Here is a 57,671-nt window from a genome sequence, read left to right as displayed (position 1 = left end):
AGGTCGAAAAGGACGGCGCGACCGTGCGCCTGAGCGATGTCTCGCGCATCGAGATCGGTCAGGAGAGCTACGGCGGCAGTTCGCGTTACAACGGCCTGCCTTCGAGCGGTTTTGCCGTCAACCTCGCGATCGGCGCCAACGCCATCGATACGGCCGCACGCGTTCGATCCGCACTCGATGTCATCGGCCGCACTCTGCCGGAAGGCGTGAAGATTACCTATCCCTACGACACGACGCCCTTCGTGGAACTGTCGATCGAGAAGGTCGTGCATACGCTGATCGAGGCAATCGTGCTCGTCTTCGTGGTGCTGCTCGTCTTCCTGCAGAATCTTCGGGCAACGCTGATCCCGACCATCGCCGTTCCCGTGGTATTGCTGGGCACCTTCGGGGTGCTGGCGGCCACCGGCTATTCGATCAATACTTTGACGATGTTCGCCATGGTTTTGGCCATCGGTCTTTTGGTCGACGATGCGATCGTCGTGGTCGAAAACGTCGAACGCATCATGTCCGAAGAGAAGCTTTCGCCGCTCGAAGCGACGGAGAAATCGATGGGCGAGATCACCGGCGCCATCGTCGGCATTGCGCTCGTGCTAACCGCCGTCTTCATTCCGATGGCCTTCTTCGGCGGCTCGACCGGCATCATCTATCGCCAGTTTTCCATCACCATCGTCTCGGCCATGCTGCTGTCGGCGCTCGTCGCCATCGTGCTGACACCGGCGCTCTGCGCCACGATGCTGAAGCCGGTCAGCGAACACCGGAAACACCGCGTCGGCGATTGGTTCAACCGCAACTTCACGCGCTCGACCAACGGCTATGTCAGGACTATCGGCTATCTCTTGAAGCGCCCGATCCGCGTCATGCTGGTCTTCCTTCTCGTCGGCGCCGGCTGCGCCTACCTCTTCACCCGGCTGCCGAGTTCTTTCCTGCCGCAGGAAGATCAGGGCGTGCTGCTGACTATCGTCACCACGCCGCCGGGCTCGACGACGCAGCAGACTCAGGCCGTCGTCGAGAAGGTGGAAAACTATTATCGCGAGAATGAGAAGGATGCCGTCGAATCCGTCTTCGGCGCACTCGGCTTTGGCTTCAACGGCTCCGGCCAAAACAGCGCCATCGTTTTCACCAAGCTCAAGGATTTTTCGCTGCGCACTGATCCAAATCTGAGCGCCCAGTCGGTTGTCAACCGGGCGCTGCGCAGCTTCTTTGCGATGCGCGAGGCACAGGTCTTCGCGCTCCTGCCGCCGGCGATTCAGGGCCTCGGCGTGTCGAGCGGCTTTTCCATGTATCTTGTCGATACCGGCGGCCACGGCAACGACGCCCTGACGGCTGCTTCCAAGCGGCTGATACAGATGGGCAACAGCTCGGGTAGGATCGTGGCGCTGCGCAGCAGCAACAAGGAAGTCGAGCCGCAAATGCGCATCGTGCTCGATCAGGAAAAGATCGGCGCCATGGGCGTCGACATCGCCTCGGTCAATTCGATGCTGTCGATCATCTTCACCGGCCGCGATGTCAACGACTTCACGCTGAACGGCGAGATCAAGCCGGTCTATGTCCAGGGCGACGCGCCGTTCCGCATGCAGCCGGACGATCTTAATCACTGGTATGCCCGCAACACGGCCGGCGAGATGGTGCCCTTCTCCGCCTTTACCAAAACCGAATGGGTGAAGGGCGCACCTTCGCTTGCCCGCTTCAACGCCGTCAGCGCGATTCCGCTCGATGGTGCCGCCGCGCCCGGCGTGTCCTCCGGCGATGCCATGAACGAAATGGAGGCGCTGACCGAGCAACTCGGCGGCGGTTACACGGTGGCCTGGCAGGGCATTTCCTATCAGGAGCGCCTTTCCGGCTCACAGGCGCCGATGCTCTATGCGATCTCGGTACTCGTCGTCTTCCTCTGCTTGGCAGCACTTTACGAAAGCTGGTCAATCCCTTTCTCGGTGATCATGGCAGTGCCGGTCGGCGTTCTCGGCGCCCTGGCGGCGGCAACACTCTTCGGCCAAGCCAACGATGTCTATTTCAAGGTCGGATTGCTCACGACGATCGGCCTGGCGGCGAAGAACGCGATCCTGATCGTCGAATTCGCCAAGGATCGCATGGAAAGCGGCATGGGCCTTTTCGAGGCGACACTGGAAGCGGCGCGGCTGCGCCTGCGGCCGATCATTATGACATCGCTTGCCTTTATCCTCGGCGTTGTGCCTCTGGCGATCGCTACGGGCGCGGGCTCTGCGGCGCAGAACGCCATTGGCCTCGGCGTTCTCGGCGGCATGCTGTCGGCAACGATGCTCGGAATTTTCTTCGTGCCGTCCTTCTACGTCGTCATTCGACGCATCTTTGCCACACGCGACAAAAATGCGGCAGGAGTGTGATATAAATGCACTGTGATAATGCTGTTCCGATTGCTACATTGCGCCCGACTGCTTCGGTGTGTGTGTTTGTGGTGGACGAGGCGCGGCTGCGATAGTGAAGCATGAAGCTTCGGACAAGAATTGACTTGCTCGAGTACAGGATGAAATGAATGGTATCTCTTCGTTTTGCCACACCGGCATTATTGTTATTACTGTCGGGCTGCGTTGTTGGCCCGGATCATGCTCCTCCTGAAATGCCGCTGCCCGCCAAATTCGGAGAAGGCGGCACGAAAAGTGTAGGTGACGTTGCTACCGCAGCCTGGTGGACGGCCTTCAACGATCCCAAATTGAATGGTTATGTCCAGGCCGGGCTCGAGCAGAATCTAACGGTCCAGCAGGCAATCGAACGCATTAATGCGGCCTCTGCAAACGTCACCACCGCCGGCGCAGGCGCCCTGCCGAACCTGAATGTCGGCGCTTCGCACACGGTCAGCGGTCAGAAGGGCGAGCTGCGCTCGCAGTTCGACACACGCAACACCAGTGCCGGCGAAGTCCAGCTGACCTGGCTGCTCGATCTCTTCGGCCTCTACAAGCGCAGCACCGAAAGTGCGCTCGCTTCGCTCGATTCCGCATACGCATCCGCCGACGTCGCCAAGCTGACTCTCGTGCAGGATCTTGTCTCCAGCTACATCGATGTTCGCTACTATCAGCAGCGCCTGGCGCTTTCGAGAGCCAACCTAAAGTCCCGTCAGGAAACCTACGAGCTGACCAAGTTCCAGCTTGAAGCCGGCGCCGCCTCGCGTCTCGACGTCGTTCAGGCCGAAGGCCTCGTACAGTCGACGCTCGCCGAAATTCCCGGCCTCGAAACCAACATCCGTATATCCGCCCATCACATCGCCACGCTGCTTGGCCTGCCGGCCTCGGCCCTCGTCGACGAGCTGCTGAAGGGTCGCGGTCAGCCGGTTTTCCGTGGCGGCATCAATTCGGGCATCCCGGCGGACCTGATCCGCAACCGTCCCGACATTCGCGTCGCCGAGCGTGATCTCGCCGCCGCAACGGCCAATATCGGTGTTGCCGAGGCGCAGCTCTATCCGAGCATTTCGCTCAGCGGCTCGATCTCGCCGTCCTACATCAACCAGCGCGGCATCCATGGAGACCTGACCCCCTGGTCCTTCGGCCCGACCCTCAACCTGCCGATCTTCGATGGTGGCCGTCTGCGCGCCAACGTCAAGTCGGCACAGTCCACTGCCGCGACCGCCTACCTCAACTGGAAGTCGACGGTGCTGACCGCGGTCGAACAGGTCGAGAACGCACTCGCCGCGGTCCGCCGTGACGCCCGCACGGTCGCAGCCCTACAGGCTCAGGTAAAGACCACGCAGGAAACGCTCGAACTGTCGACCGCGTCCTACAAGGACGGCGCCTCCTCGCTGCTCGACGTTCTCGATGCACAGCGCCAGGTCTCGCTTGCCCAGGCAAGCCTTGCCCAGGCCGTCCAGCAGATGGCCAAGGACTACGTCTCGCTGAACATTGCGGTCGGCGGCGGTTACGCGCCCGGCGGCAAGACCACAGCAGCGGTGACGCCGGTGCCGGCAAAGGCCAAGAGCTAATCGGCATTTCGCCTTTCTTGAAATGCGAAACCCCGCGATCACCTCGCGGGGTTTTTTCATGCCCGACAATATCCCGGAATAATCGGGCACCAGACGAATTTGGATTGGACAAGCGGAGACGGCTGCTATAGCACTGATTAAACGATTAATCAGACTACATCAGATCATGGCTGCATCGCGCTCCGGACCGAACCTCAGCAGGATAGCGACCTCGCTCGGCGTCTCTATTGCCACGGTCTCCAATGCGCTTTCCGGCAAAGGCCGGGTCTCCGGCCAACTGGTCGAACGGATCCGCGAACATGCCGCCGAACTGGGTTATGTCCCGAGCCAGGCCGGCCGCGCGCTCAGAACCGGCCGCAGCGGCGTTCTCGGCCTGGTGTTGCCGGACATCGCCAATCCTCTGTTCCCGAAGATCGCACAGGCGATCGAATTTGCCGCCTCCACCGCTGGTTACGGTGTTCTAATCGCCGACTCCCGCGGCGATGCTGCCACTCAGACCGAGGCGATCAATCGTCTCGTCGAACGCGGCGTCGACGGCATGGTCGTTATTCCCCGCCGCGCCACCCGCATTTTGTCCGCCGCCTGCCCAGTCGCTCTCATCGATACCCCTTCGACGCCAGGCAACACCGTTTCCGCCGACCATTGGCAGGGCGGCCGCGAAATCGCTCTCCATCTCGCGGCCCTCGGCCACCAACGCATCCTCATCATCGGCAACAACCAGGAATCCAGCGTTCAGAACGATCGCGCCGATGGAATTCGCGCCGGAATGCTCGCGGGCATGCATGCCGAAACGCTGTGGATCGGGAAGGTAGAGCAGGATGGCGGCAGCGGCTGTCCGCTCGGCCTTGCCGAAAAGGTGCGGGAGGGTTTTACCGCTTTCGCGGCTCTCTCCGATCTTCAGGCATTGCGCGCGCTGACCGAGCTGCAGCAAGCCGGCATCAGCGTTCCCGGCGATGTCAGCGTCACCGGCTTCGACGACCTCATCTGGTCGCCTGTTGTCACACCGTCGCTGACGACGGTCAGAATGGACATGGATAGAATTGCGGGGATTGCCGTGTCGGCGCTGGCCGATACCATCAGAAAAAGCCGCACCCGGGAAGGCGTTCTCGTTATCGCGGAAATCGAACGCGTCGCAATGCAGCTGATTGTCCGCCAATCATCCGGGCCTGCGAACCCGGCACCAAAAACCTCAGAGATGGAGAACATGTAAGATGAAAAAAGCTCTCATGGCGTCGGCGGCACTCGCCGCACTTTGGCCGTTTGCCGCCTCCGCAGCCGAACGGACACTTACCATTTCCGTCTATGCCTTCGCGCAGGACGACTTCAAGACGCTGGTGTATGATCCGTTCGAAGCCCAATGCGGCTGCAAGCTGGTGGTCGAGACCGGCAACAGCGTCGAGCGGCTGGCAAAAATGGAGGCGAACAAGGCCAACCCCGTGGTCGATCTCGCCGCCGTTTCGATGGCCGATGCGCTTGCCGCATCACGCGCCGGACTGATCGACAAGATCGATACCGCGAAGCTTGCCAATTTCGCCAAGCTCTACGACGTCGCCAAGGACCCGAACGGCGACGGCATGAGCGTTGGCTACACTTTCTATGCCACATCGATCGCTTATCGTTCCGACAAGATGAAGATCGAGTCCTGGGCCGATCTCCTGAAGCCGGAATATGTTGGCCATGTCGCCTTCCCGAACGTCACCACCAATCAGGGCCCGCCGGCGCTCTACATGCTGGGCCTGGCGCTCGGCAAGGATACGCCCGATCTGCAAGGCCCGATCGCAGCGCTGGGCGACAAGAAGGACGACATCGTCACCTTCTATGAAAAATCCTCGCAGCTCGTGCAACTGATGCAGCAGGAGGAAATCTGGGCAGCCCCCATCGGCCGTTTCTCCTGGGCCGGCTTCACCAAGCTCGACCTCCCCATTGCCTGGGCAACGCCGAAAGAGGGACAGACCGGCGGCATGAATGTTCTCGTGCTGACCAAAGGTTCGAAAAACCAGGATCTCGCCATGCAGTTCATGGATTTCTGGCTCTCGACCGAGACCCAAACCAAGCTCGCCGAAAAGCTGATCGACAGCCCAGCGAATAGCGAGGTCAAGCTTTCGGACGCTGCCGCTGGCAACCTCACCTATGGCGAGGAAACGGCCAAGAGCCTCAAACTGATCCCTTCTGCCATCGCCCTCGGCAACCGCGCCGGCTGGCTGAAGAACTGGAACGAGAAGGTCGGCCAGTAGAGCCCGCATGAACCCGCCCCGGCCGCTCGCCGGGGCATCTCCTCTCCTGGAAAGGCGCCTCATGTTCCAGAACCGCGCGGAAGCCCTGGCGCTTGCCCTGCCGGCAGCCGTCTTTGCGACGGTGGTATTCCTGCTGCCCGTCGCAATCCTGCTGTCGGAGGGTTTTCGCGCCGGCGATGCCTGGACGATATCGGCCTACACAGGCTTCTTTTCCGAGACGCTGAACCGGACCGTTTTCCTGCGCTCCTTCCGGCTCGCCCTCGAGGTCACCGCTGTCTCGGCCGTCATCGGCTACGCCGCAGCCTTTGCAATCGTCAACCTGCCGGCGAACGGCAAAGGCCGCATGATCGGCTTGGTCACCCTGCCGCTGATGATCTCGCCAGTGGCGCGCACCTATGCCTGGATCGTCATTCTCGGCCGCACTGGCATCGTCAACAAGGCGATCACGGGCCTGGGTTTCTGCGCCGAACCGCTGCGCCTGCTCTTCACCGAAACCGCCGTCTTCATCGGCCTCCTGCAGCTCTTCCTGCCGCTGATGATCCTGTCGTTGATCAGTGCGCTGGAAAACATGCCGAGGGATGCGATCCCGGCCGCCCGCGTGCTCGGCGCCAACTGGTTCCAGGTCTTTTGGAAGGTCGTCCTGCCGCTCACGCGCGAGGGCCTCGTCATCGGCGGCACGCTCGTCTTCACCGGCTCGCTCACCGCCTACATCACCCCCGCCATCCTCGGCGGTTCCAAGGTGCTGATGCTCGAAACACTAATGTATCAGCAGGTGTCCGTCGCCAACGATTTCGTCTCGGCAAGCGTCATCGCCTTCATTCTGATCGTCATGAGCTTTGCCGCCAACATCCTGCTGAAACGCCTTGCGACGGCGAGGAGACGCAGATGAGCATCCGTCTCTTTTCGCCTGTCGTCCTCTTCCTGCTGCTTGTTTTCCTGATCGGCCCGTTTCTGATCATCATCGCCGCCTCGCTCTCGGCTGGTGACACGCTGGCCTTCCCGCCGCAGGGGCTGTCGCTGCGCTGGGTGATGAAGGTCTTCACTATTGAAAGCTTTCGCGACAGCTTCGCCATGTCGATGTTCCTCGCCGTCTTCGGAACACTGGCAGCCCTCATCCTGGGCATCCCCGCCGCCTATGCCCTGTCGCGTTACCCGCTGCCCGCGGCAGAGACCGTCCGTACCATCGTCTCGCTGCCGATCATCGTCCCCGGCATCATCGTCGGCCTGGCATTGCTGCGTTATCTCGTCGTGCCCTTCGGCTTCAACATCACGCTTGCGCTCTTCTTTGCCCATGCGGCCCTCGTACTGCCCTATGCCGTGCGCGTCGTGTCGGCGAGCCTCGATAATCTGCGCTCGGATATCGAGGAGGCGGCCGTCCTGCTCGGCTCCTCCAGGTTCGGTGCCTTTTTCCGCGTGGTCATGCCGAATATCCGCGGCGGCATTCTGGCCGCCTTCATCCTCGGCTTCGTCACCAGTTTCAATCAGGTGCCGGTCTCGCTCTTCCTTTCCGGCCCGGGTGTCCGAACCCTGCCGATCGATATGCTGGGCTATATGGAAACTACCTACGATCCTTCCATCGCGGCGCTCTCCGCCCTTCTCGCTTTCCTCTCGATCGGCATCGTCTTCCTCGCCGAACGCTTCCTGGGATTCTCGCGTTATGTTTGATGCCTATCTCCAACTCGACAAGCTGACGCTTCGCTATGGTGACACGGTCGCCGTGAGGGATCTCGACCTTGCGATCGCCAAGGGCGAGCTCGTCGCCCTTCTCGGCCCCTCCGGCTGTGGCAAAACGACAACGATGCGCGCCATTGCCGGCCTGCTGAAGCCCGCATCCGGTCGCATCGGCCTCGACGGCGCCGATATAACCGGCGTCTCCGCCAACAAGCGCGCCGTCGGCCTCGTCTTCCAGTCATACGCGCTGTTCCCGCATCTGACGGTCTACGAGAACGTCGCCTTCGGCCTGCGCCTCAAAGGCGTTTCGGGCGCGGATCTCGATGCCCGCGTCGGCGCCGGCCTGAAATCCGTCGGCCTCACCACTTTCGCCGGCCGCAAGCCCGCCGAACTCTCCGGCGGCCAGCAGCAGCGTGTCGCACTGGCGCGATCCATGGTGATGGAGCCGAAGGTCCTGCTGCTTGACGAACCGCTCTCCAACCTCGACGCCCGCCTTCGTCTCGAAATGCGCGCTGAATTGCAGCGCGTGCAGAAGGAGACCGGCGTCACCATGATCTTCGTCACTCACGACCAGGTCGAGGCCTTGGCGCTCGCCGACCGCATCGTCGTCATGCTGGACGGCGGCATCGAACAGATCGGCACGCCGGAGGAGATCTATAACAATCCCGCCTCCGCCTTCGTCGCCGATTTCGTGGGCTTCGAAAATGTCTTCGCTCTGAAAGACGGAAAGCTTGTGACGCCGCACGGCCCCGCAGCACTCTCTGATCCGCCGCCCCAAGCTGCGGCCGGCCTGGCTTGGCGCCCGCGTACGGTGACCCTCGGCTCCGGGCCGTTCCAAGGCAAAGTGCACGGCACGTCTTTCGCCGGCAACACACGCGAATACCTCCTCCATACGCCGCTTGGGCCTATCAAGGCTGAAATCGACGCGAGCCTGCCGCCACACGAGATCGGCAGTGCGCTCGCCTTCGATCTGCCGGTCGCCGGCGCGGCCAACCTCAAGCGCTTCGGGTGACATCATGGGTGTGTGGATCGATACCGACATGGGCTTCGACGACATCGCCGCCATTCTGGTGGTGGCGCAGTCGAAATATCAAATCGACGGCGTCTCGCTGGTCTTCGGCAATACGCCGCTGCCGCAGGTGCGGGCGAATGCCGCAGGCGCCGCCAGCGCCTTCGGCTGGACGTTCCCCGTCCATACCGGGCGTGCTGCACCCGTTCTCGGCAAACTCGAAACCGCCCAGGCGATCCTCGGCGAAACCGGAATTCCGACATCCGGCAAGAGCCTACCGAAAGCCGCCGCCCTTGCCGAGAGCGACGCCTTCTCCGCGCTCTGCCGCTGGCTCGAGGGCAACGGACCACACCGCATCCTGGCTCTCGGTCCCCTGACCAATATCGCCGCCGTGGCGCTCGCACGCCCCGATCTTGCCGCATGTATCACCGAACTCGTCTGGATGGGCGGCGGCGTCACATCGGGCAACCATACGGCCTCCGCCGAGTTCAATGCGCTCGCCGATCCCGAGGCGCTGGCGATCGTTATCGCCCATGGCCTGCCGCTGCGCATGGTCGATCTCGACCTCTGCCGCAAAGTGCTGGCAAGGCCGGAGGATGTCGAGCCGGTGCTCAGTGCCGGCGGCGCTAATGCCGAACTGATCGGCGACATGTTCGCCGGCTATATAAGCATCGGCACCAGCCGCGGCCGTCCCGGCATGGCAATTTACGATGCCTCCGCCGCCGTGGGCTTCGTCGCCCCCGATATCGTCAGCTTCCGCCCCGCGCGCATCGACGTCGAACTGCAGGGCGCCCTCACCCGTGGCCGCACCGTCGTCGAGACCCGCGCCACGCATGCGACCTTCAACGCCCAATTCGCCGCCGATATCGACGTTGAGAAGGCGCTTAACATCATTCTCGCCGCCCTGATCAATGAGGCCCGCAGATGAACGCCATTGCTCGTCAGGAACCTTTCGATCTCAACGATCCAGCCTTGCGCGCCCGCGCCGTTGCCGCCGCCCGCGGCGACGCCCCGTTCGATATGCTGATCACCGGCGGTCGCCTGCTCGATACGGTGACGGGCCTGATCCGGGAGGCTGATGTCGGCCTCGTCGGCGCGCTCATCGCCAGCGTCCATGCCCGGGCGAGCCGCATGGACGCGGTCGAAATCATCGATGCGACTGGCGGCATGCTGACGCCGGGCCTGATCGATACGCACATGCACGTCGAAAGCTCGATGGTGACACCCGCCGAATATGCAAGCGCCGTGCTACCGCGCGGTGTCACCACGGTCGTGTGGGATCCGCATGAATTCGGCAACGTCCACGGCCTCGACGGCGTGCGGTGGGCGATCGAGGCGGCACGTGCTCAGCCGCTGCGCATGATCCTGCTCGCCCCCTCCTGCGTGCCGTCTGCGCCGGGCCTGGAACTCGCCGGCGCCGATTTCGATGCCGCCGTCGTCGCCGAGATGCTGCGTTCTCCTGCTGTCGGCGGCGTTGCCGAAGTCATGAACATGCGCGGCGTCATCGACGGCGATCCGCGCATGAGCGCCATCGTCAACTCAGGCCTTGCCTCCGGCAAGCTCGTCTGTGGCCATGCCCGCGGCCTCACCGGCGCGGACCTCAACGCCTTCATGGCAGCGGGCGTCACGTCGGACCACGAACTCACCTCCGGCGCCGATCTTAGCGCCAAACTTTCCGCCGGTCTGACGATCGAACTCCGTGGCTCTCACGACCATCTCTTGCAGGAATTCGTCGAGGTGCTGAACGGCCTCGGCCATCTGCCGCCAACCATTACGCTCTGCACCGACGACGTCTTTCCCGATGAACTCTACCAAAGCGGCGGCCTCGATGATGTCGCCCGCCGCCTGGTGCGCTATGGCATGAAACCGGAATGGGCACTGCGCGCCGCGACCTTCAACGCCGCTGAGCGGCTGAAGCGTTCCGATCTCGGCCTTGTCGCCTCCGGCCGCCGCGCCGACCTCGTTCTCTTCGAGGATCTCACGGAATTCCGAGCACGCCTCGTCATATCAGATGGCCGCGTCGTCGCCCGCAACGGCAGCATGGAGGCGACCGTTCAGCCGCTCGATACGGCGCCGCTGATCAAGTCGGTGAAGCTGCCGCTGCTGACCGACGACGATTTCCGCATCCCCGCGAAAGGCAGGCGCGCCCGCGTCGCCACCATCGACCGCCCACGCTTCACTCAATGGGGAGAGGCGGAAACGGATATCCGGGACGGCTTCGTCGTGCCGCCTGTCGGCGGCGCCATGATCGCCGTCGCCCATCGCCACGGAAGGGCCGGTGGCACCCCGCGCAACGGTTTCCTCAGCGGCTGGGGCGAATGGCGCGGCGCCTTCTGCACCACCGTCTCGCATGATAGCCACAACCTCACCGTCTTCGGCGGCAATGCAGCCGACATGGCGCTCGCCGCCAACGCTGTCATAACAGCCGGGGGCGGCATGGCGGTCGCCAAGGACGGCCAAATCGAAGCGATCCTGCCGCTGCCGCTCTCCGGCCTCGTCACCGACGCCTCACTGAAGGACACCGCCTCAGCCTTTGCCGACATCCGTAAGGCCATGGGCAAGATCGTCGATTGGAAGCCACCTTACCGCGTCTTCAAGGCCTGCTTCGGCGCGACACTCGCCTGCAATGCCGGCCCGCATCAGACGGACCGGGGGATTGCTGATGTGGTGACGGGGAAAGTGCTGGAAGGTCCGGTGCTGGAGATTTTCTAGGCAGGGACGCACGGATCAAAAGCGAGCGGGAGTGCTGTGCAATCCGCCTACGGGCGCCTGCCGCCGTGACCAACATAACTTATTGCCCATTCCGGAATGGACGTTTGGAATCAATGAGTCCTGACCAGGCCGAAAGGCAGCACGTTATCAGATTCAAGCTGAGCTGCCGGCGCGGGCCGTCCGATGTAATATCCTTGGATCTGGTTGATTCCGTACTGCTGCATCAGCCGCTGATGTTCAATGGTCTCAACGCCTTCAATGAGTATCCTCACGCCGCGATTGCGCAGCAGGCTGATGATGTCAAGCAACATCCTCTTGCCTTTTTCCGTATGGCAATCATGGAGGAAGGATCGATCGATCTTGACGGTGTCGAATTCGATCAGGCGCAGCCACGAGAGCCCGGCGAAGCCTGTGCCGAAGTCGTCCAGCCAGACTTGAGCGCCCAACCTCCTCAGGTCGCTGATGCAACGAACCACGGTCTGGTCGATTTCCAGCTCAACGCCTTCGGTAATTTCGAAAGCAAGCCGAGCGCCCGTCACGCCGAATTCTGCGAGCGTCGCGGCGACATAGCTGGCGAAACCCGGCATCTTGAGCTCAATCGGCGAAACGTTGACGCTGGCAACTTGCACTAAGCCGGTCGCCAACAGGTCTCGGCAAACGGTGCGAATTGCCCACCGGCCGAGTTCAACGATCGAACCTGTCCTTTCCGCAACAGGAATAAACATAGCAGGTGACACCTGCGTCCCGTCCAACATCCTCAAACGCATTAAAGCTTCAACGCCGTCCGTCTTGCCTGTCTGAATGTTGCGAATCGGCTGATAGACGAGGGAGACAAGGCCGTGTTCAATCGCGATTTTCAAGGTCGCGGCTATATCCTCGCTGTCATCGCTCCTCTGCGGGTCTTCGGGATCGAAAACCACGAGGGTGTTGCGACCCGATGCCTTGGCGGCATAAAGCGCGCGATCAGCTTCATGAATGACCTTGTCGACCTGTTTGGTTTCACCCCTGGTATAGGACACGCCGACACTCACCGTGATAACGGTGGTCCCGTCTCGCCTGTGCTCGTGTGGCCAAGCCAGCTCTCGAACGGCAGCACAAATCGCTTCTGCGAGTTCGGTCGCTCTTTCCGAATTCAGCATTGGTGTGATGAGGATGAATTCCTCACCCCCGTATCGTCCGATGATGGAGTCCCAGGACGAGGCCACACTTTGGAGAAGCTGCGAGACAGCGACAAGGCATCGGTCGCCTTCTTGATGGCCATAGCAGTCGTTGTAATGTTTGAAATAATCGACATCGATGAGCAGCACCGCAAAGGGCGCCCTATGGTCCTGCCAGCGTTGCCAACAATCACGCAGCCGTTGGTCGATCGCCCGGCGATTTTCCAGGCCGGTCAGCGAGTCGGTGTTTGAGAGATGCAAAAGCGCCTTGCCCCTTTCCTCGGCGGCGGCTTGCTGCAAACTCGCTTCAAGAGCATTCAGGAAAACTTTATAGCGTTCTCTGTTGAGTTGAAGGTTTACGTAAGACGTAAAAACAAAGCAGGAAATGCAGAACGCACCGAGGATCAGCTTGTGAAGAAGCAACATAGGCGCGAATAGATAGAGCGCGCCGATGAAGATGAGCATGTTCGTTACGGAGGCCGCAAGAGCTAGCGGAAACCGGAAACTGAAGAACAAGTTGACGCTCATCATGAAGATCGAGCCAAAAACCATATAATATGAGAAGGCGTCTCTGACCGTGGTCATCTGTGCCGTCAGAAGCCAGACTAAATAAGCCGCTAGCACGGACGTCGCCGCCGCCATATCGACCGTATCGGCCTTTGCTTTGCGGTAGAGCAAGAGCTCCAGCATGCATATCGCACCGACGCCAACCGCCAATCGGCCGGCGATTGTGTACCGGACGACATCGCCAATAAAAAGGTAGTCAGTGAAAGAGTATGCAAGGTAAGCAGCCACCGCTATCCAGAGGCCGTTGCGCGTAGCGGTCTTTCGGCCGCTCTCGCTCTTCTGCTTGTACAGGCGACGCAACTGTTCTGACGATAGCGTCGGCCCTATGGTGGCGACTGCGGTCTCGGCTAACACGTGCATCATGCCCCTGCCACCCAAAATAATGCAGCATTGCCCTACGCAGACTGCTAGCTAACGCTGGATAGCCCCCCGCAGACTCCACATCAACCGATAACGCTGCACCGAGCTTCCGGCGGGCAGAGTATCTGTCGGGTTCACTAATATTTTCTAAAATTAAAACGTGCATTTCGACTGCGCTCCAACCTTGACGCTTGACCTTCATGAGTATGATGAAGATTTTACTCAATGTTTAAATCATTATCCCCAATGAGGTTTCCGTGGCTCAGCCCCTCTTTTCTCTTGATGGCCAAAGCTTGATTACACCGCAGTCAGTCAGCAAAAAGTTCCCCTCACCTCACCACCATAATGAAACGGACCTCCTGCGGACGGCAGAGGCCGAGTTTGCGATTCTCATCAACATTGCAATGCAGCGGTTCAGCGCCGGGAAAGACCTGCCTGGTGCAGTCAGGTGGTTGATCGGTCAGCTTCATGACGTCCGTCAAAAATTCGGTGCTGCTGTATGGCAAAAGCTCATCCCATTCATTCAGGCCCATCCCTCGGCAAAGATTCTGCAGCAGTGCCCGTTCACTCGTTGGTCCTTTGAAAAGCCTCGCGGCTATTCCGGTGACGCCAGTCTTATAGACTTTATTTATGGGCATCCGGCGGTCGCCGAAGAAGTTGCCAGATCCACGCCTCTCGGCCTGGATATCTTTGAATACACGATCAATGCGCCCGGCCCGGTAGCGGTCAGGGAACGTCGCGACATTCTGACCCGCTACGTTGATGACACCGCCGCGCGAAGGGGGTCGGACGCCGAAGTTCTGGCCATCGCCGCGGGTCACCTTCGCGAAGCGGAGGCATCAAAGGCGCTTGCAGAAGGCCGCCTTAAGCGCTGGGTTGCTCTTGATCAGGATCCGCAAAGTATTGGTTCGATCGCGAGCCAATTCCATGGGACTTCTGTCGAGCCTATCGACGGATCGGTGCGCGGTTTGCTCGCGCGCAAACATCAGCTTGGCACCTTCGATCTGATCTACGCAGCAGGGCTGTACGATTACCTCGCCGATAAAGTAGCAATCCGGCTCACGCAGGTTTGCATGGAAATGCTGAAACCGGGCGGAGTCTTTCTTTTTGCCAACTTCTCCGATGAGATGGCGGATGACGGATACATGGAATCCTACATGAACTGGGAGCTCCTCCAGCGTTCCGAGGCCGACATGTGGCGTATTGCCAATAGTAGTGCGGCGGAAAACACCGTTGAGAAGACAGTCTGGTTCGGTGCCAACCGTAACATCATTTACAGCACCATCAGGAAGCTGTCGTAAGTCGGGATGGCCGCCCGGCCTCGCTGCTGCAGACCGGCCGGGACATCCGCACCAAGGGAGAGTTAGCAAGCGTCAAAGACAGACGGAGCAATCGGATTGCGACGACGCAGCAGGGCCACTCCGCGACATGCTGATGACGAGGCCGCGGCGAGCGCACAGAACTGGAGCATATGGCGCCAAAATCCACTAATTTCGGCATTCCTGTTCCTGGCGGTCGCCGCAATGAGTGGCTTCGTGCTGTTGGCATCTCGCTGGCTTCGCCGCTCGGACGGATCCACTACACGCTCTTCCTCCGACCCGTGCTGTTTCACCATTGGCAGCGCTCGTGGGCATGGCTGGCGGCAGCAGCGCTGGTGATCCCGGTCCCCGTCATACTCAGTTACTTCGGGGCTTTCCGTTTGAACCAGCTGCCGGCAGGATCCTTTACGCCTGGGCGCTCGTGCTGATGCTCATCGGCCTGATCGCCGCGGAGGTGAAAAAACAGGCTGCGCCAGCTCAGGAAGCCTTTCTGCGGTAAATGCGCCAATCGGCCGTCTCCCGCACCAGCGCATAGTGGCGGGCGATATAGTGGGCGTAAAGATCGCGCAGCCCGTTGCCCGTCCAGATCTCGATCGGCCATTTCGGATCGAGGATAAGATCGACGTCGGCGAACATCTCTTCCGCGGCCGGATGATCATACGGCCCAAGAGTTCGCCCCCAATGATACCAGACGCTGTCGCCCGCGGGCGGCGTCAGCCCCAGGCCGGCGGAGAAGGGATTGACGAAATCGAGAACCGCGACGCGCTCGTCACCAGACATGAGTTGCGACAGGATGGCCGAAGCGTCCACCAGTGTCCTGTTGTATTCCTCAAAATATTCGTATTGGCCGGCGCTCCACATCTCAACGAGCCTGATCTCGGAAAACGCCGGCAGCGGGATCGCTTTGCCTCGGCCGCCGGCAGCGTAATAGGCGTGAATTGCGAATGATGCAGCGTTGCCGACGGCGGCAGGCAATAGCAGGAACCCCACGAGTAGCGGCAGCGCAAACCGCGCTTTCCTGAATCGGGAGAGCGGCTTGGCGCGAAAGAGGCTTTCCGTGATGATGGCGGCGCTTGCACCCAGAGTCAGAATACCGACGGTCTGGAAATTCTGCCCAATCAAGAGGATTCCGGTCGTGCCGCAGAAGGCAACGAAGAGCAGATGCCGATAGCTCGGCGTCAGGTTGAGAACGATGAGCACGACTGTCAGATAGACAAGAAGGTCGGCGAGATTGTTCCGTACCAAATGACCGAGTGCGGTCAACGTCAGAACGCCGCCGCTGTTCTTTGCTGAAAGGCCAAGGTCAGCAAGGTAGTTGAACCCGCCGCGCCAGACGATTTCAATCGCGATGACGCTGAAGGCGATCATCCCCAGCGCCAACCTCACCCAACCGATCTGGCGACGATCGAAAAGCATGAACAATAGGAAGCCAAGCCCTACGACCCCATAGGTGATTTTGGTGTAGAGCATCAGCAACACAAGGAAACTGGCGCATGCCGCATCGACTGCCTTGCTACTCCCGGCGGCCGGCAATCGAGGCAGATACATCACCAACAAAAAGCCGAGCGACGCCCATCCAATCCGGTTGTAGAACATGGCAAAAGTTAGCTCCCCTATCCGCTCGCCCGGATTCGCGGGAGCCGCAACTATCAGGAGCAGGAAGAGCGCAAGCGGAAGTCCGAACGCCTTATGCATCCGGCCGCTCACGATTTCCGCAGCAATGGCAGTAAGCAGGAGGACCACTATCGCCATTCCAGACGGCATCGCGCCGCCCAGATTGCCCGACAAGCCATAGCCGGCAGCGGGAATATAAAATGTCAGCGGCCCGAGCGACGAATGGAAATCCACATTCGGCACCTGGCCACGCACTATGCGATGAGCACCATCCAGGAAAACGAAGAGGTCGTTGACGTACTTGGTCGTCGCCGTTCGGCCAGGCAAAGCGAGAAGGGCGGCGAGAACGAAACCCATGCCGGCGATGACAACCCACGACCGGCTCAACCGTGACGCCAGGGGCGATGCGGCGTCTGCCGTTTCCACCGACCTTTCCGTCTCAGTCACTGCACCTCGCTTTGCGTCTTCGCCTGGCGCCACTGATAGATCGTCCACTCGGATGTTTTCTGAACGACCTCGAATCGAGCCGAAAGAAACGGGCCGTACAGCGCCTGCAGCGGCAGGCTGTTGATTCCTGTTTTTGGCACCATGACGAACTTTACATCCGCAAAGAGCACTTCCGGTGGGATGTAGGCTTTCTCGTTGATATTGCGGTTCCAGTGAAACCATGCGGAGTCACCGGTAGGCGGACGAATGCCGAGCCCCGCTGAAAAAGGATTGGCGAAATCAAGCACGAAAACGCGCTCCGGCGGTACCGGCAATGCCTGCAGCAGACTTCCCCCGGTGATGATGTCGTCGAGATAACGCCTTATGAAGTCAGGCTCGCCGCCGGGCGGATCGATCTCCCGAACATCGTCGAAACGCGGCAGCCCGAGAGATTGCCCGGCTTTCTCAGCCGCAAGCGATGTATGCAGAATGAGAGCTGCGGCGTGGTGTACGATCGGCGGCAACAGGAATAAGGTCGCAAGCAGCGGCAGAGCCGTGGCAGGAAGAGCCAAACCTCCCGCCCTTCTCCCTTCATCGCCTTGCTGAAGCAACGCGGCTTTCTGCGCCAGAACGACTGCACCGCAGTAGAGCGTGATGATGCCCCAGCTGTGGGCGTTCTGGTTGATGATCGCCAAGCCGGCGCCTACGCAGAACCCGAAGAAGAGAAAATCGCGGAATCTGCGGGTTTGCCAGATGGCGATCAAAGCGAAGGTCGCAAATACGACGAGGTCGGAAAGGTTCTCACGTAGGTTCTTCAGGATGCTGCCGAGGTCATGGCCGCCGCTGACACGCGCCGCCGCCCGCAGATCCTCAATGTGCTGAGCGGTTCCGCCCCAGAAAAACTCGATGGCGATCATGGCCAGCCCCGTCAGCAGCAGGGCGGTCACGACCCAGCGACGCTGCTGCCGATCCAATAGGATGATCACCAGAAAGGCGGTTCCAGCAAGCCCGTAGGTCGCCTTGGTGTAGAATGAGACGAGCAGAAGAAAGACGGCGGCAAGAGTATCGGCGGCATCGCTTCGCCCGCGCGCGGGCTGCGGCGTCAGATACATCACCAGCAGCAGGCCAAGCGCGACCCAACCGATGCGGTTGTAAAACATCGCGAAGGATGGATACCAGATGGAACTGCCGAGATTGATCGGCGCCGCAAGGATGAGAGTGAGGAATATGCCGAGCGCGGCCGCCAATGACGGGCTGAGGCGGGACATGAGAATGCGGATCATCGCCGGGATGAAGGCGACGACAACAATAGCCATTCCAACCGGTATGGCAGCGCCGAAATTCCCCGTGAGTTGATATCCAGCCGCCGGAAGATAAAAGACGAGTGGCCCGAGCGCCGTGTGGAAATCGCGATTCGGCACCTGACCGAACGTGATGCGGTGCGCACCGTCGATAAAGACCAGTACGTCATTGATAAAGGCGGCGTTGATGGTCCTCCCGGGCAGGGCAAGCATGGCCGCGCAGGCCAATGCTGTTAGAATGATTGCGCCTTCGGCCGACAGCAACCGCCGTATCCTCGCCGCCGGTCGCTTGCTGGCACCTGCGCTCGTTCCGATGGCCGCGTAAGCGGCGTGATTGCCAGGTTCCGTCACAGCCGCAACCTCTTGAAGATCGGTTCCGGAATTAACCGGATCGCCGTCATGAGCGGCCGCCATATGCGTCTGACATAGACGACGTCCCCGCCTCTACCTCCCTCCGCGACGGTAAAGATCTTCTGCGCGACCTCCCGAGGTTCGGCTGTGAGAAGCGGCGGCAGCTTCATGCCATGCGTCATGCGTGTCCGAACGAAACCCGGCTTCACGGTGAGCACGCGCACGCCGGACCCGGACAGCCGGCTTCTCAGGCCAGACAAGTAGGCGGTCAACCCGGCTTTTGCGGCGCCATAGACATAGTTGGACGCGCGTCCGCGATCTCCGGCGACGGAGCTTATGCCGACGATGGTACCTGATCCCCTTGCCGCAAAACGTTCTGCCAGAAGGCCAAGAAGCAAAGCTGGTCCTTCGAAGTTCGTCCGCATGATCATGGCGGCGTGCTCGAGCTGCCGTTCTGCGCGAGACTGCTCGCCCAGTTCGCCGACAACGCAGACTACCGTGTCGGGCAGAGGCGAAACGACGCCCACAAAATCTTCGAAGTGGCTCGTGGCGAGGATATCGAGTTCGTGAACCAGGACATTAGCGCCGGTCCGCGCGCTGATGTCGTCGGCTTCGCGCTGTACGGCGGAGAGCTTTCGTCCGGTGAGAAGCACATTCCATCCGGCCTCCGCATAGATCAGCGCCGTCGCGCGACCGATATCCGACGTCCCGCCTATCAGGAGCAATGTCTTGCAGATCCCCGTCATATGCCGAGCCTCTTTGCCAAGCGGGAATTAAAGTGACGATCGGCGCCCGTTATTTTGCGTAGCTCTTTGAACGCAGCCAACCGAGGGTAACCGGCCTCGAATGTGTGACGTGACTGTCGTGCATCCTTGGCGAGATAGAGCCGCCCCCCTGCCTTGACAACCAGCTCGTCGATTTCGTCGAGCAGCCGGAACACTTCCTGCGTGACGGGCAGGTCGAGTGCGAGCGTGTAGCCCGGGGCAGGAAAGGACAGCAACCCGCTCCCGCGCCCCAGCTTCTTCAGAACGGCAAGAAAGGAGCCTTTTCCCGAGCGCGCAAAGCGCTCGAGAATGCCACTCAGGACTGCCAGCGCATCCTCGGCAGGAACCACGCACTGATGCTGCAGAAAGCCCCTCCTGCCATACAGCCGGTTCCATTCAAGGATACCGTCCAGTGGAAAGAAATATTTATCCCAGTGGACTAGCGACGTCTTGGCCGCCTTTCGCGCTCCCGCCCTGAAATAAAGCTCGTTGAAGGCTGCTACGCTTGTTTTGTTGAGCACCCATTGCGGCAGATCGAATGGCAGTGAAAACCTCCCCTCGTTTTCCGCTGCAAAACGATCGGCCTTCGGCATGCCGCCGACCTCGTCCAGCGACGCGTGTTCGCCGGCGAAAATCAGCGAGCGTCCAAGGGAAGCGCCTTGCAAAAGGCAATCGATCCAGGCGACCGAATAAGTGGCATCCTCGGTCTGCTGCAGCGCCTTCAACGCCTCGCCAAGGTTTTTCGTGACGATCGTCTTTTGCGCGATCCAGCCGGATTCGATCGGTCTCAAGCGGAAGGTCGCTTCCGCGATAATCCCGGTCATACCCATGCCACCGACCGTCGCGAAGAAAAGCTCAGGGTTGCGCGTGCGGCTACAGGTGAGGATCTCTCCGCCGGCGACCACCAGCTTGAGCTCGCTGACATGGTCACCGAACCCGCCGTCGCGATGATGGTTCTTGCCGTGCACGTCAGAGGCGATCATCCCGCCGACCGTGACAAATTTGGTGCCCGGTACCACAGGCGGAAAATAGCCTCTCGGGACAAACGAGCGCAGAATGTCCGAGAGCATTACGCCCCCTTCCACGGTCAGCGTCGCATTGGTGGGATCGAAGCTCCGAATCCGGCTTAGCCCACGGCACATTAAGGTGGAGTATTCGCCGATCGCCGCGTCACCATAAGAGCGCCCATTTCCGTGCCCGATCAGTCCCACGCAAGCCGCCACGGTGCCTGCAAGCGCCTCCGGCAGCCGGCAGTCGATTGCCTCGCTCTCATGGTGCGGATAGCGTCCCCAGCCCTCCATGAGTTTGTCACGCCTCCTCTGGTTTGAAGACGAATTTCCGGTCCAATGCGTATTTGGAGATGTAGCCGATCGCCAAGCCGAGCGCTCCGCCGGTGTATTTTGCGAGGTCCGTCTTCCAGACCGTCCAAAAAGCAATTTCAAACCCCCAGAATATGAGCGTCGTCAGGACACTGAACAGGCCGTAAAGCGCCAGCTTGAGCATCTCGTCGCCGTATGACGTGTAGCCGTCGAAGAAGATCCATCTTTTGTCGAGGACGTATTTCAAGCCGAAGCCGGCAGCAGTCCCTGCGAGCATAGATGGCATGAGGCTCGGCGACGGGGCCAGTTGCATGACACTAGCCTGGACCGCGAAATTGGCGGCCGTGGAGAGCATGGCAAAGGCGAGGTAGCGGGTTGCGAGGCTGGCAGAAGTGCTTCGCTCTGAAGACTGACGACCCATGCGACCACCTCACATCGCGGCGATGACAAGTGCGCCGGCAACGCCGAGCGTGGCAAGGCTGACCTTGTCCTTCATCGCGAAGACGACTGGATCGTCATGCATCTGCCCCCGATGGGCGAGCATGAGGATGCGGGCAATCCAGCAGGCAAGGATCGGCCCGGCCAACCACAGCATAGCTGGCCTAGTGTAGATGTCTTGGGCACTGTCGCTTGCGGCATAGAGGGCAAATAACGTCAGCGCGTTCATTCCTGCTCCAGCTGCCAGGGCACCCACCATACCAATATCCGCCTTCCTGTAATCGCGGTTTCTGGAGTCCGGCAGGTGCGCGGCGCGTCGCGAAATGAGCTCGGTGTATCGCTTCACCAAAGCGAGCGAGAGAAACCAGCTCATCATGAAGGCAAGCAGCCAGGGAGATGGCCACACCGAGACGGCGGCAGCGCCGCCGATCACCCGTGTGGTGTAAAGGGAGGCGAGAGCCACCACGTCCAGGATCATCTTCCGCTTGAGGAAGAAAGAATAGGCGGTGGTCAAGGCGAAATATCCCGCCAGCACGAGCACAAAGACCGATGAAACCATGGCGGCGACCGTTAGCGCCAGCAAAAGCAGGATCGGGATTGCCAGAACGGCGCGCGAAAGCGGTATCTCGCCACAGGCAAGGGGTCTGCGGCATTTGGTTTTATGCCGGCGGTCGTCCTGCAGATCGACCAAGTCGTTCAGGAGATATACGCCCGAGGCACAGAGCGAAAAAGCCACCAAAGCCAAGCAGGCATTCGCAAGGCTATGGAGCTCAAAGAGTTGATTTGTCAGCAACGGGACAAATACCAACGCGTTCTTGACGTATTGATGCACTCGCAACGAACGCGCCCAAATCCGCCATGTCGGTTTGTCGTGGCTCAGATGCTCGACGTTCTCGCATTGGTACGAAAGCGCTCGCGCAACTGCCGCCGATGTCCTTATGGCATAAGACTTTGCGGCGTGGCGCCAGACTGCCAAGTCGGCCGAGCCGTTGCCGATATAGTCGAAGCCACCCTCTCCGAAGGCGGCCACGAGTTTTGCCGCCTTTAGCTCGGCGGCACAATTCATCGTCTCGCTTGTTGCAAACCAGCCGGTGAAGAGGCCGAGGTGGTCTGCAACCGCGCAAACCAGGCGCTCGTGGGTTGCAGAAGCGAGATAAACCGAACGCCCCTCCTCCCGTGCGGTCTTGATGACCTTCAGCACTTCCGCGTCATAAGGAAGGATGGATGGATCGAAATCCGCTGGCTGAGACAGGCGGTGCTTCAGACATGCCTTTCCGGCGGAAAGCGACCTGATGAAATCGACGATCGAATGGGGCCGACGGCTAAGCTCCGAGAAGGCCGCCTCAATTAGCAGGTCGGATCGCACCAGGGTGCCGTCAAGATCAACCACTAATGGGCGGGGCGACAGCGATCTTTGCAGGTCCGGTGGACTGTGCACCGACAATGCCGCAGGCTCAGGTTGAGGCCACTGGTCCTCCTCGGCTCTCGGCAGAAAATCTCTTCGTAGCTGGAATTCGTGATGCAGCTCGTTCAAAGGATTTCCCTTATGCTTCGAAACCGTGAAAGCTCGCCGAACCACGGCTAAGCAGTTTAGTTCCATCACCAAAATGGGTGAGGTGCCGCCGGGGAGAACCTTATCGGAGGTTGAGTTTTTTCTCGTAAAACGGAGAGTATCTCCGCAGATCCAGAGGTTCGGGCCCCGGAGTTGGTGCCGAGGAACTTGCACAACGTTACAGCGTTTCTGAATATCATTTTCAGCTCGGCTGTCCGCAACATCCCAGCCTCTTCCCAGGGCCGCATGACAACACAACAGATAATCGCCTTTTCTGTCATCGGGCTCATGATGGCGGTCTTTATATGGGATCGCTTCCGCTATGATGTTGTCGCGTGTTGTGCGCTTGTATTGGCAGTCGCGACCGGCATTGTGCCGCCGGAAAAAGCGTTTTCCGGATTTTCGGATGACATCGTCATTATCGTTGGCAGCGCACTGGTCGTCAGCGCAGGCGTAGCGCGGTCAGGCATTGTGGATTCGGCAATCAAGAGATTTTTCCCGAATCTGGACACGTTTTACACGCAGCTTGCGCTCTTGATGATTGCGGTGGCGATGCTTTCTGCTTTCATTAAAAATATCGGCGCGCTTGCGATCATGATGCCGGTCGCCTTCAAGTTCGCGAAAAAATCCGGCGCCTCTCCTTCAAAATACCTGATGCCGATGTCGTTTGCCGCTTTACTTGGCGGATTGATGACGCAGATTGGCACCTCGCCCAACATCGTCGTTTCACGATTGCGGGAGGAGATGACGGGGACCTCCTTCACCATGTTTGACTTCACGCCGACAGGTGGTGTTCTCGCGATTGTTGGCATCACCTTCCTCTTGTTCTTCCACTGGCTGGTGCCAAGCCGCACCAAGCAGAACAGCTCGATTGAAGATGCAATCGAAATCAAGAATTACACCAGCGAAGTCGCGATCACAGACCAGTCAACTCTGGTTGAGCAGGCTTTGAGCGATCTCCTGAAGCTCGGTGATGGTGAGGTCATAGCCACGGCAGTGCTGCGGGGTGGTACCCGAATGGCTGCATTCCCTGATCTCACGCTTCGCACTGAGGATATTATCATGCTTGAAGGTCCATCGGCAGCGATGGATCGCATTGTATCCCAGGGGAAATTGAAGCTTTCCGGCAAGCCTCTGGCGGAAGGCGGCCATCCGGAATCAGACATAATTTCGCTTGAGGCAATCGTTAGTCAGGAATCATCCCTCGCTGGCCTTTCGGCCAAAGAATTGGCGCTTTCCTACACGCGCGGCGTCAACCTTTTGGCGATTAGCCGGCGCGGTGAACGCCTCAAGGAACGTCTTGGAAACTTGACGATCAGCACCGGTGATGTGCTCCTTCTGCAAGGCAACCGGAAAAGCCTGACTGCCCTTCTGCAGGATTTCGGCCTGCTGCCACTCGCACAGCGCGAGGTGCTGCTCGGCACCCGCCGCCGCGCCTTCATTCCGCTTCTTATCCTGGCGCTCGCGATGGCAACGACCGCGGCCGGCCTCGCGCCGGTTCCGGTGGCCTTCTTCGCGGCCGCCCTGGGCATGGTCGTTTTTCGAGCTGTTCCACTTGCCGATGTCTATAAATCGGTTGATGGACCGATCCTCGTGATGCTCGCGGCCCTTATTCCCGTCTCCGACTCCTTGCGCACCTCCGGCGGCAGCGATCTGATTGCCGGCTGGCTGAGTGGGGCGGCGATGAACCTGCCGGCATGGGGTGCGCTCGGCCTGATCTTGGTGACCGCCATGGCCGTTACTCCCTTCCTCAACAACGCTGCAGCGGTCCTTGTCATGGCACCGATCGCCGCAGGCTTTGCAACGGGTCTAGGCTTCAAACCGGAAGCCTTCCTGATGGCGGTGGCCATTGGCGCGGGTTGCGACTTCCTCACGCCTGTCGGCCATCAGTGCAACACGCTCGTCTTCGGTCCTGGCGGTTACAAGTTTTCCGATTATCCGCGACTCGGCTTGCCGCTGTCGGCGTTGATTATTCTCGTCAGCGTGCCGGCGCTGCTATTTGTCTGGCCCGTCAACTAGTGTGGAACGACGCCTCACTTCCGAAAAGTCGTGCGTGACTGCCACAGCGCCGCAAAACAGCGAAAACGGAGCAATGGACATCGCTTAAACCATCAACTCCCCTTCCACCAACGCCACCCAGTAAGCCGCCCCGTATCCAAGCGCCTCATCATTGAAATCATAAGCCGTGTTGTGGTGCAGCGCACCGTCAACCGCCGGTCCATTGCCCAGCCAGACATAACAGCCCGGCGCGTTCTGCGCGAAGAAGGCAAAGTCATCTCCGGCCGTCGATGGCGGAAATTTCCTCCGCACTTTTTCACCAAAGACGATGCCGGCGGCGGCAAGCGCCCGTGATGTCGCATCCGCATCATTGACGACAGGTGGTATGCGCCGCTCAAAACGATAGTCGGCCGATACGCCGTACATCGCAGCCGTCCCACTCGCCAACCGGGCGATCTCTGCCTCCAGCTGGTCACGCACCTCAGGCGAATAGGCCCGTGCCGTTCCGCCGATCTCCACAATATCGGGAATGACGTTCAACGCCTTGGCATCGCCCGCCTGCAGAAAGCAGGCGCTGAGGACCGCGGGCTGCAGCGGGTCGACAACACGGCCGACGATCGTCTGCAGCGATGATAGGAAAGTACCGGCTGCCGTGATCGGATCGCGGCCGAGATGCGGCTTGGCGCCGTGCGTGCCGACGCCGCGAAAGGTGATGCGCCAGCTGTCGGAGGAGGCGAGCTGTGGTCCCTCGACCACGGCGATCTCGTCGACGGCAAGCCCCGGCATATTGTGCAGGCCATAGACGGCATCGCAGGGGAAAAGCCGGAAGAGCCCCTCCTCGACCATACGCTTCGCCCCGCCGCGGCCTTCTTCGGCCGGCTGGAAGATGAAATGCACGGTGCCGGAAAAATTCCGCGTCGCCGCCAGATACCGCGCGGCGCCGAGCAGCATTGCCGTATGGCCATCATGGCCGCAGGCATGCATCTTTCCAGGCACTGTCGATTTATAGGGCCGCTCCGCCATCTCAGGCATGGCGAGCGCATCCATATCGGCTCTCAACCCGATCCTGCGCGTGTCATTGCCGACCTGCAGCGTGCCAACCACGCCGGTGCCGGCAAGCCCGCGATGCACGGCGATGCCGGCCTCCTCAAGAAGCTTGGCGGCGATACCGGCGGTGCGCTCCTCCTCGAAACCGAGTTCCGGATGGGCGTGCAGATCGCGGCGCAAGGCGGTGAGGAACGGCAGATCGTCCTTGATCCGGGCAGGAATACTCATGGGCTGGATATCCCTCCATGTGAAACGGGCGCCCGAACGGCGCCCGCGTCAGATCATTCGTTTTTCATCAAACAGCTCGCGAGTTCAACCCTCAAGCTTCTTCGACGAATACCTCCTCGCGCTTCTTCCTGACGCTCGGCAGGAAGACGACGATGAGCACGGCGACCGCGATAGCCAGAAGCGTGGCGCTGATCGGCCGTGTGATGAAGGTGCTAGGGTCGCCGCGCGACAGGATCATGGCGCGTCTGAGGTTCTCTTCCAGCAGCGGCCCGAGCACGAAGCCGAGCAGCAGCGGCGCCGGCTCGCAGCGCAGCTTGGCCAGCACATAGCCGATGAGGCCGAAGAAGGCGACGGCATAGAGATCGTAGACGTTGGAATTGACGCTGTAGACCCCAATCGAGCAGAAGGCCATGATGATGGGGAAGAGTACGTAATAAGGCACCGTCAACAGCTTCACCCAGAGCCCGATCAGCGGCAGGTTGAGGATGACGAGCATCAGATTGCCGATCCACATCGAGGCGATGATGCCCCAGAACAGCGCCGGCTGCTCGGTGGCGACGTTCGGGCCTGGCACGATGCCCTGGATGATCATGGCGCCGATCATCAGCGCCATCACCGGATTGGCCGGAATGCCGAGCGTCAGCAACGGAATGAATGAGGTCTGCGCTCCGGCATTATTGGCCGATTCCGGGCCTGCAACGCCGGCAACCGCGCCCTGGCCAAATTCCTTCGGCGTCTTCGACAAGCGCTTTTCCACCGTATAAGAGGCGAAGGAAGCGAGGATCGCCCCGCCACCCGGCAGGATGCCGAGCGCCGAGCCGATGGCGGTGCCGCGAATGATGGGCGCGATCATCTCCTTGAATTCCTGGCGCGAAGGCAAGAGGCCCGATACCTTGGCCATCAGCACCGTTCTTGTCGACTCTCCCTCGAGATTACGCAGGATTTCAGCGACGCCGAAGACGCCGACGGCGAGCGCCACGAAATTCAGCCCGTCGGCATATTCACGGATGCCGAGCGTAAAACGCGGCGTGCCGGTATAGATATCGGTGCCGACGAGGCCGAGCAGCAGCCCGAGCGCCACCATCGCCAGCGCCTTGACGACCGAGCCATGCGCCAGCGCGATCGAGGACACGAGACCGACGATCATCAGCGAGAAATATTCAGCCGATCCGAATTGCAGCGCAATGTCGGTCAGCGGCGGCGCGAAGACCGCAACGAGGAAGGTCGAGACCGTACCGGCGAAGAACGAGCCGAGGGCCGCGATCGCCAGCGCCGCCCCCGCCCTGCCCTTGCGCGCCATCTGATAGCCGTCGATCGCGGTGACGGCCGAGGAGGATTCGCCCGGCATGTTGATGAGGATCGCCGTTGTCGAGCCGCCATACTGCGCGCCGTAGTAGATGCCGGCGAGCATGATGAGTGAGGAGACCGGCTCGAGCTGGAAGGTGATCGGCAAAAGCATGGCGATCGTCGCCGTGGCTCCGATACCGGGCAGTACGCCGATCAGCGTGCCGAGCAGCACGCCAATCAGGCAGAAGAGGAGATTATCGAGCGTTGCCGCCGTGGCAAAGCCGAGCGCGAGATTGCTGAAAAGATCCATCGCCGCCTCCTAGAACCGGACCCAGGGGCCGAAACGCTCGAACGGCAGTCCGAGCCCATAGCTGAAGACGGCGACCGAAAAGACCGTCAGCAGCAGCGACAGGATGACCGCGAACACCAGATTCATCTTGCGCGACGCAAAGCAGGCGATGAAGGCGGTGAAGAACAGCGCCGGCGCAAATCCGAGCCCGCGCACCGTCAATCCGAAGAAGACGGGAGCCGGCAGAATGAAGAGCATGCCGCGCCAGGCGAACGGATCGACCGGCTCCCCCTCCACACGCAGCGCCTGAATGAAGATGATCGCGCCGAGAAGTATCAGCGCGCAGGCAAGGATAAACGGAAAATAGCCGGGGCCCATGCGCAATGCCGTGCCGAGGTCGAGCCCGACCGACTGATAGGCAAAGAAAGCGCCGATCGCGACGAAAAGCGCACCGCAGATCGCATTGGTGCTATCGAGACTGATAGATTTCATGGTGTCTCCTGAAGTTGGAGATGGTTCACGTGATGCCGTCACTGCCGCGATGGCCCCTCATCCGCCTGCCGGCACCTTCTCCCCGCTCGCGGGGAGAAGGGAACATGCTGCAGCCTCTCCGTTCCTCCCCATGTCTCGCATGGCAGGTCCCCTCTCCCCGTTTAGGGGAGAGGGTTAGGGTGAGGGGCTATTCCTGGCACATCCCTCACTAGTCCGCATATTCCCCGGCAGCCTCGATCACCGGCTTCCAGCGGGCTATCTCGCTTTCGAGCTTGGCTTTCAAAGCAGCAGGCGTTGCATCTGCATCGGAAGACGGCGCCGTGCCGAGTTCGGCGAAGCGGGCGCCGACATTCGGATCCTTCAGCGCCAGCTGCAGCGACTTGGACAGGCGCTCGTTGATCGCGGCCGGCGTACCCTTCGGTGTGTAGATGCCGTGCCATATGCCCACTTCGAAGTCCGGCAGGCCGGCTTCGACAGCCGTCGGTACATCCTTCAACACCTCGAGACGCTTCGGCGAGGTCACCGCATAGGCCTTGATCGTGCCGCCCTTAATCTGTTTCGTCGTGTTGGTGGTCTGGTCGCACATGATATCGACCTGGCCGCCGAGCAGATCCGTCATCGCAGGGCCGGTTCCTTTATAGGGTACGGTCGTGAGTGGCGTCTGGATGGCGCTCATGAACATCATGCCGCAGAGATGCGAAGCCGCACCGATGCCGGCATTGGCGACCGTCACCTTGTCCTTGTTGGCCTTGACGTAGTCGATCAGTCCCTTGAGATCACTCGGCTCGAAATCCTTGCGTGCGACGATCGTCATCGGCACCTCGGTGACGAGGCCGACATATTCGAAGGCGCCGAGCGTGTCGTAGGCGAGCTTGCGATAGAGCGTGGCGCTGGTCGCCATGCCGATATGGTGCAACAGGATGGTGTAACCATCGGGATCGGCGCTCGCCACCCGGCCGGCGCCGAGCGTGCCGCCGGCGCCGCCGACATTTTCAACGACGATCTGCTGGCCGAGATCCTTCGACATGGATTCCGCCACAAGGCGCGCAACCGTGTCGGTGGGGCCGCCCGCCGCAAAGGGGACGACCATGGTGATGGTGCGTTCGGGGTAGGTCTGCGCCGAAGCGACGCCGGCGAGAAGAGAGACCGCGGCAGCCGCGGTCAGGCCGAGCACGGCCTTCAGGATTTTCATCGTTTCCTCCCTGATGAAACAGCAACCCCGCCGACACATCCTCCGCGCCGGGGATGACCTATTTGCCGCCGAGAGAAATCGCGCCGCAATCATTACCGTCGCTTCCGCAAGATGATTCTGCGGCAGTGCAATGCAGCATGGGTCGATTTGGAAACAAACGGCATAGGCGATGGGTGGATTTCCACCCAACGCGCAACGTTCCAGGGCTGGAGCACCATTGTCCCGGAGAATGCACGACGCAAACCAGGATTAGCTTTCGGTCGTCAGCATCCGCTTGTCGAGGCCGTATTTCTGCATCTTTTCGTAAAGGGTCTTGCGGGAGATGCCGAGGGATTCATAAACAGGCCTGAGACTGCCCCCATGCGCCACCAGCGCGCTGGCGATAATCCCTCGCTCGAATTCGGCGACCCGCTCTGCAAGTCCGATTGCCTCCTCGGTGTGCCGTCCGCCATTGTCGAGACCCAGGACCAGACGGTCGGCGGCATTCCTCAGTTCCCGCACATTGCCGGGCCAGTCGCGCTGGGCGATGTCGGAGATCACCTCCGGCGGCACGGCCACCTCGTCGCGGCCGTAGCGGGCGGCCGCTTCGCGCAACAGTTGCAGGAAAAGCAGCGGAATGTCCGCCCGCCGCTGCGACAGCGACGGCACATGCAGCGTCGCGACGTTCAGTCGGTAAAACAGATCGGCGCGAAAGCGGCCAGCGGCTACCTCCGCCTCTAGGTCTACTTTGCTCGTCGCGATGAAGCGCACGTCGAGCGGCACGACCTCGTTCGATCCGAGCCTGGAGATCACCCGCTCCTGCAGCACCCGCAAGAACTTCGCCTGCAGATCGAAGGGCATGGAGCCGATCTCGTCGAGCAGGATGGTGCCGCCGCGCCCATGTTCGAACTTCCCGTAACGCGGCCTGACCGCGCCCGGGAAGGCGCCAGGCTCGTGGCCGAAGAGCTCGCTCTCGATCAGGTTCGCCGGCAGCGCGGCGCAGTTGATCGCAATGAACGGCCGGCTCGCCCGGGCGCTGATATCGTGAAGTGCGCGGGCCACGACCTCCTTGCCCGCCCCGGTATCACCGACGATCAGCGTATCGGCATCGCTGGCGCCGATCGCGCGGATGCGATAGCGCAGATCCACCATCACCTGCGTGCGCCCCGGCAGCCGCGCCTCGATGTCGTCGCGTTTGCCGGCAACCGCCTTCAGCAGTCGGTTTTCGAGCACCAGCCCGCGCCGCTCCATCGCTCGGCGAATGACGCCGGCGAGCATTTCAGGCGTGAACGGCTTCTCGATGAAATCATAGGCGCCTTCGCGCATCGCCTTGACCGCGAGCTGTACATCGCCGTGGCCGGTGACGAGGATCACGGGCACCTCCTGATCGATCTCACGGATCTTCTGCATCAAAGTCATTCCATCAATGCCGGGCATTCGGATATCGCTGACGACGACGCCGGGAAAACTGTAGCCAATCAGTTCCAGCACATGTTCGCCGCTCGAAAAGGTCTCGACGCTGAAGCCGGAGAGTTCCAGCGCCTGCGCCGTCGAGCGGCGCAATTCTTCCTCGTCGTCGACGAGCAGGATCTTCGCATCATTCATTCCGCCGCCTCCGGAATCAGCCCTGCCGCCGATTGCAGCTCGATGCGGAACACCGCGCCCCCTTCGGAATGATTGGCAGCCGTCAGGCTGCCGCCGAAATCCTTGACGATGTTGTAGGAGATCGAAAGCCCCAAGCCGAGCCCCTTGCCGACACCCTTGGTCGTGAAGAAGGGATCGAAGATGCGCTCGGCGATCGCCGCCGACACGCCGGGTCCGTGATCGCGCACCGTCAGCACTACCTTGCCGGCCTCCTCGAAAGCCGAAACCTCAATGCGCCTGTCATCCAACCCCTCCACCGCATCGGCCGCGTTGGAGATCACATTCACCAGCACCTGCTGCAGCCGCACCGAGCCGGCGCGCACCACCGGCGGGTGCGTTCCGAGATCGAGCCGGAGCTCGGCGTCCGCCGCCTTCAGCCGCCAGGCGATGATCTCGAGTGTATCGCGCATCGCCTCGTCGAGTGAAACGGGCCCGAGCTTCTCGTTCGGCTTGCGGGCAAAATTGCGCAGGTGCCGGCTGATTGCGGCCATGCGGTCGATCAACCCGCCGATCCGCCTTATATTGTCGCGCGCCTCCTCCGTCCGGCCTCGATCGATCAGCACCGAGGCACTGTCCGTGTAGGTCTTGGCGGCGGCGAGCGGCTGATTGAATTCATGCGAAAGGGCAGCCGACATCTGCCCGAGCCCAGCGAGTTTGCCCGCCTGGATGAGATCGGCCTGGGTCTGGCGAAGCTGCTGCTCGGTCAGCCGCCGCTCGGCGATCTCCTCCTCGATGCGGCTGTTGACGCGGGCAAGATCCGCCGTGCGCTCCTCCACCCGCCGCTCGAGCTCACCCCGCGCTTCGGCCTGCATCTGCATGCGCTCGGCAAGTCGCGCCCGCCGCTGGCGAATGACCGCGACAGCAAGGCCGGCGATGCAAAGGATGAGAAAGACGGCGACAAGCGCGGTGCGCGCCTGAGCGCGGATGGAGCTTGTCTCCATCAGCACATTCACCGTCCAGTCCTCGGCCGGCATGTAATGCGACAGCACCAGATACTCGCTTGCGCCCCGATCACTCGCAAGCGTCATCAGATCATGCGGCTCGAAGCGATGGCGCGTCACCGGCAGCGCCGTCAGCTTCGCATTGGCGTATCGCCGCGACGCCTCGGTGCGGGCAATACGATCGGCGGTCAGCGGCAGGATCGCGCCATAGAGCCATTCCGGGCTGCCGGACATGAAGATGATGCCCTCGGGATCGGAGACGAAGATCTTGTATTCGCCACCGCTCCAGGAGGATTCGATCATGTCGATATCGACCTTGAAGACGATGACGCCGCGAATGTCCGCACCGACCCTGATCGGAGCCGAAAAATAATATCCTCGCTTTAGCGATGTGGTGCCAAGTGCGTAAAACCGCGCCTGCCGGCCTTCGATCGCCTCCTGGAAATATGGCCGGTAATTGAAATTCTGGCCGACGAAGCTCCCCGGTCCATCGTAATTGCTCGCCGCGATCGTCTCCCCGTCCGGCTTCACCACATAGATGTCGGAGGATTTTAAAAGCCCGTTGATCTCCTTGAGATAGAGATTGGCCGCATCACGCAGCGCCATATCGTTGGGCGCGCTCACCAGTTCCTTGATATCGTCGTGATCGGCGATCAGCGCCGGCAGCGCCTCGTAGCGGTTGAGGTGGCCGCTGAGCGCCGAGACGGCAAGGCGCAGCGCCGTTCCCGCCTGAGCGGAAGCCTGCTGCATATAGGCGCGCGTCGCAATCGCGCTTCCATAGGTGAAGAAGGCGAAGATCACAAACGGCACCACCAGCAGCGCCGCGATGGCACGATATTTCGAAGACAGATCCGGCTCCTCCCTTTCTGCCTTCACTCCCCAGCAAGGCATGCCCGACGGCTCAGTTTAATGAGGCAAGCGAGGATTTCCAAGGGCTCACCGGAACTTGACACTCGGCAGGGACGGATGTCCTATTGCTGCACCGCAAGGAAACCCATTCATGAGCGACGACCAAACGCCCGCCGACAGCAAACTCACCAACTCCAAGCGCCGCTGGGCGTCAGAGGGCAAGTTCCTGACCGGGCGCATCAGCAGGCCCGAGACCGAGCGCCTGCCGCCCGGCCAGCACCTCGTCAAGAATTGGCCGGTGCTCGATCTCGGCCAGCAGCCGGTCATCTCAACCGAGAGCTGGCGGCTTGAAGTGCGTGGTCTGGTCGAAACGCCTCTCACCCTCACCTGGGCCGATTTCCAGGCGATGGAGCAGAGCACTGGGGTGAGCGACATCCACTGCGTCACCACCTGGTCGCGTTATGACAACAACTGGAAAGGCGTTTCGACGCGGGATCTGCTCGATCGCGCCATGCCGAAACCGGAAGCGGCCTACGTGATACTGACGAGCTATGACGGCTACACCACCAATCTGCCGCTCGCCGATTTCGCCGCCGAGGATGCGATCCTGGCGACCTCCTGGGAAGGCTTGCCGCTGACACCGGAGCACGGAGGTCCGATGCGGCTCGTCGTGCCGCATCTTTATTTCTGGAAAAGCGCCAAATGGCTGCGCCGCATCGAGTTGCTCGCCGCCGACGAGGCCGGCTTCTGGGAAAAGAACGGCTACCATATGTATGGCGATCCGTGGCGCGAGCAGCGCTATTCCGACGACTGAGCCTTCGGCCGCAGGAAGCGGCGAAGCGTCCGGATGGCAAGCCCCAACATGGCGGCCAACCCCGTCAGGGACGCCATGCTGGCAGGATGAAGCGGCACCTTGCTCCAGCTCGGCTTGACGATGTTGGCGGTATTGAATGCCTCGCCGCTGAACTGGCAGGTAATGAAGGCAAGCCCGCGACCCGCCATCTCGGCGTCGATGGCCGAGATGATTTCGCCCGCCGCGGTTGCCTCCCGCGGCATCTCACGCATCGCCAGCAGCACGGCTTTCGTCGCCGCGAGATAGGCATGGGCGCATTCGTTGAACGGGCTCTCCTCGTCCGTCACGCTGCCGGGCATCCGACCCCAGAGGCAATAGGAATACTGGATTTCGGCGTAGTTCAGGACACGCCGGAACGATTCGTTCGTATCGGCCGCCCGTGACACCAACATGCTGATGCTGCTGCGATACTCCGAAATGATCGCCATCTCGCCGTGGGAAATTGCCGGAATATCGAGACCGGTATCGGAGCCGCCAGAGCTGCTCCCATGGCCGAAAGCATTTCCGATAAACATTGGCAACAGGCTCGCGATGAGACCGAGAAAAGCAAACCTGCCAATATGCTGCATCACCGGAACGCCGGCCGCAGTCCACTCTTGGCGGAAAGACCCCTTTCTGCCAGCGCTCCGAAAACCAGACCGAGCGTTGCCCAAAGGATCGCATGCATGCCGAGCGAGGTGGTGCGGAACCGCCAGAGTACCATCGCCGAGAAATTCTCGGGCACCTCGTTGATCGGCGGCAACAGGTAAAGCACGAAGCCGATGAAGACGAGATAGGCGATGCCGGCGATGATCGCGCCGTTCCAGAGACCGAAGCGCTCGCCAAGTCGGCGCGACAGCGCGACCGCGGCAACCAGCGAGGCGAGCGAAACGACAATCATCAGGAAGAACAGCTCGGTCCTGACGCCGATCGTTTCGGGATTGCCGACCGCTGGGGGGTTGGCCGGATATTTGATTCCGGGAACAAGCACCACTGCCACGAAGGCGGCAATGGCGATGACGGCCGAGGTGCCGCGCGCCGAGAGGCTGCTGAAGCGGCCATGTACGAAGGCGAAGGCGAGCGAAAAGAGCCCGCCGACGGCGATACTGTAGGCCATGACGCCGGTGAAAAGGCCGAGACCAGCCTGCGTGGCGCGGCTGACGATTTCAGGTTCGGCAGCTTCGCCCGCCGCCTGGGCGCTCGCCTCCTCGAAGGCGATTGCCGCATCGACCAGCGGCTCGCCGAAGATATGGGCGAAAGCGAAAACGAGGATGCCAGCAATCAGGCCCGCGAGCATGCCGCGAAGCAGAAGCTTTCCAACCATCTCAATATTCCCACTAAGCATGTCGCACAAAAGTGTGCAGCAGTTTTGCGATAACGACATGCGTAAACAAAGACCTAAAGCGCGAGAAGCGAATCTGAAAGATCGCGATGCGCTTTAGTGGCAGGGAAAGCCGAGCAGATGGCGGCCGTCATGCACGAATTCGTGCACATACATGCCGTTGAACAGCGCCATCGCGCCTTCCTCGGTGCCGACGAAATAAAGAACGATGAGCATCAGCAGGCCGCCGAAAACCGCCCAGGGCAGGATTTCCCCTACAGGGATTGGCGCCGGTGCCGCAACGGGCGCGAAAGTGGTGTCAGACATGTATCCCTCCGGAATGACGCGTTCAGTCGAAAGAGTGTTGTGCGGCAGGGTCTGACTTCCAGCGTAAAGAACTTCGAAACGCTGGTCACAGTGGCGCGACCGCGCCGGATTTCCACCGGCTTCCAAACCCGCAACAGCACGGTTATATCTGGACGCCGAAGAGACTGTCAACGAAACTTCGAGACGCCGGCGAAGGGTCGTCCTCACCATATTGCGAAGATCGGAACAACCGTGAATACCCGCCTCACCTGGATCTGTCACGGCGCCACGGCGGCAAGCCGCAAGGCCCTGTTCCCGCTGGATGAGCCGCTGGAAGACAAGGCCGCTGAAGAAGCCGGCCGGATGACCGCCCTGCCTCGCGCCGACCGGATCGTCACGAGCCCGGCTTTGCGTGCCCGCCAGACCGCTACAGCCCTCGGTCTCGACGCTCAAATAGAACAGCGGCTTGCCGACTGCGACAATGGCCGCTGGGCCGGCAGGCCGATTGCGGCAATCGGCACCGAAGAGCCGGAGAACCTCATGGCTTGGATGAGCGATCCGGAAGCCGCCCCACATGGCGGCGACAGTTTTCTCGGTCTGCGGACGCGCGTCGCCGGCTGGATGGATGAACAATCCACGCTCGGCGGCCATGTGATAGCCGTCACCCACGCATCGATTATAAGAACAGCGATTGCGCATGTGCTTCAGGCTCCCCTCCCCTCCTTCTGGCTCGTCGACGTCGAGCCGCTGGTGGTCGTTCGGATGACCAGCAATGGACAGCGCTGGTCGCTGCGCCTCTAGAGAATTAGACATCCCTCATACTATCCAGCCTTACGCAAGCAAATCGCGTCATCTCTATTGAACCGGGTCTGACCGGGACTACTTCCTTGTCCCAAGGAGACGGAAGCTATGGCATATGATTGGAGTGGGGAGCGTACGCGGCGCCTGCGCTTGATGAGGGTCGTGACGTTCACCTTAGTTATGGTCGGTCTGGTCGTCAGCGTTCCGCTGCTGATCGTCACCGCCTGAAGAGCGAGACGGGGCGAGCGATGCGACAGCACGCTCGCCCTCGTTCTTTCGTGAGGCTCCCCTCGTCTTGAATCCGGACATTCTCCAGTCTTCGAAGCAGCACCAGCGAAACGCCGTAGCGCAGCCGACGTCCCGACAGCACCGCAACGGACGGGCTGCCACCTCCAACAATTCGCCTTATGGTTTCAACGAACATTTCAGATTTTCCTGATAGTCCGGCAGAGGGTGGAGATGGAGAATGCGATAATGCCTGCGTTTTTCCGAAGCAGGGCCGGAAGGCAATGCGTGTCGGTTGTGTTTTTCGGAGTAACCCTCTGGATCCTCGGCACGGTGCTGCACTTCGACGACCGCCTCGTCTCCTTCATGACCGGTTTCGGCGAGTACGGGGCGGATAAGCTCGTTCTGGCTCTCGGCATCGCTGGCGCGATGAGCTTCATCTATTCGGTGCTGCGCATCGCCGACCTGCGCAAGGAAATGGAGCTGCGCGCCACCGAACAGGCAAAGGCCGATTGGACGGCAACCCACGACCATCTGACCAAGCTGCCGAACCGCTACGCCTTCGAGCGCAAAATCCTCTCACGGCCGGTCAGAAGCGACGAGGGCGAGATCGAGGAATGGGACGACAACGTCACGATCTTCTCCGTCGACCTCGACGGCTTCAAAAAAGTCGACGATCTCGTCGGCCACAAGGGCGGCGACGTGTTGCTGGTCGAAGTTGCCAGACGCATCTGCGCGCTTGGCAACGCGGATTGCGTTTACCGCTTCGGCGGTGACGAATTCATCATCGTCGCCTTTTCCCTGACGGCAGAGCGCGAGGAGCGTTTCGCCAAGTTGCTGATCCAGGCAGTCACCCGGCCGATCCATATCGATGGCTTTGCCGTCGAAGTCGGCGCCAGCGTCGGCTATGATCGCTGGCTTGAGGGCAGCGAGCCGCTGGAAGACGCCGCCCACCGTGCGGATCTCGCCATGTATGAGGCCAAATCACGCGGCCCTAACCATTATCTCGTCTTCGAAGCTTCGATGCAGGACAAGGTAACGGAACGCGCCTCTCTGGAAAGCAGGCTGCGCGCGGCAATCGCCGACAAGGCGATCATGCCTTTCTATCAACCTTTGATTGATTTGAAAACTGGCAAGCTTTGCGGTTTCGAAGCCCTCGCGCGCTGGGTCGGCGAGGATGGTGTCAATATTCCGCCGCCTGTTTTCATCGACATTGCAGAGGAAACTGGGATGATCACCGCCCTGTTCGAGGATCTCCTTGCGCAGGCCTGCGGCGATGCGCTCACTTGGCCAGCGCATGTCACCCTGTCCTTCAACGTGTCGCCGGTACAGATGGAAGACAGGCTGCTGGCCTCCCGCATCCTCAAGGTCCTTTCAGCAAGCCGGCTGCCGCCGCAACGCCTGGAGATTGAGATCACCGAAAACGCGCTGATCCAGGATCCCGCTATCGCCGCCATCATTCTCGAAGAGCTGCATGCGGCTGGAATCCAGATCGCTCTCGACGATTTCGGCACGGGCTATTCGAGCCTTGCCCAGCTCGCCCGCTACCGCTTCGACAAGATCAAGATCGACAAGAGCTTCATCGCCACCTATCGCGATGATGAACGGCAGGAAAAAATCGTCCGCGCCATGCTTGGCCTCAGCAGAAGCCTCAACATCAAGACGACTGCGGAAGGTGTCGAGGAGCATGGCCAGCTTGCCTTCCTGCTGCAGCTCGGCTGCGACATCGGCCAAGGCTATCTTTTCGGTAAGGCGATGCCCGCCGCCGAGGCGAGCATCTTCATCCGCGATCGCAACGCCAATCTGGCGTCAACCGCCTGACCCTCGCGTAATTCGACAAAACTGTCCCAAGGCTGCCACGCACCGTCAGCATGTGGCGCTCGGGCGGCCATGCCTTTCCGGCGGGAGTTTCGGCGCTAAGTTCGGTCATCGTGACGACTGTGCGGAGTCTCTGAAGACATGTCATCCACCGACCTCCTCCTGACATTCAACGCCGGCTCATCGACGGTGAAGGTCGGCGTCTTCTCGATTGATGGTGCCGAGGCACGACACCTAGGAAAGGGCGTCATCGATCTCCGCGCCGAGCCGCTCTCGCTTGTCCTGACCAAGGGATCGCAGACATTCGATATGCCCCTGAAGGCGGAGGTGACGGACGATCTGCACGGGGTCATCGACGAGACCTTCACGCGTCTCGCCGATCATTTCGATATGGCAGCGGCGGCCGTAGCCGGCCACCGCGTCGTCCATGGCGGCGAGCGCTTCACGAGCGCCGTCGCGCTTGATGACGCCGCCACCGATGGGATCGAAGCGCTGATCCCGCTCGCTCCCCTGCACCAACCGCAAGCGCTGCGCATCATCCGCGCGCTCTGTCACCTGAAGCCGCATCTTGTCCAGACAGCCTCCTTCGACACGGCCTTCCATGCCACGCAGGACGATCTCGTTCGCCGCCTCGCCATACCCCGTTCCCTGCATGAGGAGGGCATCAAGCGTTACGGCTTCCACGGGCTTTCTTATAAGTTCATCGCCAGTGAACTCGCTCGCAAGGCGCCGCATACGGCAAGGGCTGTGGTCGCCCATCTCGGCAGCGGCGCCAGCCTCTGTGCGATGGAAGACGGCATCAGCCGCGATTGCAGCATGGGCTTTTCGACCCTCGACGGCATCCCGATGGCGACACGCCCGGGCTGCCTCGATCCCGGCGTGATCCTGCACCTGGCAGGAGAGAGAAAACGGTCTCTGGGTGAGATCGAGGATCTGCTCTATCACCGCTCAGGCCTGCTCGGCGTCTCCGGCATCAGCGCCGACACGCGCGATCTGTTGAAGGACAGCCGGCCGGAAGCGCGCCAGGCGATCGACCTTTTCACACTGCGCATTGCCGGCGAGATCGGCCGCATGGCGGTAACCCTCCGCGGCCTCGATGCCATCGTCTTCACCGCCGGCATTGGTGAGCATCAGCCGGAAATCCGCGCCGGCGTGGCGAAACGCCTGTCCTGGCTTGGCCTTTCGATCGACGAGAAGGCCAATGCCGCCAATGGTTTCACGATCAGCACCAGGGAAAGCCGCATTGTCGCCCATGTCATTGCCACGGACGAAGAACAGGTGATCGCCGATGAAGCGCTGTCCGTTCTTCGCGCCCGCTGATCCAGATCAATGGCGCGCCGGCGCTAACGGCTAGAACTGACGTTGAACGTGTTTTCGAACGGGAGAAGCCAATGGAAAACCATGTCTCGACCGCCGCCGCCCTGACCGATGCTGAACTCACCCTGATCGACCGCTACTGGCGGGCCGCCAACTATCTCTCGGTCGGCCAGATCTACCTGCTTGCCAATCCGCTGCTGCGCGAGCCGCTGAAGTCAGAGCACATCAAGCCCCGTCTGCTCGGCCACTGGGGCACGACGCCCGGCCTCAACTTCATCTATGCGCATCTGAACCGCCTCATCCGAGCCCGCGATCTCGACATCATCTACATATGCGGCCCCGGCCACGGTGGGCCGGGCATGGTCGCCAACACCTATCTCGAAGGGACCTACAGCGAAATCTATCCCGATATTTCCGAAGACGCCGAGGGGATGCGCAAACTCTTCCGCCAATTTTCCTTTCCCGGCGGCATTCCGAGCCATGCGGCGCCGGAAACACCGGGGTCGATCCATGAGGGCGGCGAACTCGGCTACGCCCTCGTCCATGCCTATGGCGCCGCCTTCGACAATCCCGACCTCACCGTCGCCTGCATCGTCGGCGACGGTGAGGCCGAAACCGGGCCGCTCGCCGCCAGCTGGCATTCCAACAAGTTCCTCAATCCCGCCCGCGACGGCGCCGTTCTGCCGATCCTGCATCTGAACGGCTATAAGATCGCCAATCCGACCATTTTAGGCCGGGCGGGTGACGACGACCTCCGACGTCTCTTCGAAGGCTACGGCTACGAGCCGCTTTTCGTCACCGGCCATGAGCCGCGCGATATGCACCAACAAATGGCTGCGACGCTGGACCGGGTCTTCGAGCGCATCCGCGAGATCCAGGAGCAAGCCCGCAGCGGCAAGAGCACAGCCGGCTGCCCGCGCTGGCCAATGATTGTGCTGCGCAGCCCCAAGGGTTGGACAGGCCCAAAGGAGGTCGACGGCGAGAAGGTGGAAGATTTCTGGCGAGCCCACCAGGTGCCGGTCTCCAACTGCCGCGGGAATGACGACCACCGCAAGATTCTCGAGGACTGGATGCAAAGCTACGATCCCGAAGATCTGTTCGATGGCGACGGCCGGCTGAAAGCCGACCTGCGGGCGCTGGCGCCCGTCGGCAAACGCCGCATGGGCGCCAATCCACATGCCAATGGCGGCCTGCTGCGCAAGGAATTGGCCGTGCCCGATATTCGGGATTATGCAGTCGACATCGGCAAGCGCGGCAGCGTTGTCGCCCAATCGACGGAGATCCTTGGCCATTACCTGCGTGACACGATGAAGCTCAACGCCAAGGCGGCAAACTTCCGCATCTTCGGCCCCGACGAGACGGAATCGAATCGCCTCGGCAGCGTCTTCGACGTCACCGACCGTGTCTGGATGGAGGACATCGAACCCTATGATGTCCACCTCTCTCGCGATGGGCGTGTCATGGAGGTGCTCTCCGAACATCTCTGCCAAGGCTGGCTGGAAGGTTATCTCCTGACTGGCCGGCACGGCCTCTTTTCCTGTTACGAGGCCTTCATCCACATCATCGATTCCATGTTCAACCAGCACGCCAAATGGCTGAAGGTGACGCGCGAGCTCGAATGGCGAAAGCCGATCTCATCGCTGAACTACCTGCTGACCTCGCATGTCTGGCGACAGGACCATAACGGATTCAGCCATCAGGATCCTGGTTTCGTCGATCTCGTCGCCAACAAGAAGGCCGATATCGTCCGCATCTACCTGCCGCCGGACGCCAACAGCCTGCTCTGGGTCGGCGATCATTGCCTCCGCACCTATAACCGCGTCAACGTCATCGTCGCTGGCAAGCAGCCGGAGCCGCAATGGCTGTCGATGGACGAGGCGGTGAAACATTGCGAGACCGGCATCGGCATCTGGCACTGGGCAAGCAACGAGGAGGACACGATCTCGCCTGATCTCGTCATGGCCTGCGCCGGCGATGTCCCGACGATGGAAACGCTCGCCGCCGTCGATCTTCTGCGCAAGGCCATTCCCGAGCTGAAGATCCGCACCGTCAATGTCGTCGACCTCTTGGCGCTGCAATCCAGAGACCAGCATCCGCACGGCCTTGCCGACGAGGCCTTCGACGCGATCTTCACCGCCGACAAGCCGGTCATTTTCGCCTATCACGGCTATCCCTATCTCATTCATCGCCTGACTTATAAGCGCGCCAACCACGAAAACATCCACGTCCGCGGCTTCGTCGAGGAGGGAACGACGACCACGCCTTTCGACATGACCGTCCTTAACGAACTCGACCGCTACCATCTCGCCATCGAAGCCATCGAGCGCGTGCCGGGCCTGAAGGAGAAGGCGAAGGACACGCTCGCCGCCTTCCGCGGCAAGCTCGCGGAACATCATGATTACGTCAGGGAACATGGCGAGGACATGCCGGAGGTGCGGAACTGGATGTGGCCGGCCGCGTGAGACATCTGCGACTGACGCACGCGATGTCGGATGACCGAATGCCGGACCCTATGCCCGTTCAAGCTGAGCTTTTTCGTTCATCCGCCAGACCCGCGGCGTTTCGCCAGTATATTTCAGGAAGAAGCGCGAGAAATAAGCGGGATCAGCAAAGCCAAGGCGAAATCCGATCTCCTGAACGCTGCCGATGGTAAAGACGAGCTGGCGCTTCGCCTCTTCGATCAATTTCCTGGCGATCAGCTCATGCGGGGTGTTTCCCGTCATGGAGCGAACGATACGGGTGAGATGCGTCGACGAAATGCCGAGTTCCCTGGCGTAGAAGGACGCCGGCCTGTGCGATCGAAAATGCTGCTGGATCAGTTCGTCCAGCATCTCCATCCGCCGCTCGTTCTCGTTTGACGGAAGCTCCTGTGCATTTCCTTCATGCGAAATCCGCGCCGTCAGCCGCAACGCCAGCCCGACATAGGCAGCCAACACCTCGTTGCGGCCACCGCGGCGGTTTTCGAATTCGTCGCCGAGCCGCCTCAGCGTCTGCATGACATAGGCAGCCTCGGCGTTATCGGGAGCAAGCGGCGTCAGAAGCGGCATCGCCAGCCACTCGCCCAGCTGGCTTCGCTCGCCTGGCGGGTGGCTAAGATGGGACCTCAATATAGTGATCACCAGGCCGTCGATATCACGTGAGAAGCGAAAGCCGTGATTGAGCCCAGGGGGAACCGTGATGATCGCAGGCGGGCAGATGGCGTGGTTCCTGTTGCCGAAGATCGCATCGCCCGAACCGGCTTCGATGTACAATATCTGAAAGAAGCTCTCGTGGCGGTGAAGCCGAATTTCCCATTGATGCAGGCTGCTGCGGGAGCGAATTGTTTCGCAATGCAACCAGAATTCCGGAGATCGCCCGGTATTTTCGCCATAGAGCTCGTAGGTCGGTATATGCCTGCTCATCGGCTCTCTCCTGTGCCAATGTTCGATAAGTGCAATTTTTCGGTCGGAATGTCCATTGTTGCGGCAATGGCGGCACGGCAGAATCTGACAAAACGCAAAAATGCGAGGGAGGAAGCATTTGCGAACTAAGGTCGCCATCATCGGTTCGGGGCCATCCGGCCTTCTCCTCGGTCAGCTTCTGACCGAAGCTGGAATTGACAACGTCATCCTCGACCGCGTGAGCAAGAACTATATCCTCGGCCGCGTCCGTGCCGGCGTGCTGGAGGAAGGCACTGTCGGGCTGTTGGACGAGGCCAAAGCTGGAAGAAGATTGCATGCCGAAGGCTTGCCGCATGACGGCTTCTCGCTAGCCTTCGACGGCCGCGACCATCGCATCGATCTTCACGAATTGACCGGCGGCAGGCGCGTGACCGTTTACGGACAAACCGAGGTGACGCGCGATCTCATGCAGCGGCGGGAAGCTTGTGGCGCCCTTTCGATCTATGATGCCGCCGATGTGGCTCCGCATGATTTCGACGGTGGCTCGCCCTTCGTTACCTACACGAAGGATGGTATCGGCCACCGCATCGATTGCGATTTCATCGCCGGCTGCGACGGCTTTCATGGAATAAGCCGCAGAGCCGTTCCCGAACGGGCGATCCGAAGTTTCGAGAAGGTCTATCCCTTCGGCTGGCTCGGCCTACTCGCCGACGTGGCGCCGGTCAGCCATGAACTGATCTACGCCAACCACCCGAGGGGCTTCGCGCTCTGTTCGATGCGCTCGGCCACGCGCAGCCGCTACTATATCCAGTGCCCGCTTGACGCGAAGATCGAAGACTGGAGCGACGAGCGCTTCTGGGACGAGTTGAGACGGCGCCTGCCGGCCCATCACGCCGAAGCATTGACGACCGCCCCATCCTTCGAAAAATCGATCGCTCCGTTGCGCTCCTTCGTCGCCGAGCCCATGCGTTTCGGACGGCTCTTTCTCGTTGGCGACGCCGCCCATATCGTGCCGCCAACCGGCGCCAAGGGGCTGAACCTTGCAGCTAGCGATGTCCATTACCTGTTCTGCGGGCTGCTCGAGCATTACCGCGAAGGCTCCGACAGCGGCATCGACGCCTATTCGCAGACGGCGCTCGCCCGCGTCTGGAAAGCCGTGCGGTTTTCCTGGTGGATGACGACCATAATGCACCGATTTCCCGATACCGGCGATTTCGATCAGAAGATCCAGGAAGCCGAACTCGACTATCTCACACATTCCCGTGCGGCCTCGACGGTGCTCGCGGAAAACTACGTGGGATTGCCGTTCTGACACGAAGATCGAGCATGAAAGTCGCGCATAGACGCAGCGAACAACGAGTGGTCATGACCACGCAGAACCATAACCGGCAAATCATGTGTTTGGGGATTTATTTCATTTTACATCACCATTTCGCATGACAAGCTAACCAGAAATTCAATACGGCGCTGGAGTACGCCGAAAAGGGAGAGAGAAAAATGAGGAAGCTGTTTCTGGCCGCCGCTGCGGCAATTGTTATGGGCACCAGCGCCTATGCCGACACGATCAAGGTCGGCGTCATCGGGCCGTTCTCCGGTCCCTTCGCGCTCCAGGGCAAGAACTTCAAGGCCGGCATCGAAGCCTATATGGCTGTCAACGGCAACAAGGTCGGCAGCGACGCGGTCGAGATCGTCTACCGCGACGTGCCGCAGGCCGACCCGGCCCAATCCAAGGCGCTGGCGCAGGAACTGATCGTCAAGGAAAAGGTCCAGTATCTCGCCGGCTTCTATTTCACCCCCGACGCCATGGCGGTGACGCCGATTCTGAAGCAGGGCAACGTGCCGATGATTATCATGAACGCCGCCACTTCGGCGATCGTGACCAAGAGCCCGCTCGTGGTGCGCACCTCCTTTACGACGTGGCAAACCTCGACGCCGATCGCCAAGGTCGCTTTCGACGCAGGCGTCAAGAAGGTGATCTCGGTCGTCAGCGATTACGGCCCCGGCATCGACGCCGAGAATGCCTTCAAGGCCGGCTTCGAAAAGGCCGGCGGCCAAGTGGTCGAGGCCATCCGCATGCCGCTTGCCACTAACGACTTCAGCCCGATCATGCAGCGGATCAAGGATTCCGGCGCCGAGGGCGTCTTCGCCTTCTTGCCATCGGGCCCGACGACGCTCGGCTTCGTCAAGGCCTATAACGAGAATGGCCTGAAGGCCGCCGGCATCAAGTTCTTTGCGCCGGGGGATCTGACGCAGGAATCCGATCTGCCGGCGCTTGGCGACGCCGCACTCGGCATCCAGACGACCTTCCACTATGCCGTGTCGCACGACTCGCCAGAGAACAAGGCTTTTGTCGAGGCTGCCGCCAAGGCGATCGGCAACAAGGCTGAACTCTCCTTCCCGGCCGTCAGCGCCTATGACGGCATGTATGTCATCTACAAGATGATCGAGGCGACGGGTGGCAAGCAGGATGCAGAGAAGGCCGTCGACGCGGTCAAGGGCCTTGCCTGGGTGAGCCCGCGCGGCCCGGTCTCGATCGATCCGGAAAGCCGTCACATCACCCAGAACATCTATCTGCGCGAAGTCGCCAAGGCCGATGACGGGACCTACATCAACAAGGAGATCCAGACCTTCGAAAAACAGGGCGATCCGGGCCTCGCGGCGGCCAAATAAGATTGCGGCATCCGGACCGGCGGCGGGCTCGCGCATCGCGCCCGCCGCATCGAAGTAAGGTATTTTCATGCAGACAGTCTTCAGCATCGCCGTCGACGCCTTTGCCTATGGCATGGCGCTCTTCGTGATCTCGATCGGCCTTTCCGTGACCATGGGGCTGATGCGTGTCGTCAACCTGGCGCATGGCGCCTTCGCCATGATCGGAGGCTACATCGCCTCCTATGCCGCCCGTGACCTCGGTCTTAGTTATGCTGTCGCAGTCGTCGCGGCCGTCGTCGTCACGATCATCATCGCAATTCCGCTCGAGCGTTTTCTCTACCGCCGGATCTATGGCGCCCCTGAACTGACCCAGGTGCTGATGACAATCGGCATCACTTTCTGCGTCATCGGCATCGCGAACTACGTGATGGGACCGACGCTGAAGACGATACCGCTTGCCGGCGCCTTGCAGGGATCGGCCGATCTCGGATTCCGCACCATTCCCGTGCACCGGCTTTTCGTCATCTTCTGCGGTCTCGCCGTTGCGCTCGCCCTGTGGTTCGCGATCGAGCGAACGAGCTTCGGGGTCAAGCTGCGCGCCTCCGTCGACGATGCGGCGATGGCTGCCGCACTCGGCGTGCGCACCGAGATCATCTATGCGGTGAGCTTTGCCGTTGCCGTCGGGCTTGCCGCCTTCGGCGGTGTGGTCGGCGCCGAACTGCTGCCGGTCGAACCTTACTATGCGCTGCGCTATATGGTGACCTTCCTCGTCGTCGTCTCCGTCGGCGGCGCCGGCTCCATTCCGGGCGCGCTGATTGCCTGCCTGCTGCTTGGCGCCATCGATACGACGGGACGCTATCTGATGCCGGAATTCGGGGAATTCTTCTTCTATCTCGCCGTGATCGCCATCATCTGCATCTTCCCGCGCGGCCTTGCCGGAAGGATGAAATAGGATGACGCTCGTCATGAACAACGAAACCGAACGCCTCCGGCATCGGCGCGCAGTGAATGCCGATCTTCTCGGAGTAGCGGCCATCACGGCCATCGCCGCGGTCGGCTATTTCGCCTTTCCCGACAATCTGGCGCTTCTGACGCGGATGATCACGATCGCCCTGCTCGTCCTGTCGCTCGATCTCGTGACCGGTTATTGCGGTGTCGCAACGCTCGGCCATGCCGCGCTCTTCGGCTCCGGCGCCTATGCCGCCGGGATCCTGTCGGCGCATTACGGCATTAACGATCCGCTGCTGATGATGCTTGCCGGCATATCAGGAGGCGCGGTTGCCGGGCTGCTCTGCGGCGCGATCATCCTGCGCGCGCATGGGCTGCCGCAGCTCGTGCTGTCGATTGCGCTCGTCCACCTCTTCCATGAATTTGCCAACAAGGCCTCCGCCTGGACGGGAGGCAGCGACGGGCTTTCCGGCATCGCGCCGGATCCGATATTCGGCATTTTCGAATTCGATCTCTACGGCCATACCGCCTTCTTCTTCGGAATGACGCTGCTCGTCATCGTCTTCGTGCTGCTGCGATTGCTGGTTCGCTCACCCTTCGGCATGCTCTGCCGCGGTATCCGGCAAGACCCGCTGCGCATCCGCGCCATGGGCGGCTCGCCGAAGGCCGCTCTCATCAAGATGTACGTGATCTCAGGCGCCGTTGCCGGCGTCGGCGGCGCGCTGAATGCGATCTCGACCCAGGTCGTCGGGCTCGACAGCCTGTCGTTCACGCAATCGGCCGAAGCGCTTGTCATGCTCGTGCTCGGCGGCACCGGCTCCCTCTTCGGCGCGCTCTCCGGCACCGTCATCTTCATGCTCTTCGAAGATTATGTCTCGGCGGCCAATCCCTTTCACTGGCTGACCATGGTCGGCGCCCTGCTGATCGCCGTCGTGCTGTTTGCGCCGAAAGGCCTCTACGGAACGGCCGCCGCCTTGATCGGCCGCCGGAAGGAGACGCGCGCATGAGCCCGGTCTTCGAAGTAACCAATCTCAGGAAAGCCTTCGGCGGCCTTGCCGTCACCAATGATGTCTCGCTGGCAATGGCTCCCGGCGACCGCATCGCGCTGATCGGCCCGAACGGCGCCGGCAAGACCACCTTCGTCAACCTCGTCACCGGCAATCTCTCCCCCGATTCCGGCGAGGTTCGCCTCGGCGGCGAGGCGGTGACGAAGGTGGATGCGATCGGCAGGGTCAAACGCGGCCTCGTCCGATCCTTTCAGGTGACGCGGCTTTTTCAGGATATGACGCCCGCCGAACATGTGGGGCTCGCCGTCCTCCAGCGTGACGGAAAGACCCGCAAGATGTTCGGGAATTTCCTCGCCATGCCCGACGTCATGGCGGAGGTCGACGATCTCCTGGGTAAACTCGGGCTGGCCTCGCTGATGCATCGCAGAGTCAGCGAGATCGCCTATGGCCAGCAGCGGCTCCTCGAAATCGCCGTGGCGCTGGCGCTGAGGCCGAAGGTGCTGCTGCTCGACGAGCCTGCGGCCGGCGTGCCGCAAAGTGATACCGGCCGAATCGAACAGGCGCTGGCCGACCTTCCCGCCGATCTCGCCGTCCTGATGATCGAACATGACATGGACCTCGTCTTCCGTTTTGCCAAGCGCGTCATCGTGCTGGCGGCCGGCGCGATCATCTTCGACGGCCTGCCGGCCGATGTCACCAAGGATGCCCGCGTGCGCGAGGCCTATCTCGAGAGCTATGCCAATGCCAGCCCTGTCGCTTGAGGTTGAAAACCTGTCGGCCGGATACGGGCCCACGCGGGTGCTCGAAGGCATCTCCTTCACCGTGCCGGCGGGCGCCCGTCTAGCAGTGCTCGGCCGTAACGGTATGGGCAAGACCACGCTCCTGGCAACGCTTGCCGGCCAGACCAGGCGGTATCAAGGCCAGATCCACCTCGGTGGTTCGGATGTCACCGCAGCACCGAGCGCAATGCGCGCCCATAGGGGCCTCGGCTATGTGCCTCAGACGCGCTGCGTCTTTCCGACGCTGACGGTCGAAGAGAACCTTTTCGTCGGTCTGAAGGCGCGGTCGAAGACGGCGCTGGAGGAAGCCTATGCCATGTTCCCGCGCCTGAAGGAGCGCCGCCGAAACCTCGGCAACCAGCTCTCCGGCGGCGAGCAGCAGATGCTTTCAACAGCCCGCACCATTCTCGGACGCCCGTCCGTGCTGTTGCTCGACGAACCGTTGGAGGGCCTGGCCCCCGTGATCTGCGAGGAACTGATGGCGGCCTTCACAGAACTCGCCAAATCAGGCGACATGACGATCCTTCTGGTCGAACAACGCATTCAGAGCGCGCTCGATTTCGCCGATCGGGTCATCATTCTCGAACGCGGGAGGGTGGCCTGGACCGGAACGCCGTCGGACTTGTCGAAGGATCACGAAGCAGTAGAAAGCTTGCTCGGAGTGGGCGGCCTGCATTGAAGCAATCAATGCAGTATATCGTCGGGATGACGTCATCATCGGCTCGCAGACGTCGAAGCCGACGCCTCTACTTGGATATTTGAGCTGCAGAAAAATTGCGCCTGTTGGATTTGACAGCTGAATTGATCTGACGCTCCGTCAATTTCGTTGCCAAGCACCCGATACGGTTGCATATTCAAACAATACTTCAGACGGGAGGTGGAAATGGCAAACCACAAGCCGATCGCAGGTGACGTATACCAGCCTATTTTCGATGTCGACAAGCCGATTGACGGCAACATTCTGGACAGCACCAGTTACATGGATGCCGACGGAGATCTTGTGCGTCTCAACTTCGTGAACGGGCAGCGAATTCCGCAACCGCCCAATCCGGATGGACCGGCCACGACGACGATCGAGGGAAAGTACGGCACGCTGACCGTCTATTCCAACGGCTATTACACCTATGAACTCGATCCCTCCAATGCGGTGGTATCAGCGCTTGGCCCGGGAGATCAACTCCTCGACCAGTTCAGTTTCAAGATTTCGGACGGTAGAGGCGCTACCGACTTCGGCTTGCTCAATATCGCTGTCGACCTGCCGGAGCGCGGCGACGTCTTCGTCAATTTCGAGGATGTCGGCAAACACGATTTCCCCACAGGCTACAAGGGCTTCGATTGGGGCGCCTGGCACGATGGCGATGATGCAACGATACAAAAGGAAGCTGATGGCAATCATTATGTCTCAGGCGGCGTATTCTGGACGCCCATCCAGGCCGCAGATGGCGGCACCTTTCAGATCGAGCAATTCAGCGTGGCAAACGGTACGTCAGACACGACAACGTTCTGACGATCGAAGGCAGGCTGAACGGCGATACCGTGTTCTTGGTCACGGTCGACGTGACCGCCGACAGCATTCATGACCCGCAAGTGATTGATCTCAGCGCCTATGGGCTGATCGACTATCTCATACTCGACACCGAACCCGTCATCACCGAAACGAGCGGGCCTGATTATTATGGCGCGCAATACGACAATTTTTACTTTGTCGTTTGAGAATGGGGGAGGCGTCGGGTTCCCGAAGGCTTTCCCAGCTTACCGAGCGGCTTTTCTAGTAGCGATTTCTTGCGATAGCTGATCGACCTCCACCCTGCTAGCCTTCGATCGTGCGGAGGAGCACGATCATACTCGGATGGAGGAAATGATGCAGTCAGTAGGGGTTAAGTTAGCGGCGGTGATGTTCTCACTGGCCGTATGGGCTGCTATCATCGCTGCCGCATCCCATCTCTACGCGATGAAAATGCCGCTGTTGCAGTTAGCGCTCTACAGATAACCGTTCTCGGCGTAGCGTAATCCTGAGGCTGAATTGTTTTGTCCGCTTGCCGCAGCGTTTGGAGCTGGAATGTGCTACCGCGCCCGCGTGATGCCGCTCAATATCGAGCCGCAAGGATCACAAATTCTTTAACAAAGAGATGGTAGCGGAGGAGGGATTTGAACCCCCGACACAAGGATTATGATTCCTCTGCTCTGACCTACTGAGCTACTCCGCCACTGGTCAAACGATACCTGCTCGCGAAGCGCTGCGGGCTCGTGGGATGAGCGGCTTATAAGGTGCGCTTCGGCTCTGTGTCAAGCGCAGGATGGAGAAAAACGCTGAGCTTTGCCGCCCGTCGTTTTCGATGGGTTTCAGGCGGCGACGGGGCCGGCCAGCAGAGCCTTCAGCGAGGCTTCGGCCGAAGGTTCGCGTTCGGATCGTTCGATAAAACCGCCACCGAAGACGCGGGCGTCGTCACCGGGCGCCGAATAAAGCGCGCAGGCTTGCCCCGGCGCGATGCCCGCCTCGCCGACGGTCAGATCGACATAGGTGCCTGTCGCATCGATATGCAGTACGGCAGGCGCCGGTGCCCGCGTCGAACGGACCTTGGCGTAGCAGGCGAAACCTTCGCCAGCAGCGGCTTCTGCGAGCGGGACGTCGCCCAGCCAATTGACGTCGCGCAAATAGACGCGGTGCGTTTCCAGCGCCTCTTTTGGACCGACGATGACGCGGCGCGAGCGGGCATCGAGATAGACGACGTAGAGTGGCTCGCCTGTGGCGATGCCGATGCCGCGGCGCTGGCCGATGGTGAAATGCAGGATGCCTTCATGGTTTCCCAGCACGCGGCCGTCGAGATGGACGATCTCGCCGGTGAGCGCCGCATTCGGCTTCAACTTGGTGATGATGTCGGAATATTTGCCCTGCGGCACGAAGCAGATGTCCTGGCTGTCGGCCTTCTTCGCGACGACGAGGCCCATTTCTTCGGCGAGCCGGCGGGTCTCGGCCTTCGGCAGGCCGCCCAAGGGAAAGCGGAGATAGTCGATCTGCTCCTGCGTCGTGGCAAACAGGAAATAGCTCTGGTCGCGATCGGCGTCGGCCGGGCGGAAAAGCGCGCGGCGGCCGGGATGTTCAGACGAGGGGTTCGGTCGCGAACGGATATAGTGACCGGTCGCCAGCGCGTCGGCGCCGAGCTCCTTCGCCGTTGCCAGAAGGTCGGCAAACTTGACGGTCTGGTTGCAGGAAACACAAGGGATCGGTGTTTCGCCCGCCACGTAGCTTTCGGCGAAAGGATTGATCACCGTCTCGCGAAAGCGCTTCTCGTAATCCAGCACATAATGCGGAATGCCGAGGGTTTCGCAGACACGGCGTGCGTCGTCGATATCCTGGCCGGCGCAGCAGGAGCCGGCACGGTGAACAGCGGCGCCGTGATCGTAGAGCTGCAGCGTGATGCCAAGCACATCGTAACCCTGCTGCTTGAGAAGGCCGGCCACGACGGAGGAATCGACGCCGCCCGACATGGCGACGACAACGCGGGTCTCTTCCGGCTTCTTATCAAAATCCAGTGTGTTCAACGGTGGTGCCAAATTCTGCGCGCTCATAACCCGCCCTTGCGCTGCAATTGCGGCGGATTGCTGATCTCAGGCGGGATCGGCCGCCTTTCTGGGTAAGCGACCGATATAGAAAGGATTGCAGCAGGACGCAAGGGGAGCCGATCGTTTCGCAATTGCGTCACAAAGGAAGGCGCAGCCGAAGTCACGCCTTGGAAGCGGGGTGCGGCTCAGGTGCCGATCAGCTTGTTGCAGGCGAATTCGATGCCTGGATTGGCCATGGCAACAGACACGATCGCCAGTCCGATTATCGAGAATGAATAGCGTTTCACATCATCCTCCATTTCAGCCCATATGAATTAACTCAAAATAACGAATGCTTGAGCATCAACTGACAATTAATTATCACCCTATGGAACTATTCCCTCGATCATGCGTTGCAAGTAATCAATGTCGCAATCGAATGCTGCGGAGGGTTTGATGGCCAGGTTCGGCACGACGACAGATTACAGCAGGGTCAGAGATTGGATCGAGGCGCGCGGCGGTCATCCCGCCCGGATCAAGGATGCGAGGGGTAGCGAAACTGTTCGCGTCGATTTCTCGGCGGACTCACAGGAGGAGATCTCCTGGGACGAGTTTTTCCAGGGTTTTGACGGAAGCAGACTCGCCTTCCTTCACCGCACGAAGGCCGAGGATGACAGAGCCCGCTTCGGCAAGATGGTCCGCCGCAATCGCCGGCACCACTGAAAATCATCTTTCCCCAACGTAGAAAACCCGGCGCCGTTTCCGGCACCGGGTTTTCCATGTTTTCCTTGGGAGGAGGAAACCAGAGCAGGTCGCTCCGCGACGCGCTTTAGTCGATGTTGAAGGTCAGCAGCTTTGCCTGCCGGATCGCCTGATGCGCCGTCAGCTGCGCGAGGACGCCATCATCCACCTCGCCGTCGACATAGAGCAGCGCAATGGCGTCGCCACCCTGCTTGTCGCGGCCGAGCTGGAAGTTGGCGATGTTGACGCCGGCAGTGCCGAGCGTCGTACCGATGAAGCCGATCATGCCGGGGACGTCGGTATTGGTGATGTAGATCATGTGCGAGCCGACATCGGCATCGAGATTGATGCCCTTGATCTGAATGAAGCGCGGCTTGCCATCCGAAAACACCGTGCCGGCGACGGAGCGCGTCATACTTTCGGTCGTGACCGTCAGCTTGATATAGCCGTCGAAGACACCTGTTTTGTCGCGCTTGACCTCGGAGAGCACGATGCCCTTTTCCTTGATCATGATCGGCGCGGAAACCATGTTGACGTCGGCGACCTGCGGACGGATCAGCCCGGCGAGAACTGCGCTCGTCAGCGCCCGCGTGTTCATGTTGGCGGTGACGCCGTCATAGAGGATTTCGATTTCCTTGATTGGTTCTTCGGTGACCTGGCCGACAAAGGCGCCGAGAACGTCGGCAAGCCGGATGAACGGCTTCAGGATCGGCGCCTCTTCCGCGGTGATCGACGGCATGTTGATGGCGTTGGAGACGGCACCGTTGACGAGGTAATCCGACATCTGTTCGGCGACCTGGAGGGCGACGTTTTCCTGCGCTTCGGTCGTCGAAGCGCCGAGATGCGGCGTGCAGACGACGTTCGGCAGGCCGAAGAGCGGGCTTTCCTTGGCGGGCTCGACCTCGAAGACATCGAAGGCAGCGCCGGCGACGTGGCCTGATTTGATGGCTTCGGCAAGGGCTGCCTCATCGACGAGGCCGCCGCGCGCGCAGTTGATGATGCGCACGCCGGGCTTGGTCTTGGCCAGCGCTTCCTTGTTGAGGATGCCGCGCGTCTTGTCGGTCATCGGCACGTGCAGCGTGATGAAATCGGCGCGGGCGAAAAGCTCGTCCAGCTCGACCTTGGTGACGCCCATCTCCTCGGCGCGCTCCTTGGACAGGAACGGGTCATAGGCGACGACATGCATTTTCAGGCCGATAGCGCGGGCGCAGACGATCGAGCCGATATTGCCGGCGCCGATGACGCCGAGCGTCTTGCCGGTGATTTCGACGCCCATGAATTTCGACTTTTCCCACATGCCGGCCTGCGTCGAGGCATCGGCTGCAGGCAGCTGGCGGGCGACGGCGAACATCAGCGCGATTGCGTGTTCGGCCGTGGTGATGGAATTGCCGAAAGGCGTGTTCATGACGATGATGCCGCGGCGCGAGGCGGCCGGGATATCGACATTGTCGACGCCGATGCCGGCGCGGCCGACAACCTTGAGATTCGTCGCCCCTGCGATGATCTTTTCCGTCACTTTGGTGGCGGAGCGGATGGCAAGGCCGTCATATTTGCCGATGACTTCGAGCAGACGATCTTTGTCTTTACCGAGCTGCGGCTCGAAATCGACTTCGACGCCACGGTCGCGGAAGATCTGGACAGCGGTTTCCGACAATTCGTCGGATACGAGAACGCGAGGTGCCATTGTGGCCTCCTTCAAAAGTGTTCAGCGATGAATGAATGGAGATGCGGGGCTCCCCCCAGTGGCGGAGCCGGATGCGATCACGTCAGGCAGCGGCCTGAGCGAGCTGCGCCTTCTGCGTTTCGAAAGCCCAGGAAAGCCAAGGCATCAGCTTCTGCATGTCGGATGCTTCGATCGTGGCGCCGGCCCAGATGCGCAGGCCGGACGGCGCGTCGCGGTAATGGCCGATGTCATAAGCGACACCTTCTTTTTCCAGGAGCCCGACCAGGCCCTTGGCGAAATTCGCCTGGCTGTCGTCATCGAGCGCGGTGATGTCCTTGTCGACGATCTTCAGGCAGACGGAGGTGTTGGAGGCCGTTTCCGCCTTGACGGCGAGATTGGCGATCCAGTCGTTCGCCGCGACGAAATCGTGGATGACCTTGGCATTGGCGTCGGCACGAGCAATCAGCGTCTGGAGACCGCCGATCTCCTTGGCCCAGAGCAGCGCATCGATATAGTCCTCGACGCAGAGCATCGAAGGCGTATTGATCGTCTCGCCCTGGAAAATGCCTTCGGTCAGCTTGCCGCCCGAGGTCATGCGGAAAATCTTCGGCAGCGGCCAGGCGGGCGTGTAGGTGGTGAGACGCTCGACGGCCCGCGGCGAGAGAATGATGACGCCATGGGCGCCCTCACCGCCCAGCACCTTCTGCCAGGAGAAGGTGACGACGTCGAGCTTGGCGAAATCGAGCTCCTGGGCAAAAGCCGCCGAGGTGGCGTCGCAGATCGTCAGACCCTTGCGGTCCGCAGGAATGAAATCGGCATTCGGCACGCGCACGCCCGAGGTCGTGCCGTTCCAGGTGAAGACGACGTCGCGGTCGAAATCGACGGCGGATAGATCGGGAAGCTCGCCGTAGCCCGCTTCGAGCTTGCGCACATCCTTGAGCTTCAGCTGTTTGACCACATCGGTGACCCAGCCGGCGCCGAAGCTCTCCCAGGCGAGCATGTCGACGCCGCGTTCGCCGAGCAGCGACCAGAGCGCCATTTCGACGGCACCGGTGTCGGAAGCCGGCACGATGCCGATCCGGTAATCCGCCGGCACTTCGAGAATTTCACGGGTAAGGTCGATGGCCTGCTTGAGCTTGGACTTGCCGACCTTCGCGCGGTGCGAACGGCCGAGGGCCGCGTCGGAAAGGGCTTCGAGCGACCAACCGGGGCGCTTCGAGCAGGGGCCAGAAGAAAAATGGGTATTGTGCGGACGGATGTCCGGCTTTGCGGTCTTCGCCATGATGCTATCCTCTCAGATAGAAAGCCCTTCGTTGGGGAAGGGTGTCCCGCCGCCGTGTGTATGGATCGGAAGCGTCATAGTCAAGATCGAAGTGTCGCAAGCTGTAGATATTTTGACGCAGGCAGGGTGGCGAAAAAATGAAAAAGCCGCCCGGCGCGAGGGCGGCTTTCTGATGCGATGGTTGATCGGCCTACTTGTAGACCGGCTGCTGCAGCGGGATTGCCGGCGGCTCGTAGGCGACCGGCTGAGCGCAGCCACCGAAGAGGTAGCGGGCGCCCACGCGGGCTTCATGGGCGTTGAGGCCCCTGTCGCGGCCCGGGCCGCCATTATCGGCGTAGCCGAACATATTGCCGCCGTCGATATGCAGATAGCGGTAACCGACGTCGGCCTTGATGTTGCAGGTCACGTCGATCGAGGCGCCGGCCATAAGCGCATAGGTGAAGCGCCAGTTGCCCTTGCCGCCATGGGTCACCTCATCGTCGCAGAAGCTGCCGTCATCGGCGCAGGCGACGTTGCGCAGGTTTTTCCACTTGACGTAAGAACCGCCGATACCGGCGCCGACATAGGGCGTCACATAGCCGTAGGTGCCGAGATCGACATAGGCGTTGGCCAGTAGCGTATAGGCGGTCAGCGAAGAGCGGTCGCTCGAGGTGCAATCCACCAGCGGGAAGCCGCACTGCCCGGATGTCGAGCCCTTGAAATCCGCCTGGGTGAGATAGTCGAAAGTCAGATCGGTGCGCAGATAGCTGTTGATCTGGTAACCGACACCGCCACCAACCGTCCATGCGTCATCGAGATCGGCGTCGTCGAAATTGACCTCCGTGGCGTTGCTGCCTTGGAAATAGCGCGCGCCGCGCAGATCTGTGAAAGCATAACCGACATCGCCGCGCAGATACCACCCGGTCGCTTCGCTGACGGTCACCTCCGGCGGCTGCTCCGGAATGGGCTCGGCAGGGGCGAGATCCGCAGAATAGGCATTTGTCGCTATCAAGAATGCGGCGAAGATGCCGGATAAGCTTCTTTTCATGGATTCCACTCCAAAATCCCGTTGCGTCGGCAAGCTCCGTCGCTGCCAATCTGATACGCTTTGCATGGATAATGAATGGGAAACGTTAAAAGCTGCTTAACCAAGCTTGTTTACCTTGATTTCAAGCATCTCGGCCGCATGAAACAGAAGATCGACCGCGTCGTGAAATGATTTGCGCAGAGATACATGCCACCCGCGTACGCAACAAAAAAGCCGGCGCTCACGCACCGGCCTTTTGGTCGTCTGTTCTTGCAGGGTCAGGCAGCGGTCCGGACATTGGAGATCGTGCCGATCAGCTCGTTGACGATACGCTCGATCTGGGCGCGGTCGTCGCCCTCGGCCATGACGCGGATCAGCGGCTCGGTGCCGGAAGGCCGGATGACGAGGCGGCCGTTTCTGGCGAGCTCGGCTTCGGCATCGGCGATCGCCTTCTGCACCTGAATATCCTCCAGCGGCTTGCCACCGCTGATGCGGACATTGCGCAGGAGCTGCGGCACCGGCTCGAAGCGGCGGCAGACCTCACTGACAGTGCGGCCGGTGCGCTTGACCGCGGCAAGGATCTGCAGCGCCGCGACCAGACCGTCCCCCGTCGTCCCGTAATCCGAAAGCACGATATGGCCCGATTGCTCGCCGCCGACATTGTAATTGTGCTGGCGCATATGCTCGACAACGTAGCGGTCGCCGACCTTCGTGCGGGCAAGCGCCATGCCGCGTTCGTCGAGGAAACGCTCGAGGCCGAGATTGGACATGACGGTGGCGACGATGCCGTTACCGCGCAGTTGCTGGCTCTCGGCCCAGCTCTCGGCGATGACGGCCATCAGCTGGTCGCCGTCGACGATCGAACCGTTCTCATCGATAATGATGACGCGGTCCGCGTCGCCGTCGAGCGCGATGCCGATATCGGCGCGAACCTCGTCGACTTTCTTCTGCAATGCGACGGGGCTGGTGGAACCGCAATTGAGATTGATATTGGTGCCGTTCGGTTCGTTGCCGATGGTGACGACATCGGCGCCGAGTTCCCAGAGCACGGCGGGCGCCACCTTGTAGGCAGCACCATTGGCGCAATCGATCGCCACCCTCAGTCCCTGCAGCGTCACGTCGCGCGGCAGCGTGCGCTTAGCATGTTCGATATAACGGTCATGCACGCCGTCGACGCGCTTGGCCCGGCCGATATCGTCGGATTTGGCAAGCTGCGCGTTCAGGTCCTTTTCGAGCAGGTCCTCGATCTCGGCCTCGATGTCGTCCGACAGCTTGTAACCGTCGGGACCAAACAGCTTGATGCCGTTATCTTCATAAGGATTGTGCGAAGCAGAGATCATTACGCCGATATCGCAGCGCAGCGAACG

General features: G+C 60.9%; 46 protein-coding genes, 1 tRNA gene and 1 pseudogene (2 of these 48 running past the window's edge). 25 read left to right on the top strand and 23 right to left on the bottom strand.

All coding sequences use genetic code 11. The annotated features are described in order from the left end of the window. The 9 genes from PH551_RS08835 to PH551_RS08795 all read left to right on the top strand — a co-directional run. A protein-coding gene (locus PH551_RS08835) for an efflux RND transporter permease subunit (RefSeq protein ID WP_285192693.1) crosses the window boundary here: on the top strand, positions 1–2,360 show its 3' portion. It extends 751 nt beyond the left edge of the window; only the last 2,360 of its 3,111 coding nucleotides appear in the window; the start codon falls outside the window, past its left edge; the stop codon is at positions 2,358–2,360. 149 nt (positions 2,361–2,509) lie between these two features. Then, positions 2,510–3,946 carry an efflux transporter outer membrane subunit gene (locus PH551_RS08830; protein ID WP_085779280.1) on the top strand — a complete coding sequence of 479 codons (1,437 nt, stop codon included), beginning with the start codon at positions 2,510–2,512 and terminating at the stop codon, positions 3,944–3,946. A gap of 166 nt (positions 3,947–4,112) precedes the next feature. After that, positions 4,113–5,156, top strand: coding sequence for a LacI family DNA-binding transcriptional regulator (locus PH551_RS08825; protein ID WP_285192692.1), 1,044 nt, complete (start codon positions 4,113–4,115; stop codon positions 5,154–5,156). 1 nt (position 5,157) lies between these two features. Continuing rightward, entirely contained in the window at positions 5,158–6,180 is a 1,023-nt protein-coding gene (locus tag PH551_RS08820) for an ABC transporter substrate-binding protein (RefSeq protein ID WP_285192690.1), read from the top strand. A 61-nt stretch (positions 6,181–6,241) separates the two neighbouring features. Then, positions 6,242–7,069 (top strand): ABC transporter permease, encoded by an 828-nt coding sequence (locus PH551_RS08815; protein WP_285192689.1) that lies wholly within the window; start codon positions 6,242–6,244, stop codon positions 7,067–7,069. Continuing rightward, positions 7,066–7,845 (top strand): ABC transporter permease, encoded by a 780-nt coding sequence (locus tag PH551_RS08810; protein WP_285192688.1) that lies wholly within the window; start codon positions 7,066–7,068, stop codon positions 7,843–7,845. The genes PH551_RS08815 and PH551_RS08810 overlap by 4 nt, the downstream gene beginning before the upstream one ends. After that, on the top strand, positions 7,838–8,863 hold the full coding sequence (locus tag PH551_RS08805) for an ABC transporter ATP-binding protein (RefSeq protein WP_085779283.1): 1,026 nt from the start codon (positions 7,838–7,840) through the stop codon (positions 8,861–8,863). Before PH551_RS08810 ends, PH551_RS08805 begins: the two co-directional genes overlap by 8 nt. A gap of 4 nt (positions 8,864–8,867) precedes the next feature. Next, on the top strand, positions 8,868–9,788 hold the full coding sequence (locus tag PH551_RS08800) for a nucleoside hydrolase (RefSeq protein ID WP_285192686.1): 921 nt from the start codon (positions 8,868–8,870) through the stop codon (positions 9,786–9,788). Further along, the gene (locus tag PH551_RS08795) at positions 9,785–11,572 is read left to right on the top strand and encodes an adenine deaminase (RefSeq protein ID WP_285192685.1); all 1,788 of its coding nucleotides are present in this window, start codon (positions 9,785–9,787) and stop codon (positions 11,570–11,572) included. The genes PH551_RS08800 and PH551_RS08795 overlap by 4 nt, the downstream gene beginning before the upstream one ends. Positions 11,573–11,682: 110 nt before the next feature. On the opposite strand, the gene PH551_RS08790 is transcribed toward PH551_RS08795, so the two are convergent. After that, a complete protein-coding gene (locus PH551_RS08790; protein WP_285192684.1) occupies positions 11,683–13,659 on the bottom strand; it encodes a putative bifunctional diguanylate cyclase/phosphodiesterase in 1,977 nt (658 codons plus the stop codon). Between the two features lie 254 nt (positions 13,660–13,913). Here PH551_RS08790 and PH551_RS08785 point away from each other — a divergent pair, with 254 nt between their 5' ends. Then, the gene (locus PH551_RS08785) at positions 13,914–14,957 is read left to right on the top strand and encodes a class I SAM-dependent methyltransferase (RefSeq protein ID WP_285192683.1); all 1,044 of its coding nucleotides are present in this window, start codon (positions 13,914–13,916) and stop codon (positions 14,955–14,957) included. Positions 14,958–15,452: 495 nt separating this feature from the next. Here PH551_RS08785 and PH551_RS08780 read toward each other — a convergent pair whose 3' ends face one another. The 6 genes from PH551_RS08780 to PH551_RS08755 all read right to left on the bottom strand — a co-directional run bounded on the left by PH551_RS08780 (position 15,453) and on the right by PH551_RS08755 (position 22,722). Continuing rightward, complete coding sequence (locus PH551_RS08780; RefSeq protein WP_245362165.1) at positions 15,453–16,946, bottom strand: hypothetical protein; 1,494 nt, start codon at positions 16,944–16,946, stop codon at positions 15,453–15,455. Between the two features lie 86 nt (positions 16,947–17,032). Then, on the bottom strand, positions 17,033–18,730 hold the full coding sequence (locus PH551_RS08775) for a hypothetical protein (RefSeq protein ID WP_285192682.1): 1,698 nt from the start codon (positions 18,728–18,730) through the stop codon (positions 17,033–17,035). Further along, complete coding sequence (locus PH551_RS08770) at positions 18,664–19,413, bottom strand: SDR family oxidoreductase (RefSeq protein WP_221112551.1); 750 nt, start codon at positions 19,411–19,413, stop codon at positions 18,664–18,666. The genes PH551_RS08775 and PH551_RS08770 overlap by 67 nt, the downstream gene beginning before the upstream one ends. After that, entirely contained in the window at positions 19,410–20,732 is a 1,323-nt protein-coding gene (locus tag PH551_RS08765; RefSeq protein ID WP_285192681.1) for an FAD-binding oxidoreductase, read from the bottom strand. The genes PH551_RS08770 and PH551_RS08765 overlap by 4 nt, the downstream gene beginning before the upstream one ends. A 7-nt stretch (positions 20,733–20,739) precedes the next feature. Next, the gene (locus PH551_RS08760) at positions 20,740–21,171 is read right to left on the bottom strand and encodes a GtrA family protein (RefSeq protein ID WP_085779290.1); all 432 of its coding nucleotides are present in this window, start codon (positions 21,169–21,171) and stop codon (positions 20,740–20,742) included. A 9-nt stretch (positions 21,172–21,180) separates the two neighbouring features. Continuing rightward, a complete protein-coding gene (locus tag PH551_RS08755; RefSeq protein ID WP_285192680.1) occupies positions 21,181–22,722 on the bottom strand; it encodes a UbiA family prenyltransferase in 1,542 nt (513 codons plus the stop codon). A 264-nt stretch (positions 22,723–22,986) separates the two neighbouring features. On the opposite strand from PH551_RS08755, the gene PH551_RS08750 reads away from it, so the two are divergent. Continuing rightward, the gene (locus PH551_RS08750) at positions 22,987–24,759 is read left to right on the top strand and encodes an SLC13 family permease (protein ID WP_285192708.1); all 1,773 of its coding nucleotides are present in this window, start codon (positions 22,987–22,989) and stop codon (positions 24,757–24,759) included. Between the two features lie 84 nt (positions 24,760–24,843). On the opposite strand, the gene PH551_RS08745 is transcribed toward PH551_RS08750, so the two are convergent. The 6 genes from PH551_RS08745 to PH551_RS08720 all read right to left on the bottom strand — a co-directional run bounded on the left by PH551_RS08745 (position 24,844) and on the right by PH551_RS08720 (position 32,728). Next, a complete protein-coding gene (locus PH551_RS08745; RefSeq protein ID WP_285192679.1) occupies positions 24,844–26,013 on the bottom strand; it encodes a M20 aminoacylase family protein in 1,170 nt (389 codons plus the stop codon). A gap of 91 nt (positions 26,014–26,104) precedes the next feature. Then, positions 26,105–27,610 (bottom strand): tripartite tricarboxylate transporter permease, encoded by a 1,506-nt coding sequence (locus PH551_RS08740; RefSeq protein ID WP_086083013.1) that lies wholly within the window; start codon positions 27,608–27,610, stop codon positions 26,105–26,107. A 9-nt stretch (positions 27,611–27,619) separates the two neighbouring features. Next, the gene (locus PH551_RS08735; RefSeq protein ID WP_097597384.1) at positions 27,620–28,081 is read right to left on the bottom strand and encodes a tripartite tricarboxylate transporter TctB family protein; all 462 of its coding nucleotides are present in this window, start codon (positions 28,079–28,081) and stop codon (positions 27,620–27,622) included. 208 nt (positions 28,082–28,289) lie between these two features. Beyond that, positions 28,290–29,273 (bottom strand): tripartite tricarboxylate transporter substrate-binding protein, encoded by a 984-nt coding sequence (locus PH551_RS08730; RefSeq protein WP_285192678.1) that lies wholly within the window; start codon positions 29,271–29,273, stop codon positions 28,290–28,292. A gap of 249 nt (positions 29,274–29,522) precedes the next feature. After that, positions 29,523–30,857, bottom strand: a complete 1,335-nt coding sequence (locus PH551_RS08725; RefSeq protein WP_085779296.1) for a sigma-54-dependent transcriptional regulator — start codon at positions 30,855–30,857, stop codon at positions 29,523–29,525. Next, a complete protein-coding gene (locus PH551_RS08720) occupies positions 30,854–32,728 on the bottom strand; it encodes a sensor histidine kinase (RefSeq protein ID WP_285192677.1) in 1,875 nt (624 codons plus the stop codon). Before PH551_RS08720 ends, PH551_RS08725 begins: the two co-directional genes overlap by 4 nt. Before the next feature lie 109 nt (positions 32,729–32,837). On the opposite strand from PH551_RS08720, the gene PH551_RS08715 reads away from it, so the two are divergent. Then, entirely contained in the window at positions 32,838–33,500 is a 663-nt protein-coding gene (locus tag PH551_RS08715; RefSeq protein ID WP_285192676.1) for a sulfite oxidase-like oxidoreductase, read from the top strand. Here the strand turns inward: PH551_RS08715 and PH551_RS08710 are convergent. The 3 genes from PH551_RS08710 to PH551_RS08700 form a co-directional block, all read right to left on the bottom strand. After that, a complete protein-coding gene (locus tag PH551_RS08710; RefSeq protein WP_285192675.1) occupies positions 33,485–34,054 on the bottom strand; it encodes a hypothetical protein in 570 nt (189 codons plus the stop codon). The genes PH551_RS08715 and PH551_RS08710 overlap by 16 nt on opposite strands. Before the next feature lie 53 nt (positions 34,055–34,107). After that, on the bottom strand, positions 34,108–34,842 hold the full coding sequence (locus tag PH551_RS08705; protein ID WP_285192673.1) for a CbtA family protein: 735 nt from the start codon (positions 34,840–34,842) through the stop codon (positions 34,108–34,110). A gap of 114 nt (positions 34,843–34,956) precedes the next feature. Further along, entirely contained in the window at positions 34,957–35,166 is a 210-nt protein-coding gene (locus tag PH551_RS08700) for a CbtB domain-containing protein (RefSeq protein WP_085779300.1), read from the bottom strand. A 231-nt stretch (positions 35,167–35,397) separates the two neighbouring features. Here PH551_RS08700 and PH551_RS08695 point away from each other — a divergent pair, with 231 nt between their 5' ends. The 4 genes from PH551_RS08695 to PH551_RS08680 all read left to right on the top strand — a co-directional run bounded on the left by PH551_RS08695 (position 35,398) and on the right by PH551_RS08680 (position 41,768). Further along, on the top strand, positions 35,398–35,946 hold the full coding sequence (locus tag PH551_RS08695; protein WP_097597371.1) for a histidine phosphatase family protein: 549 nt from the start codon (positions 35,398–35,400) through the stop codon (positions 35,944–35,946). A gap of 474 nt (positions 35,947–36,420) precedes the next feature. After that, positions 36,421–37,992, top strand: coding sequence for a putative bifunctional diguanylate cyclase/phosphodiesterase (locus PH551_RS08690; RefSeq protein WP_285192672.1), 1,572 nt, complete (start codon positions 36,421–36,423; stop codon positions 37,990–37,992). A 138-nt stretch (positions 37,993–38,130) separates the two neighbouring features. Further along, complete coding sequence (locus PH551_RS08685; protein WP_285192671.1) at positions 38,131–39,309, top strand: acetate/propionate family kinase; 1,179 nt, start codon at positions 38,131–38,133, stop codon at positions 39,307–39,309. 71 nt (positions 39,310–39,380) lie between these two features. Further along, positions 39,381–41,768 carry a phosphoketolase family protein gene (locus tag PH551_RS08680; protein ID WP_285192670.1) on the top strand — a complete coding sequence of 796 codons (2,388 nt, stop codon included), beginning with the start codon at positions 39,381–39,383 and terminating at the stop codon, positions 41,766–41,768. Positions 41,769–41,816: 48 nt separating this feature from the next. On the opposite strand, the gene PH551_RS08675 is transcribed toward PH551_RS08680, so the two are convergent. Continuing rightward, complete coding sequence (locus PH551_RS08675) at positions 41,817–42,707, bottom strand: helix-turn-helix domain-containing protein (protein WP_285192669.1); 891 nt, start codon at positions 42,705–42,707, stop codon at positions 41,817–41,819. Between the two features lie 118 nt (positions 42,708–42,825). On the opposite strand from PH551_RS08675, the gene pobA reads away from it, so the two are divergent. From pobA to PH551_RS08635, 8 genes and pseudogenes are all read left to right on the top strand, one after another. Next, positions 42,826–43,998 carry a 4-hydroxybenzoate 3-monooxygenase gene (pobA, locus tag PH551_RS08670; protein WP_285192668.1) on the top strand — a complete coding sequence of 391 codons (1,173 nt, stop codon included), beginning with the start codon at positions 42,826–42,828 and terminating at the stop codon, positions 43,996–43,998. 185 nt (positions 43,999–44,183) lie between these two features. Further along, a complete protein-coding gene (locus PH551_RS08665; protein WP_285192666.1) occupies positions 44,184–45,356 on the top strand; it encodes an ABC transporter substrate-binding protein in 1,173 nt (390 codons plus the stop codon). 67 nt (positions 45,357–45,423) lie between these two features. Further along, entirely contained in the window at positions 45,424–46,287 is an 864-nt protein-coding gene (locus PH551_RS08660) for a branched-chain amino acid ABC transporter permease (RefSeq protein ID WP_285192665.1), read from the top strand. Position 46,288: 1 nt separating this feature from the next. Continuing rightward, on the top strand, positions 46,289–47,290 hold the full coding sequence (locus tag PH551_RS08655) for a branched-chain amino acid ABC transporter permease (RefSeq protein ID WP_285192664.1): 1,002 nt from the start codon (positions 46,289–46,291) through the stop codon (positions 47,288–47,290). Continuing rightward, on the top strand, positions 47,287–48,051 hold the full coding sequence (locus tag PH551_RS08650) for an ABC transporter ATP-binding protein (RefSeq protein WP_285192663.1): 765 nt from the start codon (positions 47,287–47,289) through the stop codon (positions 48,049–48,051). Before PH551_RS08655 ends, PH551_RS08650 begins: the two co-directional genes overlap by 4 nt. Further along, complete coding sequence (locus PH551_RS08645) at positions 48,032–48,748, top strand: ABC transporter ATP-binding protein (RefSeq protein WP_184455088.1); 717 nt, start codon at positions 48,032–48,034, stop codon at positions 48,746–48,748. The genes PH551_RS08650 and PH551_RS08645 overlap by 20 nt, the downstream gene beginning before the upstream one ends. 204 nt (positions 48,749–48,952) lie before the next feature. After that, positions 48,953–49,782: pseudogene (locus PH551_RS08640) on the top strand (VCBS domain-containing protein). Positions 49,783–49,927: 145 nt separating this feature from the next. After that, positions 49,928–50,059, top strand: a complete 132-nt coding sequence (locus PH551_RS08635) for a hypothetical protein (protein WP_281413899.1) — start codon at positions 49,928–49,930, stop codon at positions 50,057–50,059. A gap of 140 nt (positions 50,060–50,199) precedes the next feature. Here the strand turns inward: PH551_RS08635 and PH551_RS08630 are convergent. Both PH551_RS08630 and mnmA read right to left on the bottom strand, forming a co-directional pair. Beyond that, positions 50,200–50,276: transfer RNA gene (locus PH551_RS08630), tRNA-Met, on the bottom strand. A gap of 136 nt (positions 50,277–50,412) precedes the next feature. Beyond that, positions 50,413–51,612: a tRNA 2-thiouridine(34) synthase MnmA gene (gene mnmA / locus PH551_RS08625; protein WP_285192661.1), complete on the bottom strand. Its 1,200-nt coding sequence runs from the start codon at positions 51,610–51,612 to the stop codon at positions 50,413–50,415. 456 nt (positions 51,613–52,068) lie between these two features. On the opposite strand from mnmA, the gene PH551_RS08620 reads away from it, so the two are divergent. Next, complete coding sequence (locus PH551_RS08620; RefSeq protein WP_285192660.1) at positions 52,069–52,335, top strand: hypothetical protein; 267 nt, start codon at positions 52,069–52,071, stop codon at positions 52,333–52,335. A gap of 106 nt (positions 52,336–52,441) precedes the next feature. Here the strand turns inward: PH551_RS08620 and serA are convergent, their stop codons facing one another. The 4 genes from serA to glmM form a co-directional block, all read right to left on the bottom strand. Further along, positions 52,442–54,037, bottom strand: a complete 1,596-nt coding sequence (serA, locus tag PH551_RS08615) for a phosphoglycerate dehydrogenase (protein ID WP_285192659.1) — start codon at positions 54,035–54,037, stop codon at positions 52,442–52,444. Between the two features lie 82 nt (positions 54,038–54,119). Continuing rightward, on the bottom strand, positions 54,120–55,298 hold the full coding sequence (locus PH551_RS08610) for a phosphoserine transaminase (protein WP_285192658.1): 1,179 nt from the start codon (positions 55,296–55,298) through the stop codon (positions 54,120–54,122). 190 nt (positions 55,299–55,488) lie between these two features. Beyond that, a complete protein-coding gene (locus PH551_RS08605; RefSeq protein ID WP_285192657.1) occupies positions 55,489–56,325 on the bottom strand; it encodes an outer membrane protein in 837 nt (278 codons plus the stop codon). 257 nt (positions 56,326–56,582) lie between these two features. Continuing rightward, positions 56,583–57,671, bottom strand: the 3' portion of a protein-coding gene (gene glmM, locus PH551_RS08600) for a phosphoglucosamine mutase (protein ID WP_011426682.1). 264 nt of this gene lie beyond the right edge of the window; only the last 1,089 of its 1,353 coding nucleotides appear in the window; its start codon lies beyond the right edge, outside the window; it ends in the stop codon at positions 56,583–56,585.

This window comes from Rhizobium atlanticum, assembly GCF_030182485.1.
Classification (GTDB): Bacteria; Pseudomonadota; Alphaproteobacteria; order Rhizobiales; family Rhizobiaceae; genus Rhizobium.
This window is presented reverse-complemented; position numbering and strand designations above follow the sequence as displayed.

What these genes read in the sequence shown, in the direction of transcription:
- PH551_RS08830 (WP_085779280.1), top strand. Translation starts at nt 2,510, where the DNA reads ATGGTATCTCTTCGTTTTGCCACACCGGCATTATTGTTATTACTGTCG.
- PH551_RS08825 (WP_285192692.1), top strand. Translation starts at nt 4,113, where the DNA reads ATGGCTGCATCGCGCTCCGGACCGAACCTCAGCAGGATAGCGACCTCG.
- PH551_RS08820 (WP_285192690.1), top strand. Translation starts at nt 5,158, where the DNA reads ATGAAAAAAGCTCTCATGGCGTCGGCGGCACTCGCCGCACTTTGGCCG.
- PH551_RS08815 (WP_285192689.1), top strand. Translation starts at nt 6,242, where the DNA reads ATGTTCCAGAACCGCGCGGAAGCCCTGGCGCTTGCCCTGCCGGCAGCC.
- PH551_RS08810 (WP_285192688.1), top strand. Translation starts at nt 7,066, where the DNA reads ATGAGCATCCGTCTCTTTTCGCCTGTCGTCCTCTTCCTGCTGCTTGTT.
- PH551_RS08805 (WP_085779283.1), top strand. Translation starts at nt 7,838, where the DNA reads ATGTTTGATGCCTATCTCCAACTCGACAAGCTGACGCTTCGCTATGGT.
- PH551_RS08800 (WP_285192686.1), top strand. Translation starts at nt 8,868, where the DNA reads ATGGGTGTGTGGATCGATACCGACATGGGCTTCGACGACATCGCCGCC.
- PH551_RS08795 (WP_285192685.1), top strand. Translation starts at nt 9,785, where the DNA reads ATGAACGCCATTGCTCGTCAGGAACCTTTCGATCTCAACGATCCAGCC.
- PH551_RS08790 (WP_285192684.1), bottom strand. Translation starts at nt 13,659, where the DNA reads ATGATGCACGTGTTAGCCGAGACCGCAGTCGCCACCATAGGGCCGACG.
- PH551_RS08780 (WP_245362165.1), bottom strand. Translation starts at nt 16,946, where the DNA reads ATGGGTTTCGTTCTCGCCGCCCTTCTCGCTTTGCCTGGCCGAACGGCG.
- PH551_RS08775 (WP_285192682.1), bottom strand. Translation starts at nt 18,730, where the DNA reads ATGGCGGCCGCTCATGACGGCGATCCGGTTAATTCCGGAACCGATCTT.
- PH551_RS08770 (WP_221112551.1), bottom strand. Translation starts at nt 19,413, where the DNA reads ATGACGGGGATCTGCAAGACATTGCTCCTGATAGGCGGGACGTCGGAT.
- PH551_RS08765 (WP_285192681.1), bottom strand. Translation starts at nt 20,732, where the DNA reads ATGGAGGGCTGGGGACGCTATCCGCACCATGAGAGCGAGGCAATCGAC.
- PH551_RS08760 (WP_085779290.1), bottom strand. Translation starts at nt 21,171, where the DNA reads ATGGGTCGTCAGTCTTCAGAGCGAAGCACTTCTGCCAGCCTCGCAACC.
- PH551_RS08750 (WP_285192708.1), top strand. Translation starts at nt 22,987, where the DNA reads ATGACAACACAACAGATAATCGCCTTTTCTGTCATCGGGCTCATGATG.
- PH551_RS08745 (WP_285192679.1), bottom strand. Translation starts at nt 26,013, where the DNA reads ATGAGTATTCCTGCCCGGATCAAGGACGATCTGCCGTTCCTCACCGCC.
- PH551_RS08740 (WP_086083013.1), bottom strand. Translation starts at nt 27,610, where the DNA reads ATGGATCTTTTCAGCAATCTCGCGCTCGGCTTTGCCACGGCGGCAACG.
- PH551_RS08735 (WP_097597384.1), bottom strand. Translation starts at nt 28,081, where the DNA reads ATGAAATCTATCAGTCTCGATAGCACCAATGCGATCTGCGGTGCGCTT.
- PH551_RS08730 (WP_285192678.1), bottom strand. Translation starts at nt 29,273, where the DNA reads ATGAAAATCCTGAAGGCCGTGCTCGGCCTGACCGCGGCTGCCGCGGTC.
- PH551_RS08725 (WP_085779296.1), bottom strand. Translation starts at nt 30,857, where the DNA reads ATGAATGATGCGAAGATCCTGCTCGTCGACGACGAGGAAGAATTGCGC.
- PH551_RS08720 (WP_285192677.1), bottom strand. Translation starts at nt 32,728, where the DNA reads ATGCCTTGCTGGGGAGTGAAGGCAGAAAGGGAGGAGCCGGATCTGTCT.
- PH551_RS08715 (WP_285192676.1), top strand. Translation starts at nt 32,838, where the DNA reads ATGAGCGACGACCAAACGCCCGCCGACAGCAAACTCACCAACTCCAAG.
- PH551_RS08710 (WP_285192675.1), bottom strand. Translation starts at nt 34,054, where the DNA reads ATGTTTATCGGAAATGCTTTCGGCCATGGGAGCAGCTCTGGCGGCTCC.
- PH551_RS08705 (WP_285192673.1), bottom strand. Translation starts at nt 34,842, where the DNA reads ATGGTTGGAAAGCTTCTGCTTCGCGGCATGCTCGCGGGCCTGATTGCT.
- PH551_RS08700 (WP_085779300.1), bottom strand. Translation starts at nt 35,166, where the DNA reads ATGTCTGACACCACTTTCGCGCCCGTTGCGGCACCGGCGCCAATCCCT.
- PH551_RS08690 (WP_285192672.1), top strand. Translation starts at nt 36,421, where the DNA reads ATGCCTGCGTTTTTCCGAAGCAGGGCCGGAAGGCAATGCGTGTCGGTT.
- PH551_RS08685 (WP_285192671.1), top strand. Translation starts at nt 38,131, where the DNA reads ATGTCATCCACCGACCTCCTCCTGACATTCAACGCCGGCTCATCGACG.
- PH551_RS08680 (WP_285192670.1), top strand. Translation starts at nt 39,381, where the DNA reads ATGGAAAACCATGTCTCGACCGCCGCCGCCCTGACCGATGCTGAACTC.
- PH551_RS08675 (WP_285192669.1), bottom strand. Translation starts at nt 42,707, where the DNA reads ATGAGCAGGCATATACCGACCTACGAGCTCTATGGCGAAAATACCGGG.
- PH551_RS08665 (WP_285192666.1), top strand. Translation starts at nt 44,184, where the DNA reads ATGAGGAAGCTGTTTCTGGCCGCCGCTGCGGCAATTGTTATGGGCACC.
- PH551_RS08660 (WP_285192665.1), top strand. Translation starts at nt 45,424, where the DNA reads ATGCAGACAGTCTTCAGCATCGCCGTCGACGCCTTTGCCTATGGCATG.
- PH551_RS08655 (WP_285192664.1), top strand. Translation starts at nt 46,289, where the DNA reads ATGACGCTCGTCATGAACAACGAAACCGAACGCCTCCGGCATCGGCGC.
- PH551_RS08650 (WP_285192663.1), top strand. Translation starts at nt 47,287, where the DNA reads ATGAGCCCGGTCTTCGAAGTAACCAATCTCAGGAAAGCCTTCGGCGGC.
- PH551_RS08645 (WP_184455088.1), top strand. Translation starts at nt 48,032, where the DNA reads ATGCCAGCCCTGTCGCTTGAGGTTGAAAACCTGTCGGCCGGATACGGG.
- PH551_RS08635 (WP_281413899.1), top strand. Translation starts at nt 49,928, where the DNA reads ATGATGCAGTCAGTAGGGGTTAAGTTAGCGGCGGTGATGTTCTCACTG.
- PH551_RS08620 (WP_285192660.1), top strand. Translation starts at nt 52,069, where the DNA reads ATGGCCAGGTTCGGCACGACGACAGATTACAGCAGGGTCAGAGATTGG.
- serA (WP_285192659.1), bottom strand. Translation starts at nt 54,037, where the DNA reads ATGGCACCTCGCGTTCTCGTATCCGACGAATTGTCGGAAACCGCTGTC.
- PH551_RS08610 (WP_285192658.1), bottom strand. Translation starts at nt 55,298, where the DNA reads ATGGCGAAGACCGCAAAGCCGGACATCCGTCCGCACAATACCCATTTT.
- PH551_RS08605 (WP_285192657.1), bottom strand. Translation starts at nt 56,325, where the DNA reads ATGAAAAGAAGCTTATCCGGCATCTTCGCCGCATTCTTGATAGCGACA.